The following is a 57,671-nucleotide window of genomic DNA, read 5'->3' on the forward strand; positions in this document are numbered from 1 at the left end:
CTATTGTTTTTGGTGATCGGTTGCCGCAGGTGGCTGGTCGCTAGATTTGTTGTGGGTTTACACCGTTAATCTGACAGTCCCGTTCAGGTGCATCCATTCCGTTGGGAACCGCTATGTGGCGGGTTGATACCCGGTTAGAGAACAGTTCAGGATGTTCAAGGGCATACCGGACATCTTCATTTTTAAAGAGGGTGTAGCCCATGAATTCATCGTGAGCAACAGGGCACCGAGCGCGCAGGGAATCATAGGCTGCAATCTGGTCTTCTTGCACCTCAGGTGAGCGGGAGTTCCAGTCGTAGTGCGTTTCTTCAGTTTGTTGAGTCATTAGTCTCCCCTTCACAGCGGTAATTAGTATTAGATATGCAATATATTTCTATTTCGAAACTATCAGACCTACGCAGAAAACACACCCACCACCTTCGTATACTTGGCCACACCAGCTAACCCGCAGACCTTAAACAAGGACGCCGCCACCCGCTTTCCTGCCCTGAGGCAGGAAAGCGGGTGGTGCCGTCCTTACCCAGAAGCCCTACCGGGGAAGCCTAGCGCTTCTGGTAGAGGGCCTTCTTCTGGAACTTGGGATCAGAGGTGACCAGCATGCCCAGGGAGCGGAAGATCCCCTCGTCCACCGAACCCAAAATGGTGGTGGTGTGTACGTCAGCGCCACGCAGGTTCTTAATCTGCTCAAGGGCGGCGCGGGCATCCTCGTCGTGGGCCGCAGAGGTTGAGAGGGCAATCAGCACCTCGTCGGTGTGCAGGCGGGGGTTCTGGCTACCCAGGTGCAGGGTCTTCAGGCGCTGGATGGGTTCCAGGGCCTCGTTGGACAGCAGGTGCTTGTTGTCGTCCAGGCCTGCCAGGTGCTTGAGCGCATTGAGCAGGGCAACAGCCGAGCAGCCAAGCAGGTCGGTGGTCTTACCGGTGATAATGGTTCCATCTGCCAGCTCGATCGCCGCACCGGGGGCACCGGTGGTTTCTTCGCGCAGACGGGCGGGGGTGACAACCGGGCGGTCGGTTTCCTTGATACCGGCCTTGGCCATGACCACGGCAGCGCGGTCCGACTGGGTGGAATCCAGGCCGCCGCGGGCCTCGTCCACCAGGGCCTTGAAGTAGCGGCGGATAATCTCCTGCTCAGAGGCATAACGGCAGGCGGCGTCATCAGTGATGCAGTTACCGGCCATGTTCACGCCCATGTCGGTGGGCGACTGGTAGGGGGTAGTGCCGGTCATCTTCTGCAGCAACACCTTGAGCAGCGGGAAGGCCTCAACGTCGCGGTTGTAGTTGACGGTGGACTCACCGTAGGCGGTCAGGTGGAAGTGGTCAATGACGTTGGCGTCATCAAGGTCAACAGTGGCAGCCTCGTAGGCCAGGTTGACGGGGTGCTCCAGGGGTAGGTTCCAGATGGGGAAGGTTTCGAACTTGGCGTAGCCGGCCTTCACGCCGCGCTTGTTCTCGTGGTAGACCTGCGACAGGGCGGTTGCCAGCTTGCCGGAACCGGGGCCGGGAGCGGTAACAACCACCAGGTTACGGGTGGTTTCAGCGAACTCGTTGCGGCCCAGGCCGTCCTCGCTCACGATCAGGTCGGTGTTGGTGGGGTAACCGGGAATGACGCGGTGACGCGAAACCTTCAGGCCCAGGCGCTCCAGGCGCTGCTTGAAGGCAACGGCCTTGGCGTTGTCGTCCTCCATCTGGGTGAGCACCACGTGCTCGACCAGGAAGCCGCGCTCACGGAAGACATCGACCAGGCGGAGCACGTCGTCCTCGTAGGTAATGCCCAGGTCAGCGCGGATTTTGTTGCGCTGCAGGTCCTTGGCGTTGAGGCAGATGAGAATCTCTACCTCGTCGCGGATTTGCTCCAGCATCGCGATCTTGTTGTCGGGTGTGAAGCCGGGTAGCACACGGGAGGCGTGCATGTCGTCAAAGAGTTTGCCACCCATTTCGAGGTAGAGCTTGCCGCCGATTTCTTCGCGGCGCTCCTGGATGTGTCGAGACTGCATCTCGATGTACTTCTCACGGTCAAAACCAATTTTGTTCACCATGGAATTCAAGCCTATCAAGACCATGGGTGCGAGCGCCCGCGCCCCGACCGCGTGGCGGCGGTGAGAGCGGGCACGCTTTACTTCTCTAGGTGCAGCAGCCGCTCGGGGTAGTCGGTGAAGACGCCGGTGGCGCCCCAGTTTTTGAGCTCGTTGGCGCGGGCGGGGCTGTTGACCGTCCAGACGTTGACCTCGTACCCGGCTTCACGCAGGGCGCGGACGGCCGCGCGGGTCAGGCCCCGGTCTTCCAGGTGGGCGGCGCTGGCGTCGATGAGTTCTAGAACGGAGCGCCAGTCGGACTGGAACATCTCGGTGACGAAGAGGGCCCCCACCGCATACTGCGGGGCGCGGCGTTTGAACTCGGCCAGGAGCAGGTGGTTGAAGGAGGAGACGATCACCTCCCGCTCCGACTGCAGGTGGGCTAGCTCTTCGATTACTCTATCGATGAGTAGGCGGGAACGCTCTGCCCCCTGCTCGTTAGATTTCAGTTCGATATTGAGGTTGAGCCCGCGCTCATTGGCCAGCTCAATCAGCTGGGCCAGGGTGGGCACCGCCTCCCCCGCCGTGTCGGGCGAAAACCAGGCACCGGCGTCCGCCCCGGAAAGCTGCTCGGCGGTGTAGCCGTAGAGGGGGCCGGTGAGGTTGGTGGTGCGGTCGAGGTCGGTGTCGTGCAGCAGGACGGGCGTGCCACAGGCGGCGATGTCAACGTCGGTTTCGACCCAGGTCGCGCCGGAGTCAGCGGCGGCGGTGAAGGCGGCAAGGGTGTTTTCAGGGCGGGTTCCGGACGCCCCGCGATGAGCAAAAATACGCATGACACCAGTATGGGGCAGGGAGGTTAACGAAAGGTGCCCCCGCCATAGGCGTCTGCGCAGGGTTCTTGGGCTGTGTGCAGGGAAAACTCTGCACACAGCCCAAGAACCCTGCACAGACGAATGCGACCTCTTTTCCCGAGCGGGTGTTCATACATCACCCGCTCGGGAAAAGAGGTCGCATTCGACAAAGGGCTCTAGCCCTTCAGCACCTCAGCTAATCTCCTCACACCCTCGGTCAGAGCGTCCGGCTCAATCGCTGAGAAAGCGATACGCAACTGGTTGGCGCCGGGGTTGCGCGAAACACCATCTGAACCCACCACCGGCTCGTAGAAAGCCGAGCCGGGAATGAAGACCACACCGGCGTCAATCGCGGGGGCGAGGGCGTCCGTCGCGTCCTCATACTTGCCACCGGCGGGCAGGGTCAGCCAGGTGAAGAAACCACCCTCGGGTACCGTCCAGGTGGTTCCCTCGGGCATGTACTTCTCGCAGGCGTCCAGCACGGCCTTGCAGCGGGCCTCATACAGGGCGGCTGTGGCGCGGGTGTGGGACTCCCACAGGCCCTCGCTCATAAAGCCCAGCACCAGGCGCTGAGAGAGCACCGACGGGCAGATGGTTACGGCCTCGCCCGCAATCTGCAGGAACTTACGCACGCGGAAGGGCGCGACCATCCAGCCCACGCGCACGCCGGGTGAGAAAACCTTCGAGAAGGAGCCCAGGTAGAGCACGTTCTCAGGGTCCAGAGAATAGAGGGAGCGGCGGCGTTCCCCGGTGAAGGAGAGCTGGCCGTAGGGGTTATCCTCAACGATCAGCACGTCGGCTTCGCGGCAGACGCGCACCAGCTCGGCGCGGCGCTCGTCCGACAGGGAAATGCCGGTGGGGTTCTGGAAGTTGGGGATGGTGTAGAGGAACTTGACCTGCTTGCCCTCGGCTCGAATCTCTTCAATGGCCCGGGCGACGGCGGCCGGGTCAAGGCCGTCCGCGTCCAGGGGTACCTGGCGGACGTCCGCCTGATAGCCCTCGAAGACGCCCAGGGCGCCGGTGTAGGTGGGGCCCTCAGCCAGGATTACGTCGCCGGGGTTGACGAAGAGTTTGGTGGCGAGGTCCAGGCCCATCTGGGATCCCGCGGTCATCTGAATGTCATCGACCGCAGGGCGGGCACCCTCGGACTCCATAAACTCGCAGACCAGCTCAGCCAGGGCTTCCAGGCCAGCGCCTGAGCCGTACTGCAGAACTTCCAGGCCCTCTTCTTCGATAATGCGGGCGCTCATGGCCCCGAGTCGGTCAAGGGGCAGAAGATCGAGGTCGGGGTTACCGCCGGCCAGGGAGATAATGCCGGGGCGCATGGCTACCTCAAAAACATCGCGCACAGCGGACGGGCGGAACCCAGCGGCGCGGTCAGCGAAGTGGCGCATGATGCGGGCTTCAGCCGGGTTAGCTTCGGCCAGTAGGGCTGCAATCTTACTCATGGTTACTCCTTACCCCCGTAGGTAATATCAGCGACGCCGGCCGCCGGGGAGATCGGCTCAGCCCCCACACCGGCAGCCTGTAGGGAAATGAGTTCGTAGACGGTGTGGGCAGCGGCAATGCCGGTCAGTTCGGCATGGTCGTAGGCCGGGGACACCTCAACCACCTCGGAGCCCACCAGGTTGAGTCCGCGCAAGCCACGTAGGATTTCCAGCAGTTCGCGGGAGGTGATGCCACCGGCTTCGGGGGTGCCGGTGCCGGGAGCGTGGGCGGGGTCAAGCACGTCGATGTCGATAGAAATGTAGAGGGGCCTATCACCAATGCGCTCGCGGAGCAGCTTGACCACCTTCTGCACGCCCAGGTAGTAGACATCCGCGCTGGTGACGATGCCGAAGCCGAAGCGGGCATCGTCCTCCAGGTCTTCGGTGCCGTAGAGGGGGCCACGAGTGCCCACGTGGCAGAGGGCCTCGGTGTCCAGCAGGTCTTCTTCAAAGGCGCGGCGGAAGGGGGTGCCGTGGGTGTATTCAGCGCCGAAGTAGGTGTCCCAGGTGTCCAGGTGGGCATCAAAATGCAGCAGGGCGATTTTGCCGTGCTTCTTGGCCAGGTTGCGCAGGTTAGCCAGGGCGACGGTGTGGTCGCCGCCGATGGTGACCAGACGGGCCCCGTCCTTGGTCAATTCGTGGGCTCCGGCCTCAAACATGGCCAAGGCTTCTTCAATGTTGAAGGGATTGCCGATGATGTCACCGGCATCAGCCACCTGGGCCTCCTTGAAGGGGGAGATGTTGGCGGCAGGGTTGAAGGGGCGCAACAGGCGGGAGGATTCACGCACGTGGTTGGAGCCGAAGCGGGCACCGGGGCGGTAGGAAACACCGGAGTCCCAGGGCATACCTGCCACCACGATGTCGGCTTTCTCGACCTGGTCGAGGCGGGGCAGGCGGGCGAAGGTTGCAAGACCGGCCCAGCGGGGCACTTGGGCGGCATTGACGGGGCCGACGCGTTCGACGCCGTCGGCACCGGTGGCGATGACGCGGTTGGGGTCAGCTGAGAAGAAGGCTTGAGTCACGGGTTCTCCAAGAGGGTTAGGACGCGGGTAGCTGGCTTAGTGCGCGAGGCAGGTTGGGTGCGGGCTGAGCCCGGGGTTAGTGTGGCCGGGCACACTAGAATCGCTACCACTATAACCCGCCTGCGGGGCAGCGGCGGGGCAGGTTCTCCAGCTGGCAGGCCTGCGCTACCGATACTTATTCAGGTGCCGGTAAAGCTATGCCAAGCCTCCGGGGGTACCCGGGCGGGGGGCAAGCGTCCTTACCGCTCAGGGCGGGGGCGGAGGTGCATAAATTTGCAGCAGGGCGGGCATAAAAATATGAGGGCACTATGACGCAAAGTCCCACACTTTTATATGCAGCCGGTTTGCCCCTAGTCTTCTTGGATTCGCCACCAGCTGGTGTGGCTTTGGTGTGGTTCTAGTTCAATGAGGTCTGTGCCGCTGTTGAAGGCGTTTGCGGGGGCTGTCATGGGTTCAGCAGCAAGGGCTCGCCGCTGAGTTCCGTCTGTATAGAACTGCAACCATTCGATACCGTCTCCGATTGTTAGTCGGGTGGCTTCACCGTTGGGAGCGGTGAGGACGATGTGTGCTTCTCCAGCAGTTTTTTGGATTCCTCCAAAGGCGTGGTCGAGATTTATGCCCTTGAGGGGGAGTGTATCTGCGAGATTGAGGTCTTCGGTGAGGGGGAGTTCCTGGGTGGGAATCATGGATTCGTTGACCTTGAGGTAGGTAGAGACAGGAGCAGTGAGGTTCCATGAGTCGACTGCGCCGGGGGTTTCCTGTTCTGTGCCTGCCATGAGGTAGGGGTGTGCGCCGAGGGCGTAGGGGGCTGTTGTTTCTCCAGTGTTGAGTGCGGTGAAGGTTGTGGTGAGCCCTTGGGCAGTGAGGGTGTAGGTTGCGGTGAGTTTGAGGTGGAAGGGGTAGCCGGGTTGGGGTACTAGGTGGAGATTGGCAGTGACTGATGATGAGTCGGGGGTGTTAATTGCTTGGTTGAGTTCCCAGCGGGTCCAGTCAGCGAGTCCGTGGATTGCATTTCTAAGGGTGGGTTCATTGATGGGCAGCTGGTACTCGGCGCCCTTCCAGGTGTATCGGCCTTCTGCTATGCGGTTGGGCCAGGGGGCGAGGAGGGCACCTCGGGCGGCTTCTCGTATTTTGTGTGGTGGGGCGGGGAGTACGAGCTGGCGCCCTTTGGGGGAAGTGAGCGATGAGAGGTTGGCACCGACTTCGGTAATTATTGCTTGGTAGCCGGAGTGTTTGAGGGTGACTGCGGCTCCCTGTGGCTGGTTCTGGGTGGAGGTGGACATGGAGGGTCTTACTCCTTCTCCGCGGATCGGGAGGGGGTGGCTACCAAGAACTCTGGGGGATTGAAGCCTTCACGGTCGAATGCTTCTGCAACTGCTTCAGCGAGGTTCTCCAGGTTTTCAGTAGGAACCAGTGCAATAGCAGAGCCACCGAAGCCACCTCCTGTCATACGGGCTCCTAGTGCTCCTGCTTCGCGGGCGGCGTTAACTGCGGTGTCTAGTTCGGGGCATGAGACTCGGTACTGGTCACGGAGGGAGTCGTGGGAGGCGTTGAGGAGTTCACCGAGCTTTTCCCATACGTCATCGGCTGGTGAGTTTACGTTGTCGAAGAGGGCGATACATTCTTCAACGCGGGCAATTTCGGTCCAGACATGGCGTAGGGCATCACGGATTACTGCCCGGTCTGTTCCGTCGGGCAGGTTGTAGGAGTCTACGTTGTTATCCCACTGTTCGATGAGTTCTTGGGCTTCTTTGAGGGTGGGGGTTCCTTGGAAAGCGTCTCGGAGGTGGTTCACGCCCAGGGCTTCGCGGGCAACCTCGGTTGCTGCCCGTCGGGCGGCGTATTGCCCGTCGGAGAGGTTGTGGTAGGCACGGGTGTCTATCACGAGTACGGAGAGGTTGACTGAGACGACGTCGATGGTAAGAGGGCGGGTGGAGAAGTCGCGGCAGTCGATGGCGAGGACGGAGCCTTCTTCTGCACGGAGGGAAATTGATTGGTCCATGCCCCCTGTTGAGGCCCCTGCGATGTCGTTTTCTGCTTGGATACAGGCTGAGGCCAGTGCGGCACGTCCCTGGTCGGTGCTGGCGAGAAGTTCTCTAGTGGGCTGTTGGGCGGTTAGCAGGTCGTCAACGCCGAGAGCTACAGCGCACTCTAGGGCAGCTGATGATGAGAGTCCTGCACCCAGGGGGACGGAAGAGTCGATGGCGATGTTGGCGCCGAACCCTTCCGGCGAGAAACCAGCAAAATCGCCTTGCTTTTGCTGTTGCATAGCCCAGGGAACACCTGCAACGTAGGAGAGCCAGCCGGAGAGGGGCTGGGTGCCCACCTCAGCAAACTGAACGGTTTCAGTATTGTTATCAGGGGCGGTTGAACCGGCATCACCCTGAGCGGTGACTGCCGTAATTTTTCCGTCTTGGCAGGGGGTCATTGCTACGAAGGTGCGTTGGGGGAGGGCAAAGGGAAGGACGGTGCCACCGCAGTAGTCGATGTGTTCGCCCAGAAGGTTGACGCGCCCAGGGGCTGAGTACACTCCGTAAGGGGCTTCCCCAAAGGAAGTATAGAAGCGGTCTTCGACGTTCTTGCGGAGTGTCTGTGCAGGTACGGTGTTCTTCCAGATAGCAGGCATGGTGTGTTTCCTTTATGCGTCAGAAGCAAGTTCTTTGAATCGGGTGGCGATACGCTCGGGTGTGGTGTCAGATACCCACGCGGCCATAGCGGATTCTGAGCCAGCCAGGTATTTCATCTTTCCGGGGGCACGCAGGAGGGAGAAAACGTGGAGGTACATGCGTGAGACGTTTTTTCCGCCGATGACGGGGGCCTGGTGCCAGGCTGAGATATAGGGGAGTTTGTCTACCCCTTCGAAGAATTTGTCGAGTCGATGCAACAGGTCTAGGTACAGCTCGGTGAGTTCGTCTTTTTCTGCTTCGGTAAGTTCTGTGAAGTCACGAACCGGGCGTTTGGGCATGACCATAAGTTCTACAGGCCACTTGGCGGCATACGGTACATACGCCACAAAGGAGTCGGTTTTCCTAATGATTCGTTCTTCTGCTGCAAGTTCCGCAGCGAGAACATCTCCCAGGAGGTCTCCACCGGTTTCTGATGCCCATGCGTCTGCTCGCCGTGCAACAGAAGCTGTATAGGACGGCATGTAGGGGTAGGCGTAGATCTGACCGTGGGGGTGGGGCAGGGTTACACCAATTTCTTCTCCACGGTTTTCGAAAGGAAAGACCTGTACGACTCCGTCGAGGGCTGAGAGCTCCTTGGTGCGGTGGGTCCAAGCTTCTACAACGGTGCGTGCCCGTTCATAGCTGAGGGAGCCAAAAGAACCGTACTGGTCTGAGGTGAAGCTGATAACCTCGCAACGTCCACCTGGTGTGGTCTCCTTGAAAAGGGGCTCGTCTCGGAGGGTCTCTAGCGGCCCTTGCAGTGAAGGGAAACGGTTTTCAAAGACAACAACGTCATAGGATTCTTCCGGGATTTCACCGGGTACGGTTCCTACGCCAGCAGGTGCCAGGGGGTCCTCATCAGCAGGCGGCAGGAAGGTTCGGTTGTTGCGGTGAGCGGCGATAGCAATTGATTCGCCGGTCAGAGGGTCGGTACGCACGCAGGCAGCTTCGTGGGGAGGCAGAGTGCGAGGTTCCAGGGGGCGGGTATCGCGGATGGTTCGGGTTTTCCGGCCTGAGACGTAGGGTTCAGAGTCATCGAAGAAGATGATTTCTCGCCCGTCTGCGAGGGTTCCTTTAGTAACTTTTACGTTGGTCATGCGGTAATCACCTTAGCTACGTTGTCGGATAGGAAGTTGTGTCGTTCCTGGGTGAGTTCGTCGGTGACGACGGTGTCGATGTCTGCCCAGGAGGCAAACCGGGATAGCCCAGCCACATTCCATTTACTGGAGTCGAAAACAGCCACGGTGTCGTGGGCGTTTGCGATAAAAGTTCTGTTAGTACTGGTCTCGTTCATGTTGGGGGTGTACATGCCTTTCAGAGTCACCCCGTGAGCACCCAGAAACAGAACATCGATGTTGAGGTTTGCCAGGGTTGCGTCCGCAAGCGGTCCAACGAAGGCGTCAGAGGGTGTGCGCTCACCGCCGATAAGGAGCACTTTGGGCTTGTTCTTTGTATCAGCTAACCCGTGGAAGAAGTCAGAGACGGGGAGGGAGTTAGTGACGATAGTGAGGTTCTCAAGCTCTGTGCGGGCAGCTATTTCTTGGGCAAGGCGTGCACTGGTTGAGCCTCCGCCGATTGCAATTGACTGGCCGCTGCGGACTAGCTGGGCTGCGGCCTTTGCAATTTTTGCTTTCGACTCTGCGTTGAGCATGGTCTTCTCAGCAAAGATTGGCTCATGGGTAGATTCCGAGATGGTTGCACCTCCGTGAACCCTGATCAGTAACCCCTGTTCTTCTAGTTCTGCCAGGTCACGGCGAATCGTCATCGCAGATACATTCAGCAGGCCAGCCAGATCTTGGACCTGAACAGTGCCTTTTTCCTGTACTTTTGCAACGATTGCGTTGTGGCGTTGTTGAGCCAGCACTTAAACCTCACTCCGGTTGTAACGACTTCTTCTAAACTGAACAATATCAAACAAAAACGAGCATTTCCAGGGCTAAAGTGTGCTCAAAATGAGTTTTTTGAACAAAAAAGAACGATTTTTTGTTCACACATCTACACAAAGCAACAATTTTGAACTAATATGAACACCGTAGGGTTTGAACCTCAGCCCTCTCGATAGCAACAGGACCCGAGGTTCAGCCAATTCCATCAGGAAGGACAAGAGAGCATGTACCCCACCAAGCACCACGAGAGCCTCAACGTTCTCCACGAGAACGTCCTCGCTCCCCGGGCCTACTACGTCCCCGCCTCCCATGACATGGGCCCGCTGGTGAACAACCGTGAATCCTCCGACCGCTTCCTCAACCTCAATGGAACCTGGCAGTTCACCTACTTCAACGACGATTCCGAACTACCACAGGACTTCCACACTGCCACATACGCCCACACCGACGCGTCCCCCATCATCGTCCCGGGCGCCTGGCAAACCCAGGGCTTCGACACCCACCAGTACACCAACTTCAAATACCCCTTCCCTCTTGATCCACCCTTCGTACCCCACGAAAACCCCTGCGGTCTTTACACTCTAGACTTCCAGTACACCCAAGATCAGCAGGCCCCGCTCGCCCACCTCACCTTTGAAGGCGTTGATTCATGCTTCTACCTCTGGGTCAACGGAAGCTACATCGGCTACAGCCAGGTATCCCACGCAAGCAGCGAATTCGACATCACCGAATACCTCACCAACGGCTCAAACCGCCTCACCGTACTCGTCTACAAGTGGTGCGATGGCTCCTACCTCGAAGACCAGGACAAATTCCGCATGAGCGGCATCTTCCGAGACGTCTACATTCTCAGCCGCCCCCGCCACGCCCTCTACGACTACTTCATCACCACCAACCTCAACGAAAAAACCAGCGACGCGACCCTCAACATCGCGGCACGCTTCCTCAGCCAAGAAACACACACCACACTCACCCTCACCAACGCTGAAGGCGAAGAGGTAGCGAGCTCCACGCTCACACCCAATGCTGCCACCCCCAACTTCACTCACTCAGCAACCCTTCATATCCCTAACGCCCACACCTGGAACCCAGAAAACCCCTACCTCTACACCCTCCACCTAAAGACCCAGGACGAGGTCATCACCGAACGCGTGGGCGTCCGCACCATTCGCATTGAACACAATGTCATTCTGCTCAACGGCAAGCCCATCACCTTCCGCGGCGTAAACCGCCACGACTCCGACCCCGTCACCGGCCCAACCGTGGACTACAACCACATCAAACGCGACCTCGGACTCATCAAACAGCACAACTTCAACGCTATCCGTAGCAGCCACTACCCCAACTCCCCCTACTTCTACCAAATGTGCGATGAGTACGGGTTCCTCGTCATGAGCGAAGCCGACAACGAAAGCCACGGCACCCAGGTCCAGTACCTCGAAGATGGCTCCTTCGACAACCAGGTAAATCACTGGAACGAACGCATCTCAGACAACCCAGAATGGACTGAAGCAACACTCGACCGTGTCCAGCTCTGCGTGCTCCGCGAAAAGAACCGCCCCAGCATTGTCTCCTGGTCAGCAGGTAACGAATGCGGCTACGGCGTTACCCTCGAAGAGTCCCTCGCCTGGGTCAAGTCCTACGACACCACCCGAATCACCCAGTACGAAAGCGCCTACTACGACGACAAAAAGCGCCGCTACGACTACTCCAACATCGACCTCTACAGCCGCATGTACCCGCCCTTCGAGGACATCGAACAGTACCTCAACAGCAACCCCAATAAGCCCTTCCTCCTCGTCGAGTACGCCCACGCTATGGGCAACGGCCCCGGCAACCTCGAAGACTACTTCCAGGTCATCGACCAGAACCAGGCAATGTGCGGCGGCTTCGTTTGGGAATGGTGCGACCACGCCATCTACGCTGGTACCACCGAAAATGGCACACCCAAATACCTCTACGGCGGCGACCACGGCGAAGAAGTACACGACGGAAACTTCTGCATGGACGGCCTTGTCTATCCCGACCGCACTCCCCACGTTGGTCTCCTCGAATACCGCAACGTCTACCGCCCCCTCAGAGTCGTCTCCTTCGACACCGTATCCGGCTCCCTCACCCTCAAGAACTACCTTGACTTCACCGACGCACAAGAAGCCATAGAACTGAAATACACCTTCAGCCAGGACGGCATAGAAGTAGCATCAGGCACCTACCACTTTGAGCAGGCATTCCTCCCCCACCAAGAAACCACCATTAACCTTGAGGCACCTTCGCTCACCAGCGGACGCTGCTACCTCCACATCGAATACATTCTCAAGAAGGACCTCCCCCTACTTCCCACAGGCCTCTTCCTCGGCCGCGACGAAGTACCCGTCCACACCATCAACCCCACCCATGCCAAGGCACTAGATATTCTGGGCACCACCAACAACGCACAGAACCTCGCTGTAACCGAAACAGGTAAGCACTACACCGTCCAAGGCGATGGATTCACCTACACCTTCAACCGACGAACCGGTGTATTCGACCAGCTCTCCACCAAAGACCACAACCTCCTCACCCAGCCCATGAACATCAATATCTGGCGGGCACCCACAGATAATGACATGTACATCAAACTCAAATGGGCAGAAGCGCACTACCACCAGGCCTACTCAAGGGTCTACACCAGCGAATACACGCACACCGAAAACGGTGTCACCATCTCCTGCACCCTGAGCATGGTAGCCCCCACAGTGCAACCCATCTTCACCGGCACCGTCCTCTGGAACATCACAAACGACGGAAAAATCACCGCTCGATTCAACATCGAACGCGCCCCAGAATTCCCCGATCTCCCCCGCTTCGGAGTTCGCCTCTTCCTCGACAAGTCTTTTGCCGATGTTGAGTACTTCGGCATGGGTCCCCATGAAAGCTACAGCGACAAACATGAAGCAAGCTACCACGGCACCTTCCAATCTTCCGTCGAAGATCTCCACGAGGACTACATCATGCCGCAGGAAAACGGTAGCCGATTCGACTGCGACTACGTCCACCTATCAAGCCCCCACCATCAGCTCTCTGTAGCCTCCGAACACCCCTTCTCGTTCAGTGCCTCCCACTACACGCAGGAAGAGCTGACGAACAAAAACCATAATTTCGAGCTGGTCGAAGCCGACTCAACAGTCCTCTGCCTCGACTACGCCCACAACGGAATCGGGTCCAACAGCTGCGGCCCCGAAGTCTTAGACGAGTACAAACTCAACGCACAAAACATCAACTTTGGTTTCACTCTCGCCCCCACCCTATAGCGCGAGAAACAGGCAAAAGGTAACACAATGAAAGAAACAAAATACCTGAAATGGTACAACGTAGTAGGTTACGGTTCCGGCGATGTTGCCGGCAACGTGGTCTACGCCTTCCTCGCATCATTCGTGATGATTTACCTTACCGACACGGTAGGACTCAACCCAGGAATTATCGGCACCCTCATTCTTGTCTCCAAGATTTTTGACGGCGTTTCCGACCTCTTCTTTGGGGCAATGATCGACAAAACCAACACCCGCATGGGTAAAGCACGCCCCTGGATGTTCTGGGGCTACGTCGGCTGCGCCGCAATGATTATCGCCATCTTCGCGATTCCGCCATCACTCGGTGATTTCGCCCAGTACGCCTGGTTCTTCATCGCCTACACCCTCCTCAACGGCGTGTTCTACACCGCCAACAACATTGCCTACTCCGCACTCACCTCACTCATCACCAAGAACGGTAACGAGCGCGTACAGATGGGTTCAACCCGCTTCATGTTTGCGTTCGGCACCAGCCTCCTCATTCAAAGCATCACCGTTCAAGGCGTCGAAATGTTCGGCGGCGGCGCAGAAGGCTGGCGCACCATCGCCATCATCTACGCCCTCATCGGCCTCGCCGTCAATACCCTCTCCGTCTTCTCCGTCAAGGAGCTCCCCAAATCAGTCCTTGAAGAAGAAACCCAGGCTATCCCCATCATTCACGAGAAGAACAACCCTGTTCCCGAGAAGTACAGCTTCAAAGAATCCCTCGGCCTGCTCGGAAGCAACAAGTTCTACCTCCTGATTCTTGCAGTCTTCCTGCTCAACCAGATTTTCAACACTACACTGAGCATGGGCATCTACTTCATGACCTATATCCTGGGTGATGCCAAGCTCCTCGGCCCCTTCGCCTGGGCTATCAACGTCCCCCTCATCATTGGCCTGCTCTTCACCCCCATCGTAGTGAAAAAATTCCAAGGCATGTACAAAATCAACGTCATCGGCTACATCATCGCGTTCGTTGCCCGCGTTCTTGTAATCGTGGCAGCCTACATGGGCAATATCCCCTTGATGCTGGTCTTCTCCGGTATTGCCTCCATCGGAATGAGCCCCCTCCAGGGCACCATCAACGCACTCATCGCTGAAGCCTCGGAATACACCTTCCTCTCCAAAAAGAAGAGGGTAGATGGAACCATGTTCTCCGCAACCTCACTGGGCGTCAAGATCGGTGGCGGTGTAGGCACTGCGCTCGCTGGCTGGCTACTCGCTTTCAGCGGCTACGTCGCTAACGCACCGGAGCAATCAGAATCTGCACTACAGATGCTCTACATCATGTACCTATGGATCCCGGCAGCGGTCAACCTCATCATTCTTCTCCTGCTCACCCAGCTTAAGGTGGAGAAAGCCAACAAGGAACTAAGGGAAAACGCACCTATCAATTACACGGTGCTCGACAAGTAAAAGTATTCTGCTGAACCCCAAAAGCGTTGCACGCCATTCCCCTGGCGTGCAACACTTTTATGCGGTTATTAGGTATTCCTCGTATCGAGGTCAGCGGGGAATCTACAAACGCCTTCCTAGGCTCACCAACAATTTCTATATGTGACAACCATCGCGTATGCTACATCACGACCTTAAAGCCGTATCACCACGAAAGGCGACCCATGAACCTCGCCATTATCCTGCTTTACCTCGGTGCCCTCGTTTTCTTCGGGTACCTCGGCAAGCGCCGCGCCAACAGTACCGAAGACTTCCGTGTTGCAGGTCGCCGCCTAGGGCCCGTCCTCTATACCGGCACCATGAGCGCGGTAGTGCTGGGCGGGGCCTCAACCGTGGGCGGTGTGGGCCTGGGCTATACCTATGGCCTGGCAGGAACGGCTGAATAGCTAGCATGCACCTGACCTTCTCCAGCGCCCCGGCCAACCACCGGGAGCAACTACCCGACTGGGCGCAAGCCGTGTATTTTGAGGATTTCACGCGCGATGACCACACCCGCTGCCTGCTGGCGCATAGTGAAGGGCAGCTGGTGGGGATTGTTGCCTGGTGGACGGCCCGCGCCCACCACACCCGCTACGAGCTCCAGCTTGCGGTGGCGCCCCATCTGCGGCGTCAGGGCATAGGTACTGCCCTCTACCGGCAGGCGCGGGCGCAGGCGTCCGCTCCCCTACCCTTCTTCATGCGTGACTACCTGGGCGAACCTACCCTGCACTTAGCCGACTCGCTGGGTGCCCAGACTCTTCAGATGGTTCCGCCCGCCGCCGTGCCCACCGGCTCAGCGCAGAACCTGCGGGAGCACGCGTCCGCCCGCTCTGCACGCAGCGTGAGCTACCCAGAATTCGAGCAGGCCTACGTCGATTTTTACGAGTGGACGCACGCCAGCTGGCACCCCGTATCGGGCGACCACCGGCCGGTGCTGGCCCGCCATGCCGCCGAGACCTACAACGATTACTCGTCAATCGCGGTGGACGCCGCCGGGCAGGTGCACGCGGTCATAGCGGTTTTTCCCGGTGACCAGCCTGAACTCTGCGGAGAGACAACCACCCCAGCCCCTGATCAGGGGGATCTGCTCTTAGAGGCCTGCCTGCGGCGCTCCCTCGAAAAACTAGGTGAAGCGGGGCACAGCACGGTCGAGGCCGATGGGCATATCTCAGACCCCCATCTCTTCCCTGCCTGGGCTAAAACCGGAGCGAGCGGACGCTGGTACCGGCTAGTGGAGATACCTGCCGAACCATAGCATCAGCTTGTGCAGGCATCCTGGGCTCTGTGCACAGAAAAACCTGCACAGAGCCCAAGAAACCTGCACACCCCGCCGTATTTACTGGTAGGTCACCACATAGGGCTTGGGGGTGAGGGCATAGGTCTGGGCTGGGGTCAGGGTGGGGGTGTCCTCATCGTAGAAGTTCTTCCAGGAGGGCTTAATGGCCGGGTCGAGATCGCGAATCAGCTCCTGGTAGGTTGAGTTTTTGAGTTCAGGGGTGCCGTGGCCGTCCGCATGCAGGGTGAGGGCCAGCTCGGGGTGGCTCGTATCGAGTGCCGCCCGGTTAGTAATCATGGAGTGCGTGAACTGGTGCAACACCACCATTTTCTGGGGCAGGCGATGCTTATCGGTGAGAGCTGCCAGATAGTCCAGGGTTTCATTGATTTCTGAGGCATCCACGGTGCCAATTTGTTGCAGGTGCACCTGGCCGGGGTAGATACGCCATTCGGGGTCGATACCCAGGCCAACATGGGGTTCCTTGAGCAACTCCTCATACTGCTTGACCTGCTCGGTGAAGGTGCTGCGACCCGGCTGGAAGTCCAAGATAACGTAAACCCCGCTCTTACGGGCTTCGTCGATGAGCGGGCGCAAGCTGTCTATGGTTGCCTCATCGGAGTAGTCGCCGTCAGGTCCGGGGGCAGAGCTTGCCACGGTAGCAATGATTTCAAAGGCGGGGATGACCTTCTCGTCGCTGTGCACCTGGTATTCAGCGGCAAGGTTTTTGACGCGAGCAACAGATTCAGCCGGTCCCTGTTCACCAAGCACTCCCAGGGAGGGGCCCCCGGGGTTGCCGTAGAGCGCCACGTAGCGGTGAGCAAAAATATGGTCGCCGCCACCGAGCACCTCGCTCTTGGGGGCGTTAGCCCGCGGTTGGGCTTGCACAGAGGCGGACGCGCTAGCACTTGCCGAGGGACTAGCGGTCGATGCGGTAGGAGCGAGTGAGGACGCCGTCGCGCTAGCGCTGCTTGTGGGGCTGGGGGTTGCCGGGCTACTTACAACCACTGGCGGGCTGGCAGTTTCAGGGGCGGTTTCTTGACCTGAAGTGCTTGAGCACCCTGCCAGAGCAAGGGCAGAGAGGGTTATAAGGGTAAGAAGGTGGGTGTGGCGAGTGGGCATGGTGTCCTAGGAATTGACTGCAAGTTCTTTAATCAGTCTACTGAATACCAGTCTGGCCGTCACTCTATTACACAGCCCCCTCAGACAGGTGCCTGCCCCCACCGGAGCACCCAGCCAAGCCGCCAGGGGTGTCCACTCATAAACATACTGTGCTTCGCATAACATTTCAGGTGCGAAAATCCCGCATATCTATGCATTGACCCCGTATGCTAAAGCGGAAGCCCGCACCCCGCGCCCACGAAAGGCCACCATGACTCACCCATCACTTCCCGATCGTTCCGGTGAAACCACCGAGCCCCGCCGCAACGCCGGCTACGCCATTCTGGCAACCCTGCGCAACTACGGCATCGACACCGTTTTTGGTATCCCCGGTACCCATAACCTGGAGTTCTACCGCCACCTTGAAGAACTCGACATCCACCCCGTAACCACCCGCCACGAGCAGGGTGCCTCCTACGGGGCAGATGGCTGGTCGCTGACCCGCGGGCTACCCGGCGTCGTCATCACCACCTCGGGCCCCGGTCTACTCAACTCGCTCTCGGGTGCTGCCACCGCCTACGCCGAGTCGCGCCCCATGATTATCCTGTCGCCCGGCCGCCCCGTGGGGCACGAATTCCGCGACATCGGCGCCCTGCACGAGACCAAGAACCCCACCGGTGCCGTCAACTCCATCGTCGAGTTCTCCCGCCGCGTCAACTCCGCCGAAGAAGCCGTGGACATCGTCCACAACGCCTTCCGCTCTTTCGCCCACAACCGTCCGCGCCCCATCCACATTGAGGTGCCCCTCGACGTACTCGAACGCGACGTCGAACTCGACCCCGCTATCTTGCAGGCCCGCCCCCTGGGCAAGCCCCAGCCCGCCCCGGCTGACGACGTGCGCGAGGCAGCCCGCATGCTAGCAGAGTCCAAGAAGCCCATCATCGTCGCAGGTGGCGGCTCTATCGGGGCAGCAGCAGACCTACTCCGCCTGGCTGAAACTCTCGAAGCGCCCGTCATCACCTCGGTCAACGGCAAGGGCGCCATCCCCGAAAAGCACCGCCTCTCCCTGGGCGCTGACCTGCGGCTGAGCGCCGCCCACGCCTTCTGCCGTGAGGCTGATGCCATGCTCATCATCGGCTCCAAGATTGGTGAAGCCGAGCTTTGGGACGGCGACATCCGCCCCGCTGGCCCCGTCATTCGCATTGACATCACCCGCGACCAGATGCTGACCAATATCACCCCCGACATTGAGCTACCCGGCAACTCCAAAGCCGTCATTCCCCAGCTTCTGGACGCGCTGGCCGAGCTTGGTCTGGCCCCCGGCTCCCGCGAGCCCCGCGACCTGCAAGACATCTTCGATGCCCTCGACAACGAAGGCCGCGCTATCGCCCCCGAACTGGCCGAGCTCAATGAGAAGATTATGGAGATCCTGCCCGAGGACACGATCATCGCCGGTGATTCCTCCCAGGTCACCTACATGGGCACCACCACCTTCTACCGGGCCGCCCGCCCCAACTCCCTGCTCTACATGGCAACCTACGCCACCCTGGGCTACGGCCTGCCTGCCGCTATCGGTGCCAAGGTAGCCGCGCCCGAACGTCCGGTGGTCTGTCTGCTGGGCGACGGCGCCCTCATGTTCGCCATCCAGGAGCTCATGACCGCTGTTGAACAGCAGCTTGACCTACCCATTATCTGCGTGGAGAACGGCGGCTACGGCGAGATCCGCCAGAACGAACGCGACCGCGGCATCGCCCCTGTGGCCGTGGACCTGGTACAGCCCGACTGGGTCAAGCTAGCCGAGGGCTTCGGCGCTACCGGCTTCTCAGCCACCATGGAGACCCTGGCCGAGACTGTCCAGCAGGCCCTGGCCACTCCCGGGCCCTCGGTGGTGCACCTGAAGATTGGTGAGACCCTGCTCTAGGCGTAGCTAGCGCAAAGAGATAAGGACGTCGCCCCCACCCCCTACCAATTGGCAGAAAGGTGCGGGGCGGCGTCCTCGATTTTTATCCGCTTACCGGGTAAAGGCTAGGCAGGCGGGCTACTCGTAGCGCAAGGCATCGATGGGGTCAAGCTTAGCTGCCTTATTAGCCGGGTAGTAGCCGAAGAAGAGGCCAATCGCCAGGGAGAAGCCCAGGGCTAGGAGCACGGCACTGAGCGGTGGGAAGACGAAGGTGCCCAGCATATTGGACCCCAGCATGCCCAAGCCACCACCGATGAGAACACCGAGGATACCGCCGACCAGGCAAACCATCATAGCCTCAACCACGAACTGTAGGCGGACTGCCCCCCGCGTTGCCCCCAGGGCCTTGCGGATACCGATTTCGCGGGTCCGTTCGGTGACGGTCACAAGCATAATGTTCATAACACCAATGCCACCTACCAGCAGCGAGATACCGGCAATGGCCGAGATAGCTGCGCTGATGCCGTCTAGCACCGCGTTGAAGGACTGAGTCCTGGCAGAGAAGTCCTGAATTTCAGCCATAAACTGGTCGTCACTACGGTACATGCTGGTCAGGTGAGCCTGGAGCAGGGCCTTAACCTGCCCCAGGTCCTTACCCTCTGCCGGGCGCACGGTAATGCTGACCCAACCGTCACTGTTATAGGAGTCCACATCAGCCGCCGCAGAAATTGGCATGTACATCGAACCTGGGCCGGTGAAGGAAAAAATTCCGCTCCCGAGAGGTGCAGTCTGGTACACCCCCACTACCAGAACCGTGCGTGAGATAGCCCCGGCCTGCAGGTCAATTTCACTTCCTACTGCTTCCTGGGGGTTGCCAAAAAGCGGACCTACCTGATCCGTTGAGAGCAGGGCAACGGGCCGCTTGGTGTCTATGTCCGCCTGGGTCAGGGAACGCCCCGCCACCAGGGTGACCGGGTTAAGTTCTAGGTAGTCCATATTGACGAACTGGACGTTAGTGTAGGGTGCCTCGTTCTCACCGGCGACCAGGTTCACACCAAAGTAGGAGTTTGACCCGATAGGAATGCCTGCGATGTTATCGCCCAGGGCTTCCTTGAGACGAGTGATGTCTTCCTCATCAAACTTGGATTCCGCTGAGGGCTCGCTCCCTTCCCCGCCAGGCATACCCATAGCCCTGGGACCTGAGGTCAGGCCCGCCTCCTTCTGCTCCTCGGTGGGGCGTTGTACCACGTTCACCATCAGGTCATTAGCGCCGGAGCTGACAATCGACCTAGAAGCCTGGGTCTTGAGCGAGTGTCCCAGGGTCAGAATCGTAATGACCGAAGCAATACCCACGATGATGCCAAGCAAGGTGAGGAAGGAGCGCATCTTGTTATTGCGTAGGCTCCCTAGGGCCAGGGAGATCGATTCAGACACGTTCATTGCGAGACCTCCTCTGTAATCCGACCATCGACCATGGTGACAATGCGGTGGGTCTCGGCCGCCAGTTCGGGGTTATGGGTAATGAACACGATGGTCTTGCCCTGCTCCTGGTTGAGCTGGTGAAAAAGATCCATGACCATGCGCCCAGTCTGGGAGTCCAGGGCACCGGTAGGTTCATCGGCCAGGAGTAGGGGTGGATCATTGGCCAGGGCGCGGGCGATAGCGACGCGCTGCTTCTGGCCGCCCGACAGGGCCGCAGGGCTGTGATCCATACGGTCGGCCATACCCACCTGCTCCAGCAGGTAGGTGGCACGTTCGCGACGGTCACGGGGGGCCATACCGGCGTACATCATGGGCATTTCCACGTTCTTGAGGGCAGAAATACGGCCCACCAGGTTGAAACTCTGAAAGATGAACCCGATGTTCTGGCTACGGTAGTAGGCCAGCGCATCGTCACTGAGTGAGGGGATATTCTCGCCCGCGAAGGTGTAGTGCCCGTAGGTAGCTCGATCAAGCAAACCAATGATGTTCATCAGGGTGGTCTTACCCGAGCCAGACTGCCCCACCACCGATACAAACTCACCGCGATTAACGTGAAAATCAATGCCGGGCAGCACCGTGATGGCGCTAGGTTTTCCCAGGTTGAAGGTTTTGACGATGCCTCTCATATCAAGCAGAGTGCTCATGGTTTAGCCCCCAAAGCTGGTGCCGGCGGCCAGGGTGACAGTCTCGCCAACACGGTGGCGGTAAATCTCACCGTAGGCCAGCACCATATCGCCAGCAGTTACATCGCCACCGGTGATAGCAATGTCAAACTCGTTAGCCAGGCCGGTTTCAACGGAACGCTCCTCAAGGGTGAAGGAGCCATCGTCATTGGCGACCGCTACCACGACACTCTTATTACCGAGGTCGTTAGTGTAGACCGCGTCGCTGGGCACTGCCAAGGAGTTTTCCTCTTCAGAGGTGATAATGCTGGCTTTAACCGATGAACCCAAGTAAAGGCCTTCGCGGTCACCGGTGACTTCGATGGTAACGGTAAAGGTGGGGGAACTGCCAGTGGTTGTGGAAGCTGCGGCGGCTTCAGAGCCGGTCTGCTGGGCAGAATCCGCAATGGAAGCTACCGAAGTAACGGTGCCTGTATATTCTTTGGTTCCGGTGGCACCGGCGGTGAAGGTGACGCGGTTGCCTTCCTTAATGCTGGCAACGTCAGCCTCTCGGACGCTGGTGGTAATGGTTAGTTTGGAGTCGTCCCCAATGGTGACGATAGGGCCGGTTGCCGGGGCACCGGGTTTGGCAACGCTCATGACCACGCCATTGATGGGTGAGGTGAGGGTGGCTGAGGTCAGATCGCCTTGCAGGAGCCCAAGGGTCTGGTCACGGGTAGTTTCTGCACTGCTTAGGGCACTACGAGCGCTGTTGAGCTCGGTTTCTAGGGTGGCCAGCTGGGTGTTGGCGTTAGTGCGGGCGGTGGTGACGCCGGTATCGGCGTCCGTCTTAGCCCCCTGGGCCAGGCGCAGGGCAGATTCTGCGGCGGTAATCTCGGTATTGAGCGCGGTGGTGTCTTCGCCAGCGGCAAGGGCCTGATCACGGAGCCGGTACTTGGCCCTAAGTTCGCTATCTGCCAGGGCAAGCTGCTCATTGGCTGAACGCTGGGCTGCTAAGGCAGCTAAAATCTCAGGGTTAGTTGCGTTGGTGATACCGGCAGCGTACTGGTTATAGGCGGTCTGTGCCGTATTGAGGGCGCTCTGAGCGCTGGCTACCGCGCCCTCTAGCTGGGTGCGCTGGGCATCGAGATCTCCCTGTAGTTTGGAGGTATCAATACTCGCTAGGGTTTGGCCAAGCTCGACCCGATCACCAGCTTCTACTTCAAGGGAGCTGATGGGGCTAGTGAGGTGGGTGGTAATGGAGCGCACCTCCCCCGGCGCGATGGTGCCATTGACGCGCACTTTGTTGCTGACGCCGTCATCGCTCAGAATCAGGTAGTCGCTAGAGGGAATGGAGCTCTGGTTGTTCTTACCGCCATTAAAGATACTGCTGACCAGGAGCGCCCCGATGGCAATGAGGGCGATAACGCCTAGGGCCAGGCCGACCAGCACCTTGGTGAGGGTGCTCTTTTTCTTTGTGGCGGGCGGACGCCGGTCAGCGGCTTCCGGGGCAGGGAACGGGGGTGTGGGGGTTGTGCTCATGGTGCTGGCCCTTCACTAGCGGAGATAAATGTGGTGCAGTTCTCTTTTTAGTGTAAGCGCTAACCTGCCCAGATAACACCCGCTTGCTGACCAGAAAACAACAAATCATACTGGGGTATGAGGGGTAGGCTTATAGCCTCATCCTCTAGGCGAAGCCTCCTCCCACCCACATGATGAAGGTTATGGCGAGAATGAAGAACAACGGGGCAGCAACGATAATCAACACCCCCAAAATCAGGGCAAAAATCGCGGTTATTTTCTCTCGGCCTCTCACGAAGAGGGCCCCTATTGCCAGCCCCATGGCGCCAAGCCAGGTAAACCCTGTGGGCAGGGCTATGCTGAGTTCCCAGTCAAAGAAGATGAAGTTGGCGAGCCCTATGCAGGTCATGAGTAGCATCATGACTAGGGAGATCGTGCCGTAGGGGTTGAGCTTGTTTGCTTGTTCCGGCGGGCGAACCGCTGGAGGGTAATGGGCAGCTGGGTGCTGGCCAGCGCCTACATGTTGCCCGGTACCCGGGGGCGGGTATGCGTTGGGCTGACCGGGGTGGGCCGGATAAGGCGGGGCGGTAGGTAGCGGGCGCGGCGGACGCTCGGGGTGCTGAAAGGTGTTGTTCATGGCACCAGTATGGGCAAAAATTCATGTTCCCACTAGGTCTTTTAAAAATCTGTGGATAACTCCGGGGTGCCCGGCGGATTTATGACCGAGCATTACAGGGGTTATCCACAGACGCGCCAATGAAAGCTGGCCCCTCACGTTTCCTCTGTAGAATATGGTAAACGGACTAACAAGGAGGTTTTCCGTGACTACTCCTCTTTTCTCTTCCCCTGAGCCTATTCCAGGAGCAAGCCCCCTTCTAGCAACACGTCGCATGTTCGCCAAGACCTTCACCTACTCGGGGCGGGCATCTCGTAGTGAGTTCTGGTGGCCCAATATGCTTGCCTTGAGTGTGCTGATGGCATGCGATATTGCGGCACGACGTTACGACCGATCCCGAAACCCTGGTTCCTATACAGGACCTCACAATAAGGATGCCTTCTGGCCCTTCCCTGATCGACCGGCTCCAGGCATGCCCGAGACACAAGAAGAACAGGCAGCGCGTAAACAACGTTTTAACAGAGCTGAGATGACTTCCTTGGCTTTTAGTGCTCCGGCGCTTGTAGCACTCGGCGTGCCTACGCTGTCGCTTTCGGTTCGACGCCTCCATGATGCTAATTTGTCAGGTCATTGGATGTGGATTCATGCATTCCCTTTTATAGGTTCCCTCGTAACCTTCGCGCTCTCAGCCCTACCCAGCAACCCCAAGGGTAAGAGATTTGACTAGAGCAAACGACTTTTAACGAGAGAAAGCAAGCCGATCGGCTCGCCTTCTCCTCCACTCAGAGGCAACATAGTGAGACACTAGGCCTTGGGCACCCCCAGTTCCCCGGTAACATATTGGGCGACACCGAAGCCGAAGGACCAATCGTAAAATGTGTTCTCAACATAACCAATGAACACATCTTCACCAGCAATTCCCACCTGCCCCAACTTCTCCGCTATACGAGCATAAAGTTCCTGCTTAGCCTCTGAGGAGCGACCTTCTTGGGTGAAAATCTGAATCACAACTACGCCCTCACTACGATCAAACCCCAGACCAGCATCTTCAGCAATGATTTCTCCGGGCTGATGACGATTGATGATCTGGAAACGGTCACGGACAGGGATGCCGTAGACCTCAACAATAGCTTCATGAACAGCATCCGCAATAGTACGAGCACGCTCGGGGGTATGAGATTCATTGAGGTCGATTCGAACAAGGGGCATAGCCATTCCTTTCTGTAGCCATACCCACCCTACACTTTGTCCTTACAAAGTTCAATCATTACGAAAAATTTCCAGAAAAGAACTCCTTCATCCATGCGAATATTCCGTGAAAATCCTGTAATCTGATTTTGTAATTACAAAGTAACATTATCGAGAAGACTCGAACCATGACGCTCCTACCCCCCATAAGCATCGACCGCAGCTCCCCGGTCCCCCTCTATCACCAGCTCATTACGGGTATCCGCAACGCTATTTCCGAAGGCACCCTCAGTGCTGGGTCGATGCTTCCCAATGAGTTAGATATCGCCAAAACCCTCCACCTCTCTCGCCCAACCGTCCGCAAGGCCATGGACGAACTCGTCCGGTCTGGCCTGCTCGTCCGTAAACGCGGAGTAGGCACCCAGGTCGTCTCCAACGAGATCAGACGCCCTCTCTCCCTCAGCTCCCTCTACGACGACCTAGCCCGTAGCGGCATCGACCCCAGCACCCGCGTCCTCACCTTTGATACCATCGTCCCTCCCCCCTTCATCGCAGAAGAGCTAGGGCTAGATGATAAGGCCAGGGTCTACTACATCCGCCGTATCCGCTATGAGAACAAGACCCCCCTCGCCCTCATGGAAAACTGGGTACCCACATCCATCGGCGACATCACCCCCGCCATGCTTGAAGAGAACGGTCTCTACGAAACGATGAGAAGCCTAGGCGCAACATTCAGCGTCGGCCACCAAAAAGTTGGCGCAACCGTCGCCACTGCCGAACAAGCGGAGCACCTTGAAACCACCCCCGGCGCTGCCCTCGTCACCATGAAGCGCACCATCATGAACGACGTCGGAACGCGCATTGAAACGGGTTCCCACGTTTACCGTGCAGACCTCTACACCTTTGAGATGACCCTCTCCCAGTAAGGAAGGAAAGCAAAATGACCAACTGGTTCTACCCTGCCGGCACTGCCCAGGACGGCCCCTGGGACGTTTCCCTCGGAGCCTCCGACTCATCCACTACCGTCGACGGCTGGAAGCATACCGGCGTTAAAACCGCAACCTTCACCGATGCGCCCCTTACCCTAGAGGCCACCCACGAAGAACGAATCATCGTCCCCCTGACCGGTGATGTCACCGTAACCGTCAAGGGTCACACCTACCACCTCTCCGGGCGCCCCAGCGTTTTTCACGGCCCCGCCGACGTCCTCTACACCGGTGTGAACGCCGAAGTCACCTTAACTGCAGCCCCCGGGGTGAGGGTCGCAGTTGCGTCTGGACCGGCTAACAAGGACTATCCCACGCGCTACATCACCAAGGACGAAATTCCCGTTGAACTCCGGGGCGCCGGCACCAGCTCCCGTCAGGTACATAACTTTGGCACCCCGGCGTCTCTCGAAGCAGACCGGATTATTGTCTGCGAAGTGATCACTCCTGGAGGCAACTGGTCTTCCTACCCTCCCCACAAGCACGATGAGGAAAAGGACGGCGAAACGGCCCTCGAGGAAATCTACTACTTCGAAACTCGACCCGCCCCCGGCGCTCCGGCTGAAGCAACTGATGCGATTGGCTACCAGAGGGTTTATGCCTCAGATGACCGCCCCATTGATGTCAATGAGGAGGTCCGTACTGGCGACGTTATCTTGGTTCCCTACGGTTGGCACGGTCCGGCCATGGCAGCGCCCGGCTACGATCTCTACTACCTGAATGTCATGGCAGGCCCCGGCCCTGTCCGTGACTGGCTCATCAGCGACGACCCCCACCACGGCTGGGTCCGGAGCACCTGGGAGGGGCAAGATATCGACCCCCGCCTGCCCTTTACCGCTGACCAGTAGCCCTTCCTTTCATCGGACGCACCTCGCCTATCCTGGGCGTGGTGCGTCTATTTTCTGCCTGGCCACATCACACAAAGGGGCATCATGGATTTCCCAGCTCTTACCTGGACTTTTCTCGCGCTAGCAGCCTTTCTTACCGGTCTGTCAAAGACGGCTATCCCAGGAATTAATACTGTTTCTGTGGCCCTTGTGGCAGCCTTGCTCCCGGCTAAGGCGTCAACCGGAATCGTCCTTCTCTTGTTTATGGTGGGTGACGTTTTCGCTCTAGCTATGTACCGCAAGCACGCCCATTGGCCCACCCTACTCGGTATGATTCCTGCCGTTTTGGTTGGTCTTCTGGCCGGGGTTCTCTTCCTGGCTCAGGCAACAGATAGCGGGGTTAAACAGCTGATTGGGGTGATTCTTCTTGCGGCTCTCGGTGTGACTTTCTGGCAGCGGCATACCCAGCAGAGGGCTGGAGCCGTCAGCTCTCAGAGAGGGGCACGGGCCCGTCGTCTAGGGTACGGGGCTCTTGCTGGCTTCACGACGACGGTCGCTAACGCTGGTGGCCCCATGATGAGTATGTATTTTCTCGCTGCGCGGTTTGATGTGAAGGCTTTTTTGGGAACGGCTGCCTGGTTCTTTGCCGTGGTTAACCTCTGTAAGCTCCCTTTTTCCCTGGGGCTGGGGATCATTACTCCTGATTCCTTAGCTGTGGCTTCTTTTCTTGCTCCTGCTGTGGTAATTGGTGCCTTTTTGGGTAGGTTTCTGGCAGGAATAATTAGTCAGGCCGTATTTGATCGGCTTGTCGGTGTGACGACCTTGTGTGGAGCTCTCTATCTTCTTCTCGGTTAAAGAAAGGCCGCCCGCCAGATTTCTGGTGGGCGGCCTGCGCTTCGGGGGTTTTAGCGCTTGATGTCCTTGGGCTGGACGATGTAGATAGCGCCGGTTGTTACTCCGACCTCTACTTCTTCCAGAGACTTTCCGCGGGTTTCAGGCAGGAACTTGACCATCACGAGGACGGCTGCGGCGTTGATGGCGGCGAAGCCGAAGAAGGTGGTGTTCAGGCCAACAGCCTCAAGGACGATGGGGAAGGTGAAGGAGATAGCTGCGTTGGCGATCCACATGCAGAATACTGCGGTGCCCATACCGAAGGCGCGAATCTGCTGGGGGAAGATTTCAGAGAGCAGCACCCAGGTGGAGACGTTAAGGAAGGTCTGCATGGAGCCGACGAAGCCGACAATGAGGATAAGCAGAATCCAGGGGCGGACTGCGGAGTCTGCGGGAATGGCGAGGGAGGCCAGACCAATGAGGAGGTGGAGGAGGGTGACTAGGGAGTAGCCGGTGATGACGGTGGTGCGGCGGTTAATTTTTTCCATCATCCAGAGGGCTACGAAGGCACCGAGGACGGCGATTACACCGGGAGCTACGTTAGCGATGAGAGCTGCTTGATGAGAGAAACCGGCGTCCTGCAGGACGATGGTTCCGTAGTACATGATGGAGTTAATACCGGTGAATTGCTGGAATACAGCCAGGGCGATACCGACGAGCAGAATGCGGAAGATCCACTTGTCTTTGATCATGGAGCCCAAGGAGGGGGTGACCATGCTGGAGTCTCGTTCGAGGGACTTCTCTACTTCGCGGGCTTCGGCAAGGGCGCGGTCCTCGGAGCGGATTGTTTTGAGGACGGCGATAGCTTCTTCCTTGCGTCCCTTGGAGAGTAGCCAGCGGGGAGATTCGGGCATGCGGAGCATGCCGATAAAGAGGAAGACTGCAGGTAGGGCACATACGGCTAGCATGATTCGCCAGACGTGGTCGAGGTGGCCCATGGTGGTGCCCAGGATTGCATTGACGACGAAGGCAGCTAGCTGGCCGACAACAATCATCATTTCGTTTCGGCCTGAGAGGGATCCGCGGATTTCGTAGGGGGCGAGTTCGGCGAGGAAAACGGGGACGACGGTGGATGCGCCGCCGACACCGAGGCCCAGGAGAACACGACCAACCAGGAGGATGCCTAAGTTAGGTGCAACTGCACATAAAACTGCACCGAGGAAGAAGATGGTAGCTAGCAGGAGGATGGTCTTGCGACGGCCAATTGCGTCTGACAGGTAGCCAATGGAGATTGCGCCCAGGGCAGCGCCGACCAGCAGGGTTGCGGTGACGAGGCCGATGCCTGATGCTTCTAGCCCGAGCTCTGCGGTCATGGGGTCGATTGCGCCGTTGATCACGCCGGTGTCGTACCCGAAGAGGAGGCCGCCGAGGGTGGCGACGGTGGCTACTTGACCCAGTCGGCGGGTGTGGGGTCCTTTGGTGAGCGGGGGCAGATTGCTCTCGCTGGCAGAAACTGCATGACTCATGTTTTTATGATCTTTCTATTCAAAAGTTATCTTCGTTGAATAACTATGCCTTACGAGCCTCTTGGACCATGTTTTTCATGGTGGTTAGTTGGTATGTGGATACTTCGTGGGCGTTTTCGTTTTCTGCGAAGACCGATGAGGCCATCACTGTATCGGGGTTATCGAGGAATCCGATTTCTTGTAGGCCGGAGAAGAATTCTTGCCAGTTGACGTCTCCATCGCCGATTTTGAGGTGCTGGTGGACGCGGACGGGGTTGCCCGGGGGATTGGTGATGTAGCGGAGGCCGTGGGAGCGGTGGTGATCCATGGTATCTGCAACGTGAACGATTCGGATTCGGTCTCCTGCTGCACGCATGATGTCGAGGGGGGCGTCCTTCATGTGGAAGGTGTGGGGGGCTACGTAGACCATGCCCAGGTTTTTGGAGTTGACCCCTCGGATGACCCGCCAGGCGGCGAGGCCTTCTTCGACAAAGTCGTCGGGGTGGGGGTCGATAGCGACGTGTAGGTCCTCTCGTTCGATGATGGGGAGGAGTTCTTCCATGGAGCGGTAGAAGGCTCGTTCTGATTCTTCGGCGAGCTCTGGGCGGCCGGAGAATTCGGTTCCTATTTGCTGGACGCCGAGGTCAACGGCGATGCGGAGGACGCGCTTCCAGTAGCGTACGGCGGCTTCTCGGGCGTCGGGGTCTGGGGAGGACCAGCGGAGGACGGGCAGGAGGGAGGCAATTTCTACTTCGGCGTCTTTACAGGCTTGAGCCAGTTGGCGAACGAGCTCGTCGTCGGCTTTGGGGTGGTTGAAGAAGGGAATGAAGTCGGCGTGGGGTGTCATCTGCAGGTAGTCGTATCCCAGGTCTTTGGCGAGACGAGGGAACTCCAGCAGGCTGTGGGAGTGGTGGAAGGGGGTGGGATCCAACGCAATTTTCACCGTGTTCTCCGTAAATATCTATGGAAGGGTTTGTGCAAACTCTGCAGGTCACCCCTGGGATTGTTCTGTGCTACACACCACTATAGCTTTGTTAGGTCATATATACAATATGGGTAGACCAGGTCAATTATTGATTTTGTTCTTACAAACAATTGACAGGACTAAGTATCGTAGGACACTCTTTAAGAGCAACAACAGTTATGCCCATCACAGGTAATGTGGTGGCTACCAACAAAGGACACTCATGAGCGCAGAACTCCGTATCGCCGTCGTCGGCGCTGGTCGCATGGGATCAGATCATATCTCCCGCATTCGCGACCGCATGAAGAAGGCCCGCCTCACCGCCGTCATCGACATCAATGAAGAAGCAGCAACCCAGGCTATCGAAGGTATCGAAGGCGCCAAGGTCTACACTAATTTCCTTGAGGCTCTGGACTCCGATACCGTTGACGCCGTCCTAATTGCAACACCCGGTTTCCTCCACGAAGCTGTCCTGATTCCCGCTATCGAACGTGGGCTTCCCATCCTCTGTGAAAAGCCCCTCACTACCGATTCGGGGTCTGCCTGGCGAGTTGTTGAAGCCGAAGTCAAGGCCGGCAAGAAGCTGGTCCAGGTAGGCTTCAACCGCCGTTTCGATGCAGGGTACCAGGACATCAAGACTAAGCTGGACACCGGTGAATACGGTGAACTTCTCCAGCTCAACCTGGAACACGTCAACCCCGATGTCCCCGACTGGTACACCGGTCGCAACCTCATCGACGACACTGTAGTCCATGAGTTTGATGCCGTCCGCTACTTCACCAACGAAGAGGTCTCCACCGTCCAGGTTCGCGCAGGTAAGAAGTCAGCAGACGTCCTCAACCCTGAGCTCAAGGACCCCGCCCTGGTTCTCATGGAAACCACTTCGGGAGTTCTCGTAACCGTCAACACCCACGTTGTCTCAAACTACGGCTACCAGGTCACCACCCGGGCGATCACCGAGAAAGACCACCTCACCGCCGGAATCGACCAAATCACCGAGGGCTTCGTTGAGCGCTTCCAGGACTCATACGACCGTGAGGTCCAGGCCTGGATCGACGCCGCCCTAGCCGGGGAGCAGGTTGGCCCCTCCGCCTGGGACGGCTATGCTGCCACCGCCTGCTGTGAAGCCGGCATTGAGGCCGTAGAAAATATCGGCTCCACCGTGACCGTCAAGCTCAACGAAAAGCCTGACCTCTACAAGTAAGAACACCCCCTAGAGAGCCCCGTCCCTACGGGGCTCTTCTTGTATCTACCCCTAAGCGCAAAGGAACATCATGCCCTATCAATTGGCTGTCTGTGCTGAAATGCACTATCTGGATTTACCCTTGCTTGACCGTATCTCCACCATCCACGACCAGGGGTTCCAGGTTGAGATCTGGGATTTCACCTCTAAAAACCTGCCGGAGCTCGCCGCTACAGGCGCGACCTTTTCATCCATGACAGGGTACATCAGAGGCAACTTTACGACGGAAGCCGGTAGGCAGGAGCTCATCGAAACAGCCCGACTGGCCTTAGAAGCCTCTCTGGTCTTAGATCTTCCCCGGCTCAACCTTCACGGGACAGGATTGGGAGAAGGGGGGCTTCCCGTCCTGGCCCAGGAAGAGGTCACCGGGTACGACTGGATCAAGGCTGCAGACACCCTCCGCCAGCTGGGAGATGAGGCAGCTAAGTTCAATAAAACCTTTATCCTCGAAAATCTCAATACCGCGGTAGACCACCCCGGAACTCCGTGGGCTAAGGCTGAGGATACTTTGGCCCTCGTCCAGGCAGTAGACCACCCGAATATCCGACTCAACCTCGATCTCTACCATGCCCAGATTGGGGAGGGTAACTTGATTCAGCTCCTTGAACGTTGCATGCCCTGGATAGGCGAGATACAAATTGCAGATGTACCCGGGCGATGCGAACCAGGTACAGGAGAGATCCGCTACGAGGCTATTGCCTCTTACCTCCAGTCCGTTGACTATCAGGGGGTCATAGCCCTGGAGTCCTACGCGAAGACTTCTTCAGACCTGGCCCTCCAGACCTTCCGAGACATCTTTACCCCCTAGCTTAAATAAGGCTGGCTGACCTACTCGGGCAATGCGAGTAGACCAGCCAGCCTTATTTTTATGCGGGGTGACTACCAAAGGAGGCGGCCCTACCCCACCAACCTAGGCCTGGAGGCACTGACGCAGAAATTCCAGGGATGCTTTAGCATCCAAGAGAGGCCCTTGACCAGCTTGCGGTTCCTCAGTGATGACGTTGTCCTGTTCTAGGACGAACCAACCCTGGTAGCCACTGGCAACCAGGCTAGAGACGATTCGGGCAATATCAACGTCCCCGGCCCCCAAAGGGGTGTACATGCCCTGCACAACGCCGTCGTAGTAGGTGATAGAGCCGTCCTGCACCTTCCGAGCCAGGTCTAGGCGGACGTCCTTGAGATGGACGTGGGACACCCGGCTTGCGTAGTCAACGGCGAACTGTACGGGGTCGATTCCGCCGATAAACATATGGCCGGTATCGAAGCAGATATTGACAGTGGTATTCTGCAAAATCTTATCGAGGTCTTCAGCTTGCTCTACCATGGTTCCAGCGTGGGGATGGAGAGACACTGCGATCCCTACAGCAGAGGCTGCTTCAACAATTCGTTCAAGATTGGTGTACACAGTCTGCCATTGCTCTGCAGTAAGGACGGGGCGGGGGGCGTCGTAGCCATTGACCCCGGTTGCGGCAGCCAAAACCAGGGTTTCTGCACCAGCAGCGACGAAGCTCTCCAGTTCGCGCTTGATAGCAGGGAGGGGGTCATTGTCTACATCGTGCAGTACGACGGGCACGAACCCAGCAATTGCTTTCATCCCATATTCTTCAAGAACCTCAACCTTACCTGCCGGCTCGGCGGGCAGGAAGCCTTCCGGACCAAATTCGGTTGCAGCGAACCCTAGCTCCTTCATCTCGGCTAGAACTCGCTGGGGATTCATCTGGTGACCCCAGCCTTCAACCTCACAAACTCCCCAAGAGATGGGAGCAGCAGAAATCTTGTATGCCATTTTCATTCCTCTCGTTGTGGTGGAACCACAGGATTTTTACGTTTTCCTTGTTTCAGCATGCCGGTAGTAAGGCCGGTTTACCCCGGAGGGTCAAAAGCCCAAACTTCAGTGTTTCAACCAGCCAAACCCCACTTATTTCACATTGGAAGCGGAACAACCAATTAATTTTTTCCCCATACGCGGCCAGCTTGCGACCCTTCATGCCCCACCGCACCATTGCCGAGACAATCGACATTGCGTGAGACACTCTCAAAATAACCTCAAAAATAGTGTTGCCCATCTCACTAATGTGATGTAGCTTTATCTGAAACAAATGTTTGTACGGTCATACTAACCTACTCACTACCCCTTTTGGGAGGAAAACATGAAATTTTTCTCAAGCTCCCTTGCTCGCAAGTCCGCAATCGCAACCGCAGCAACAACTGTTCTTTTCCTCAGCGCCTGCGGTGGTCCCGCCGGCGTCAACGGTGAACTAAAGAATTCAAGCTCAACTGACTCAGCAGTAACCAGCACCGTCAGCACGCCCACCATGAAGGTTGCTTTCATTACCCATGCCTCCCCCGGAGACACCTTCTGGGACATCGCCCGCAAAGGTGCTGAAACCGCAGCAGCCAAGGACAACATCGAACTGCTCTACAACTCCGACCCCGATGGCTCCCGCCAGGCCCAGCTCGTCGAACAGGCTGTAGACCAGGGCGTTGACGGCATCGTCGTCACCCTCTCCAAGCCTGACGCTCTCGCAGGCGCCCTGGCCAAGGCCAAGGAAGCCGGAATCCCCGTCTTCACCATCAACTCCGGCGAAGCAGAATCAGCCACCGTTGGCGCCCTGGCCCACTTTGGCCAGAACGAATCCGTCGCCGGTGAAGCCGCCGGTGAAGCCCTCAACGAGCAGGGTGCCAAGCACGTTATCTGCGTCATTCAAGAACAGGGCAATATTGGTCTTGAAAGCCGCTGTGAGGGCGTCAGTAAGACCTTCTCCGGCCAGTACGAAGTCCTCTACGTCCAGGGCACCGACATGACCAACGTCGCCTCCACCATCACCTCTAAACTCCAGACCAACTCAGATATCGATGCGATTCTGACCCTGGGAGCCCCCATCGCCATGACCGCTATCGACTCCGCAGCGGACGCCGGATCCGAAGCAGCTATCGCCACCTTTGACATGAACGCAGATGCCATCGGAGCCCTCCAGAACGGCGATTTGGACTTCATTATTGACCAGCAGCCTTACCTGCAGGGCTACTCAGCCGTTGACGGTATCTGGCTCTACAAGACCAACGGTAACGTCCTCGGCGGTGGCCAGTCCGTCCTCACCGGTCCCCAGATCATCACTTCCGAAAACGCCGACGCTGTTGCTGAATACGCAGCCAACGGCACCCGCTAAGGAGCACACCCATGACCACAACTGACGAGCGCCTCGCTCGCCCCAACATCTTCGTCAGGTTCTTTAGCCAACCCATCGCAGGCGCCTCCACCGCAGCTGTTGCCCTCTTCATCATCTTCGCGATGGCCTCCAGCCAGTTCCTCCAGCCGACCTCCATCGCCACGGTCCTCTACGGTGCCTCCACCGTAGGCATCATGGCAGTCGGCGTCTCCCTCCTCATGATTGGCGGGGAGGTAGACCTATCAGCAGGTGTCGCCGTCACCACCAGCGCCCTCTCAGGAGCGATCTTCGTCTACTGGTTCGGCTCAAATGTCTGGCTGGGCGTCCTCTTCTCCCTGCTACTCTCCCTAGCAATTGGTGCCCTCAACGGCTACCTCCTGACCAAGTCAAAGCTAGCTAGCTTCATCGTCACCCTTGCTACCTTCTTCATGCTGACCGGTATCAACCTCGGTGTCACCCGCATGCTCACCGGCGGCGTCGCTACTCCCTCCATCGGCTCTGGCGCAGGATTCTCTTCAGCAGAAGCAGTTTTCGCCTCAGACATCAACCTCTTTGGCGTCAGCGTCAAGATCACCGTCTTCTACTGGATCGCCCTCGTGCTGGTTGCCACCTGGATTCTCCAGCGCACCCGGGCAGGTAACTGGATCTTCGCCTCCGGTGGAGCCCCCGACGCGGCCCGCGCTGTAGGCGTCCCCGTCGTCCGCACCAAAATTGCCCTCTACATGGGTGTCAGCTTCTGCGCCTGGCTCCTGGGCATGCACCAGCTCTTCGCCTTCCGCACCGTCCAGTCCGGTGAAGGTATCGGCAACGAATTCCTCTACATCATCGCAGCGGTTGTCGGTGGCTGTCTCATGACCGGTGGCTACGGCTCAGCTATCGGAGGCGCAATCGGCGCCCTCATCTACGGCATGGCCCTCAAAGGCATTGTCTACGCCGAATGGAACCCGGACTGGCTCAAATTCTTCCTGGGCCTCATGCTCCTGATTGCAACCGTCCTTAACTTCACCCTCCAACGTCGAGCAGCCCGAGGTGGCAAGAAATGACACAAGATACCGCAACCGCTACCGCAGCACCGCTGGTCAAGCTTGATACCGTCGGCAAGGACTACGGCAACATCATCGCCCTCCGAGACATCACCCTCGAAGTAGGCGCAGGGGAAGTCACCTGCGTCCTGGGCGATAACGGTGCAGGTAAATCAACCCTGATTAAGATTATCGCCGGTCTCCACAAGCACGACCACGGAACCTACGAGGTCAGCGGTGAGGACGTCCGCTTCAACTCCCCCCGCGAAGCCCTTGACCGGGGTATCGCAACCGTCTACCAGGACCTCGCTGTAGCCCCCCTCATGCCCGTCTGGCGAAACTTCTTCCTCGGGTCTGAAGTGACTAAGGGCTGGGGCCCCTTCAAGCGTCTCGACGTTGAGTACATGCGCGAGACCACTAAAAAAGAACTGCTGGACATGGGTATCGACCTGCGCGATGTCAACCAGCCCATCGGTACCTTGTCTGGTGGCGAGCGCCAGTGTGTAGCTATCGCCCGCGCCGTCCACTTCGGCGCTAAGGTACTGATTCTGGACGAGCCCACGGCAGCTCTCGGTGTGAAGCAGTCTGGTGTGGTGCTGAAGTACATCCTGCAGGCCCGTGACCGGGGCCTGGGCGTCATCTTCATCACCCACAACCCCCACCATGCCTACCCGGTGGGTGACCGCTTCCTGCTCCTGAAGCGGGGCCGTTCTATTGGCTACCACAAGAAGAGCGATATTACTGTTGAAGAGCTGACTTCTCTGATGGCTGGTGGCGCTGAGCTAGAAGCCCTGGTGCATGAGCTCCGGGCAGCTGGCACGGATACCGGTGAGATCCGTCAGGTCCGCGACGATATCTCCAGTGATAAGAGCGCGGGAGTTGGCCATATTCCGGTCACCTCTGCAATCAAGGTGATTAACGTGGATGAAGACCAGTAGTACCTGGTAGATTCAACGCCTCAGAGGCCCCACAGGATCTTCCTGTGGGGCCTCTGTGTTCGTGCGTCATGGCAAGAAAATACTGCCCATGGACGCCCCGGGTGGGGTTCCATGGGCAGTATGTTGTTGAGGGGTTTAGCCGATGGTGGTGCGGGAGCCGCAGCCAAGCAGGTAGTTCTTGGTGCGCTTGGCAATGGGCAAGGGGGTATCGAAGGAGTCAACAGGGTACATGTCTTGTTCGACGATGCCAAAGAGGGGGCGGCCGAGGGCTTCTGCTGCTTCGATAACCTTGGAGAGGTCAGGCAGGCCATAGGGGGGTTCGCACATGGCCCCGAGGCGGACGGCCTTGGAGAAGGACATTTCTTCGGCCCTAACCTGGGCGACGATCTTGGGGTCTACCTGCTTCAGGTGCAGGTAACCAATGCGGTCAGGGTATTTTTCGATCAGTTCGACGGAGGATGCTCCACCGTATTCGGCGTGGCCGGTGTCGAGGCAGAGGGTAACTAGCTTGGGGTCGGTTACGGCGAGGAATTTTTCGATTTCTTCCATGGTTTCGACGTGGGAGTCGGCGTGGGAGTGGAACTGTTGGAAGAGGCCGAATTCTTTCTGGAGGGTTTCGCCGAGGCGGTTGTGGCCTGCGGCGAGGTCGTCCCACTGCTTGTCGGTGAGGGTGGAGGGTTCAAGTTCTTTGCCGGTCTTGTCGTCGCGCCAAAGGGCGGGAATGACGACGATGTGCTGGGCTCCCATGGCTGCGGTAAGTTCTGCTACCTTGCGGGCGGGTTCCCAGGCGATATCCCACTGGTCGAGGCCGCGGTGGAAGGCGGTGAAGACGGTTCCTGCAGAGACCTGCAGGTCGCGGTCTTTGAGTTCCTTGGCTAGGATTTCGGGGTCTGCGGGAAGATAGCCGTAGGGACCCAGTTCAATCCACTTATAGCCTGCTTCTACGACCTCGTCGAGGAAGCGTTGCCAGGGGGTCTGGGCGTCATCTTCAGGGAACCAGACTCCCCAGGAGTCCGGGGCGGTGCCAATGATGAGCTTGCTCTCTGTCATGTGCAGTCTCTTTCTGCGGTGAAAGGGTAGGGGGCGGGGCAGAAACCCCACAGATTTGTCCTTACATTCTATCAAATCTGCTACTTAGCCGTGTGCCCGGTCTCACCAGAACCGCTATTCAGTCATAAAAACTCCGGCCAGGATACCTACCCAAAGGTCAGTATCCTGGCCGGAGTACTCTTTCCAGCAAAGCCCCCAGAGGGGTCACCTTACCCTAGGAGTTAGAGCGGGACTCAAAATTGAAGGACGCCCCTGAAGCCTGCTTAGGCTCGGGCCAGCGCTGGGTGATGGCCTTAGCGCGGGTGTAGAAGCGGACCCCTTCTTCACCGTAGATGTGGTGCTCGCCAAAGAGGGAGTCGTTCCAGCCACCGAAGGAGTGGTTAGCCAGGGGCACCGGCAGGGGTACGTTCACGCCAACCATGCCGACCTTGATGTCGCGGGTGAAGCGACGGGCAGCAGCACCGGATGAGGTGAAGATGCAGGTACCGTTACCGAAGGGGTTGGAGTTGATCAGCTGGATACCTTCTTCCAGGGATTCAACACGAACCACTACGAGTACGGGGCCAAAAATTTCTTCACCGTAGGCGGCCATTTCAGTCTTGACCTGGTCCAGGATGGTGGGACCAACGAAGTTACCGCCCTCGTAGCCTTCAACGACGAGGTTGCGGCCGTCAACCACAACAGCCGCGCCGGCCTGCTCCGCTTCGGTGATAATACGCTGGACGCGGTCGCGGGAAGCGGGGGTAATCAGCGGGCCCATGTCGGCGTCCTGATCCATACCGTTAGAAACCTTGATCTTCTGGGCGCGTTCTGCCACCTTGGCGATGGAGATTTCTGCAGCGTCCCCTACAGCAACTGCCACTGAGATTGCCATGCAACGCTGACCGGCAGCACCGAAGGCGGCGGCGCTGAGGTGGTCAGCGACGACGTCCATGTCAGCATCGGGCATGATCAGGGCGTGGTTCTTGGCGCCGCCCAGGGCCTGGACGCGCTTGCCGTGAGCGGTTCCGGTCTCGTAGACGTACTTGGCGATGGGGGTTGAACCAACGAAGGAGATACCGTCAACATCAGGGTGGGTAAGCAGGCCATCGACCATCTCCTTGCCACCGTGCAGGACGTTGAAGACACCGTCAGGCAGACCTGCCTCCTTCCACAGCTTGGCAATGAAGTTAGCGGCAGAAGGGTCGCGCTCTGAAGGCTTGAGGATGAAAGCGTTACCTGAGGCAATAGCCAGAGGAGCCATCCAGAGCTGAATCATGACGGGGAAGTTGAAGGGGGTGATACCTGCAACGACGCCCAGGGGCTGCCGCATGGAGTAGGCGTCAATACCGGTTGCCGCCTGGGGGGTGTAGGCACCGGAGATGATGTTGGTAATACCGCAGGCGTATTCTACGATTTCCTGGCCACGGGCAATTTCACCCTTGGCATCGGAGAAGACCTTACCGTGCTCCCTAACAACGATTTCTGCCAGTTCGTCAGTCCGCTCAACAAGCAGTTCACGGAAGCGGAAAAGAATGGCAGTGCGCTTGGCCAGGGAGACCTCAGACCAGCTCTGGCCCGCAGTCTTGGCAGCGGCAACAGCAGCCTGCAGCTCGTCCTGACCACCCAAGTGCAGGGTGCCAATGGTTTCGCCGGTAGCAGGGTTGAAGATATCCTGGCGGGCGTCGCCCGCGCTGGCAACCTCGGAGCCCTGGATGAAGTGTACGACCTCGTATGACATGAACTTTTTCTTTCTCTTGATGTTGATATGTACATCGATCGGGTTCCAGCCCCGTGAGCCTGACGCTCATGGAGACTTGCGGGGTATCTGGGGCTGGAACCCAGGCTTAGTTTTGCCCTCTGCAGGGGCAGTGGAGGGTGGCCTAGCCGAGCAGGGGACGCTGCTTGGCCTTGTTGCTGACGTAATCCTGATAGGCCTGCTGGGTTGATTCCAACTCGCTCTCGGCAGTGACCGGAACGTCCCACCAGGATTCCGATGAGGGGGCATCAATCATGGGATCTGACTCGACATGAATGACGATGGGCCCTGACCCTTCGGGGGCTGCCTTAGCTTCCTTGATAGCTGCCATCAGGTCTTCGCGGACGTTCTCCCCCGGCTCAACGCGGATTACACGGGCACCGAGGGACTCAGCGTTGGTTGCCAGGTCGATCGGGAGCTTGTCGCCGTGGTCGAAGGTGTGGTTTTCGGCGTCGTGCATACGGTACTTGGTGCCGAAGCGCTGGGAGCCCAGGGATTCTGAGAGGGCACCAATGGAGGCGTAGCCGTGGTTCTGGATCAAGACGGTAATGAGCTTGATTCCCTCTGCAACTGCGGTCACCAGTTCGGTGTGCATCATCAGGTAGGAGCCGTCCCCCACCATGACGACGACGTCGCGTCCGTCCTGGGCATCCAGGGAGGCTCGCTTGACGCCCAGGCCGCCGGGGATTTCGTAACCCATGCAAGAGTAGGCATATTCGACGTGGTAGCCGAAGGCGTCCTTGACCCGCCACATCTTGTGGAGGTCACCGGGTAGAGAACCGGCAGCGCACACAACGACGTCCCGGTCGTCCATCGCTTCGTTGACGGCACCGATGATTTCGTTCTGGCTCATCAGGGGGCGGAATCGCTGGGCGAAAGCCTCGTCCACAATTCCGTCCCACCGCTGCTTCTCGTCGGCAACCTGCTGACGGACAGCGTCCGAGACGCTAAAGCCGCTCATCGCTTCATTGAGCTTTACCAGGGCCTTGCGGGCGTCAGCAACCATAGATACGGCAGCACCCTGCTTGTAGGCGTCGAAGGCAGCCACGTTGATGTTGACGAACTTTACGTCGGGGTTCTGGAAGGCGGTGCGGGAGGCCGTGGTGAAGTCCTCGTAGCGGGTGCCGATACCGATAATCAGGTCTGCCTCACGGACCAGGGCGTTTGAGGCGGTAGAGCCGGTGGAACCGACAGCGCCCAGGCAGAGGGGGTGGTCCCAGTCCATGACGCCCACAGCTGCCTGAGTGTAAGCCACGGGGATACCGGTTGCCTCAACGAACTTCTTGAGCTCATCTGTTGCAAAGGCATAGTGGACACCGCCACCGGCGATAATGACCGGCTTCTGGGCGCCCCGAATAGCCTCAACAGCAGCCCGGATATCAACCTCTTCGGGTTCCGGACGGCGGATCCGCCACTCGCGGGGGGCCAAGAACTCTTCGGGCACATCCAGCACCTCAGCCTGGACGTCCTGGGGCAGGGCAATAGTGACAGCACCGGTATCGACCGGGTCGGTCAGCACCCGCATACCGTTCAAGAGGGCTGAAAAGACCTGCTCGGGACGCTGGACCCGATCGAAGTAGCGGGATACGGGGCGGAAAATATCGTTGACCGTGATATCACCGGCATCAAAGCGTTCCAGCTGCTGGAGCACCGGATCGGGGGTGCGGGTTGCAAACTGATCTGAGGGGAAGAGCAAGGCGGGCAGGCGGTTAGTGGTCGCCAGGGCGGCGCCGGTAACCATATTGGAGGAGCCGGGACCGATGGAGGTGGTCACGGCGAAGGTCTGACGACGACGGGTGTGGCGGGCATAGCCAACAGCCTGGTGAACCTGGGCCTGCTCATTGCGGCCCTGATAGTAGGGCATAAGACCAGGAGCGGTTTCCTGGTACTGGCGCAGGGCCTGCCCCATACCGGCAACGTTGCCGTGACCAAAGATACCGAACATACCCGGAACGGTGCGGGTCCGGAAAGTTTCGTCGCCGATGGTATCGACGGTGTACTGGTTGCCGAGGAAGGTAACGACTGCCTGGGCGACAGACATTCTCTGATGTGCCATGAGGGTTTCTTTCTAACCGGAGTGATTCTTCTTTTAAGCGGTGTGGTGGAGCAGGGAAGCTGCGGTCGCAACGGCCCCGGCGACGTCGCCGTCCTCGGGGTAGAGCAGGGTCCGTCCTACGGTCAGCCCCTGCACGCCGGGGAGCTTAAGGGCAGCTTCCCAGGTGGCGAAAACTTCATCGGGGGACGAGGAGGGGTCACCCCCCAGCAGGACGGTAGGCAGGGTGGTGGAGGCCATGACCCGCTCCATCTCGTCAACGACCGGAAGTTTCATCCAGGTGTAGGCGCTGTTGGTGCCCAGGGCGCTGGCAATGCCCACTGACTTTATGACGGCGTCGGGAGTGAGGTCATTGCGGATTGCCCCATCAATGGTTTCAGAGATGAAGGGCTCAACCATGGCATAGAGCCCCTGGTCAGCGAGGGAGTTCACGGCCTGCGCTGTGGCTTCGAGGGTTGCAACCGTGTTGGGGTCCCCGTAGTGGATTCGGGTCAGCATTTTGCCGCCGTCAGCCCCGATGGATTTGAGGTAGTCAGCGGTGTGGCCGGTGAAGCGGTCGTCCATTTCATTGACGAGCCCCGAAAGACCACCCCGGTTCATAGACCCGAAGACGAGCTTTCCGTCGAGGGCACCAAGCAGGAGGAGGTCGTCGAGGATATCGGGGGAAGCCAGGACGCCGTCAACAGCCGGGTTGGCCAGGGCAATCTGGAGGCGGTCAAGAAGGTCCCGACGGTCTGCCATGGCCATGGGATTTGAACCTACGCGGTTAGCGCCCCGGGCTGGGTGGTCTGCTGCCACAATGAAGTTCTGACGCCCGTAGGTCGGCCCCTCGTGGCGGGGTCGGGCTGCAGCAGCCCTGGCTACTGCTTGGGGGTCTTCCAGGCGGATTTTGGTGAGATGCTCGTAGCGGCGGGGGTCCCGATCAGCGGTGAGATCAATCGTCATGGTCGTTCCCGTCCTTTCTAGAATCCGCGGTTACGGTCGTTCAGGAAGTCCATGACGTCCTGTTCCTGGGGCATTGCCTCTGAGCAGGCAATCTGGGAGGCGACGATAGCGCCAGCTGCGTTCGCAAAGGTCAGAGCGTTTTCCAGGGGCCAGCCTGAGAGAATTCCGTGGGTGAAGGCCCCGCCGAAGGAGTCTCCTGCGCCAAGTCCGTTGGCGGTTTCGACCGGGGTGGGGGCCGAGACAACACGTTCAGTAGCAGTCTTAGCCATCACGCCCTCAGCACCCATCTTGACCACAGCAATTTTCACGCCTGCAGCCAGGAGGCGGTCAGCCTGTTCGTCCGGGGTGCCGTCACCGACAGCAACAGCGCATTCTTCCCGGTTACCAATGGCGATGGTGGCGTACTTAAGCAGTTCCTGAGCTGCAGCAGTTGCCTCTTCGGGCTTCTCCCAGAACATAGGGCGGTAGTCCAGGTCGAGAATCGTGTGCTGACCCTCAGCCAGGTTGTCGCGCCCACGAGCCTCATGAGCTGCCAGCTGGGCGGAGCGGGCCGGCTCCTGGCACATACCGGTCAGGGTCGTCCAGAAAATGGTGGCATTTTTGACGGCTTCCATGTCGATGTCGTCGGCGGTGATCTGAAGATCCGGTGCGGTGGGGAAACGTCCATAGAAGTAGAGGGGGAAATCTTCTGGGGGTTTAATCGCGCAGAAGGTGACGCAGGTCTGGAGGTTCGGATCGACGGTGACGTTTGCGTCGTCTGCCCCGTAGCGGTTGAGCTCCCGGCGCAAGTATGTGCCGAAAGGATCATTGCCGACGCGGGTGATTACAGAGGTCTTATGTCCGTACTTAGCTGCGGCTACGGCGACATTGGCCGGTGAGCCACCCAGGTATTTACCGAAGCTGGTGACGTCTTCGAGGCCAACGCCGATGTCATTGGGGTAAACATCAACGCTGATACGCCCCATAGTCAGTAGTTCGTAGTGTGTCATGTGCTGCCCGTCCTTGGTGTGAAACGTGGGAGTTGGAGGTTCTTACCCTCTAGAGTGCTACACAGCACACCCCCATGTCAAGGTTTGTACTTACATATTGACAAAATAAGTAATTGGGGACTTAAATTAAGAATTAAGAATGACGTAGGTCTCCACCGCCGGACGGCGCACGTCTCCCCCGCCCACCAAGAAAGCACACCCCCATGACTGACAAAAAACCCTCGGCATTGGTCTCATCAGCGTCGGCTGGATGGGCAAAGTCCACACCAAGGCCTACCGCGAACTACCCAGCGTCTACCCCGAACTCGGCATCACCCCCCGCCTAGTCCAAGCAGCAGACACCAGCGAAGAACGCGTCCAATACGCCCAAGAAGTCCTCGGCTACGAAAGCGGAACCACCGACTACCACGAGGTCCTCGCCAACCCAGACGTAGACGTCGTCTCCATCTGCGCCCCCAACTTCCTCCACCGCGAAATGGGCATAGCTGCAGCCAAAGCAGGAAAACCCTTCTGGATTGAAAAGCCCGCAGGACGATCCGGCGACGAAACCGCTGACATTGCCCAGGCCGCAGCCGAGGCAGGCGTCCTAACCTCCGTCGGCTTCAACTACCGCAACGCCCCCGCCCTAGAACACGCAAAAAAAATCATCGCTGAAGGAAAACTCGGGCGAATCACCCACGTCCGCGGAATCTTCTTTGCAGACTACTCAGCCAACCCCAAGGGCGCCCTCTCCTGGCGATTTATCCGCGACAAGGCCGGTAGCGGCGTCCTCGGCGACCTCATGGGGCACCTCGTAGACCTCATGCACTACATCGTTGCCCCCATCGAAGAAGTCACCGCCCTCACCAGCACCTTCTACACCGAACGCCCCGTACTCCCCATGGGCCAAGCCACCCATTTCGCCATTATTGAAGACGGAGAAACGGGCCCCGTAGAAAATGAAGACTACGCCGCCATGCTCGTCCGCTTCACCCCCGACGAAAGCGGCCTCCCCGCCGTTGGAACCCTCGAAGCCTCCCGCGCCTCCTCCGGCCCCCGCGCCCGCTACGCCCTTGAAATCTACGGCACCGAAGGCTCCCTCATGTGGGACTTCGAACGCATGAACGAACTCGAGATCGCCCTCAACTCAGCAGAATACACCGGCTACACCCGCGTCATGGCCGACCCCACCATGGGCGACTTCTCCCACTTCCAACCGGGTGCCGGAACCTCCATAGGCTACGACGACCTCAAAATTATCGAAGCCCAAAAGTTTGTCCGCGCCCTCCTCGGCGAAGACAGCGACCACGCCAGCATTGAGGACGCCGTAGCCTCAGCCCGCGTCCTCGACGCAGCTGAACGCTCAGCAGCCTCCGGCCACTGGGAAACTGTCACCCGCTAAATTAACCGAGAAAGGCGAGCCACCTCTGGCTCGCCTTTTCTCAAAACACACACATTTTGCGCAGCCCTGACGGGCAGTTGCTATGCGAAGAAAGACTTCCCTTTCTGGGCCTGCGAAACCTCCAGAATGGCCGCCTGCTGTTCTTGGGTATAGGTAGCATCAACAGTGCGAATTGCCTCGCCCAGGTCGTAGGCTTCCTGCTCAGCTAAGAGCTGGGCAGAATCAGCCAGAACATCCGCCACCCGGCCCTTCAAGTCAGCCGCGCTGGCTAGGCCGTCCTCCTGTAGCACGAGCTGCTCACCAGCGTCCGCATCCGGCTCTGCGGCGTCCTCTAGCTCAAAGAGAGCGAAGCCGTAGCGGCGTTCGTCCCCAATATAAAAAATGTTCAGCAGCAGGGTAAAGACGCGGCCGGTCAGGTCGATATAGGTCTTCTCAAGTTCGGCGGTCTCTAGCCAGAGACCATCGACCTCAGCCGGGGCGTCGTACTCAAAATCGTAGCCAAAGTCGGTAGCCAGGGCGTGGGCCAGCGGGCCAATACCGTAGTCGGGGCGAGCCATAGGGTTCCTTAGGGTAGTAGGGCGGACGCCGGGGATATGACGAGAGACCTCAGCAATTCTAGCCCTCTTGCCCCGCCCAGGGAACACGCGCAGGCTAAGCCGGGGCGGACGTCCGCGCCCCGGCAGCACACCCCCAGGGCACCCGGCAGGCAGCTGCGGCGGTAGGCTAGTGCCATGAGCACCCTACGTATTGATGTGAATTCTGATTCCGGGGAGTCTTTTGGCTCCTGGACCATGGGAGATGACGCTGCGATGATGCAGACCGTCTCTTCAGCCAATATCGCCTGCGGTTTTCATGCCGGCGACCCGTCAGTTGCGCGCACCACCGTGCGGGCGGCGCGGGAGAACGGCGTGACGATCGGGGCCCACGTTTCTTACCCCGACCTGGCTGGTTTTGGCCGCCGCTTCATGGATATGACCGCCACCGAACTCACCGATGCGGTGATCTACCAGGTGGGCGCGCTTGAGGCGGTAGCCCGGGTTGAGGGCGCTGAAGTGCGCTACTGCAAGCCCCACGGCGGGCTCTATAACGCTATTGTTCACCACGATGTGCAGGCTGCGGCAGTGGCGCAGGCCCTGCACGAACTCGGTGACCTGCCGATTCTCTGTCTGCCGAACTCAGCTGTTGCCCGTGAGGCGCAGGCGCTGGGTGTTCCGGTTTTCTACGAAGCCTTTGCCGACCGTGGCTACACCCCCGAAGGCACCCTGGTGTCTCGCCGTGAGGCCAGGGCGGTCATCCACGACCCGCAGGCTGTGGCCGAGCGTGTGGTGCGCATGGCGGTGGAGCGCGAAGTGGTGGCTGTTGATGGGTCGGTTGTTCCTTTGCATGCCGATAGCATCTGCGTTCACGGCGATACCCCCGGGGCTGTCGCCATCGCCCAGCAGGTGCGGGCGGCCCTTGAGGACGCCGGGGCGGACGTCCGCGCCTTCGCCTAGGAAGGCGGGCGACAACGCAGCTTGCGTGGGCGGCGCCACATCTGCCAGAATTGTTGAACAATCTTAGGAGTGGTGGCACGACCCAGACCCCAGCGCAATAACGCACAGCCTGCCACCCCTCCCCCACCCACGAAGCTAGCAGAGAGGGGCGCTATGGCCACCGCGCAGACACCCGGCAGGATCACCACCGGCGGGCACACAGCCGATATCTACACGGTCAAGCCCTTCGGTCTGCTGGCAGTGATGGTGGACTGCCGCACCCTCGAAAACGCTCTGCACCTGCACGGGCACCTCCAGCAACACCCGGCCCAGGGTCAGGTTGAGCTGGTCCCTGCGGCCCAGACCTTGCTCGTCCGCTTTGCTAGCGCCGAGCACGCCGCAGCCTTTCTTGCCGCACCCAACCTGCCGCAGGCGTCCGGCGATGTGCGCACCCACGGGCGCACCGTGACCATTCCGGTGGTCTACGACGGCCAGGACCTCGCGGACGTCGCAACCCACCTGGGCATCAGCGAGCAGGCGGTTATCTACGCCCACACCACCGGCCACTGGTCGGTAGCCTTTGCGGGTTTTGCCCCCGGCTTCTTCTACCTGCACCGGCACGATAACGTGCTGGATGTTCCGCGACGAGCCACCCCGCGCACCTCGGTGCCTGCCGGGGCGGTGGGTCTGGCCGGGGACTTCTCGGGCATCTACCCCCGCACTTCCCCCGGCGGCTGGCAGCTAATCGGTCACACCAATGCGCCCCTCTGGGACCTCACCCAGAACCCGCCAGCCCTGCTCGAGCCCGGTATGCAGGTGCAGTTCGAGGCGGTGCGGGAGCTTATCTCTCTCGAGCACAAGGACGCCCCCGCCCACCCCGCTGAGGCCGGGCAGGTGCCTGCCCAGCCTGTGCTTGAGGTGAAGGCGCCGGGGCTGCAGACTCTCTTCCAAGACGGGGGTCGAGCCGGACTAACCCACTGGGGTGTCTCTCCCTCTGGGCCTGCGGACCGGGCTGCGGCAGCAGAAGCTAACCGTCTGGTCGGTAATTCTGCGAGCGCGACAGTTCTCGAAAACCTGGCGGGCGGGCTGAAGCTGACCGCTCTGGCCGATGTGGAGCTAGCCCTGACTGGAGCAGATACCCCGGCGCAGATTACCGAGGACACCCCTGGGCAGGTCACAGATCCCGCAGAAGGTTCAGTCCCGGCGGCAAAGACTCCCCTGACTGTTCCTTCCTACGCCCCCTTTGCCCTGAAGCCCGGGCAGACCCTCACCCTGGGCGCACCGGCCCGGGGCTTACGCACCTATCTGGCAGTACGTGGAGGGTTTGCCGCTAGAACCGAGGCGGCGAGCGCCTCCCGCGATACCCTGGCTAGTCTAGGCCCCAAACCTCTCACCGCGGGCGAACAGCTCTCCCTCGCCAACCCGCCCGTATCGGTGGTGGCTGATCCCGCGCCAGCCCTGCCCCTACCGGAGCCGGGCACTGTATTGACAGTGCGAGCGCTGCCCGGGCCGCGTGAGGACTGGTTTACCTCCGAGTCTCTGGGCCGCTTCACCGAGGTGACTTGGGAAGTCTCCCAGTCCAGTGACCGTATCGGGGTCAGGCTGATCTTGGCTGACGCTGCACAGGAAGCCCCGCTGGGGCAGGACGTCCCGAGCACCCCCACCGACGGGTCCGTAGCCCCCCAGCCCACCGGCGTCCTGACTCGGGCTGTAACCCGGGAGCTGCCCAGCGAGGGCATGGTGGCCGGGGCGATTCAGGTGCCGCCGAGCGGGGAGCCTGTGGTCTTCTTAGCTGATCACCCGGTGACCGGCGGCTACCCCGTGATTGCGACGGTCCACCCGGCTGACCTGCGCTTACTGGCTCAGGCCCCACCCGGTACCCGCCTGCGGTTTGACCTCCTGAACTTCCCCGATTCCACCCCTGCCCGCCCCTCCGAGACCGAAAAGTGAGCCCCATGCGTAAAGTTTTAGTTGCTAACCGTGGCGAGATTGCCGTCCGTATTATTGGCGCCTGCGCCGCCCAGGGTATCGCCTCGGTGGCGGTTTACGCCGATTCGGACGCCGAAGCCCTGCACACCGCCCTGGCCGATGAGGCCTATACCCTGGGGGGCACCGGCCCAGCGGAAACCTACCTGGATATAGAGAAGGTGCTGGCGGTAGCGGTAAAGTCGGGGGCTACCGATGTTCACCCCGGCTATGGTTTTTTGGCGGAGAACGCCGACTTTGCCCGCGCTGTAATCGCTGCGGGGCTGACCTGGATTGGCCCTGCTCCCGAGACTATCGAGGCCCTGGGAGATAAGGTTAAGGCCCGCGAGTTGGCCCAGTCGGTGGGGGCTCCCCTGGCCCCCGGGTCGGATGGCCCCGTCGCCTCCCCCGAAGAGGCCCGCGCCTTTGCCCAGGAGCACGGCCTGCCCTCCATCATCAAGGCTGCCCACGGCGGCGGCGGGCGCGGTATGCGTATCGTGCGAGAGCTGGGCGAGGTTGAGGACGCCTTCGTCGCAGCTTCGCGGGAGGCTATAGCTGCCTTCGGCAACGGGGAGTGCTTCATTGAGCGTTTCCTAGAGAAGCCCCGCCACGTAGAGGCCCAGGTGGCAGCCGATTCCCACGGCAATGTGGTGGTGGTGGGCACCCGCGACTGCTCTTTGCAGCGCCGTAATCAGAAGCTGATTGAGGAGGCCCCCGCCCCCTTCCTCACCGAAGAGCAGCGGGCCCAGATTGAGCGGGCGTCCGCTGAGATTTTCCGGGCTGCCGGGTATGTGGGTGTGGGTACCGCCGAGTTTATGGTGGCCCTGGACGGCACCATTTCCTTCTTGGAGGTCAATACCCGTATTCAGGTGGAGCACCCGGTTACCGAGGAAGTCACCGGTGTTGACCTGGTAGCCCTGCAACTTGATATCGCGGCGGGCAAGCCCCTGCCCTTTACCGAGACTCCTGAGCCGGTTGGCCATGCCTTTGAGTTCCGCATCAATGCTGAGGACCCGGCCCGGGGCTTCCTGCCCGCAGCCGGCCGTCTTGAGTCCATCACCGTGCCCTCTGGCCCCGGGATCCGCTGGGACGCCGGGGTGCGTCCGGGCTCTGTGGTCAGCGGTGAGTTTGATTCTATGCTGGCTAAGCTGATTGTCACCGGTCCCACCCGCGAGGTGGCCCTACGCCGGGCCCGTTTCGCCCTGGCCCAGATGGACATCGCCGGGGTGGCAACCGTCCTGCCCTTTGACCGGCAGGTACTTGAAGCACCCGCCTTTACCGCTGAGGGCGGAGACTTCGGGGTCTACACCACCTGGATTGAGGACGTCTTCCTCCCCTCCCTCGCACACGGTCAGGGCGCGGACGCCACCACCGGGCCTTCCGGCACCAAGGCTGGGGGCGGGGCGCAGGCGTCCTACCGTCAGCCCCTGCTGCCGGTGGGTGCTAGCGTCTTCCCGGGCACCGGCATCACCCGTTTTACCCTGGAAATTGACGGCACCCCGCACCGGGTGGGCCTGCCCGATTCGGTGTTTGCTTCTTTGGGTTCGGGCGCGGACGCCGCCACCCCTGCCAGCGGGCAGGAGCAGGCGGGTGCCGGGCAGGTACTAGCCCCTATGGGTGGGGCCCTGCTCAAGTACACCGTGGCTGTGGGCGATGAGGTTGCCGCAGGGGATCAGGTGGCCCTGCTAGAGGCCATGAAGACCGAGGTGCCCGTGCTGGCTGAAGCCGCAGGGACCGTGGCTGAGCTGCCCGCCCAGGTAGGCGAGCGCCTGACCGCGGGCGAGGTGCTGGTGATCTTTGAGTAAAAGAAGTCCCCGCATTCATGAGCGAATGCGGGGATTTAAACTTCATTCAAAAATACCTGGGTCACTTTTAGTACCAACACAATAAGTTGGCGGCCCGGTTTCTGATTAAAGCCTACGCGCGCGCAATAGGAGAATCAATAGAACATATTTTCTAAGATGCAGGTTACTATCTATACATGACCTACCCTTTTGAAGCTCATATGGCTCCTGCCCGATTTGCTTCCTACGCTTCATGGAGCCCTAATAGAGAGGCACAGAGAGCGCTTTATCTGTGGAATATCGAGTTAGCCCAGGCCCTCAATACGACGCTAGGTCACGTCGAAGTTTTCTTGAGACACGCTATCGACACCCAGCTACGCACCTGGAATTTACAGCAACCGTACTTAGACCCTATGCCTGAAGTTCACCCTCGTGACCCCAGGCATCGGTACGGTGGAGCTAGCGAGGAGTGGCTAAAGCACCCCGCCAAAGAATTAGCCACACTTATCATTACAGGCCGAGGCAGAAAAACTTCCCCTTACGATATGGCCTACCAGCGAGCTGTCGCTGACCAAAGTAACCGAATCGCTACCCACCCCAGATACGGCCACACGGTTAACTATGACGACATTCTTGCTCAAACGTCGATGTTAAAAAGGTCTTCCGTTCCGCTGTCCGCCTGACTCAAGCTATCGATCCGTCCCTTGGAAGCTGGGTAGCTGGCACATCTCGCGTTATGCAGGTCTACACACAAAAACCCTATGGATAGCGGGTCTTTTCACGATGAGTGCCCGCACCACGTCAGCAAACTTCTGCACCTACCTGCGTCCCCAGAGGCGGGGTTGGGCGCTTAACTGCCGCGGGTTCTTGCTCGGTAGAATGAAACCGTGAACCCCGAGACTACCAGCATCGATATTGCCCCCTCCCTGGCAGAGATTGCCCGTACCCGGCCCAACCATGCCCAGGCTACCGATTGGGCGGCCGATACCCTGCGTTCCGCTATGGACGCCGGTGCCCTCGCCCCCGGCGCCAAGCTCACCGAGGAGCACCTGGCTGCTACTTTGGGGGTCTCCCGCAACACCCTGCGGGCAGCATTCACGCTGTTGGAGGCCCAGAACCTGGTAGAGCGCGTTCCTAATCGGGGGGTTTTGTGGCTAACCCCGGCCCAGAGCAGGTCGCCGATCTTTTTATCGAGCGGTGGGCGATTCAGGCCGCCGCCCTCGATGTGGCTCCTGCTGGCCCTATCCCCCAGGCTCATCGGGCCCTGGCGCAGGCTGAAGAGGCCCGGGAGCGCGGGTCGGTCACGGGTATGGCGGGCGCTAACCAGGATTTTCACCGGGCCCTGGTCGATCATGCAGGCTCTGCCCGCCTGACCCAGGCCATGTCGCGCATCCTGGCTGAAATGCGTCTGCTCTTCTTTTCTCAGGTGACAGTGCCGGGTTTTCACGCCCCCTATGTGGAGCGCAACGCCCACCTCTTGAACCTGGTCGAATCAGGTCAGCGGGAGGCCGCCCGCGCCTACCTGCGGGATTACCTGGCGGAGTCCCGCAACTACTTCACCCAGGGTTTTTAACGTCAGGACGCCCCCGCCCCGCCTTTCTTGGAGGAAGGCGGGTCGGGGGCGTCCTTGTTACCTACGGCTTAGGGTAGGCCAAGGGTTTAGCCAGCCCAAAGGGCAGCAATACCGCTGAGGGACTTGTAGCCCAGGTAGATGGTCAGCAGCCAGGAGACCCAGCCGATAACAATCAGCCAGACAGGGTAGGCGTAGCCCTTGAGCAGGGTCTTGGCGCGGAAGGTTGCCACAAACAGCAGAACCGCAAAACCTACCGGCAGGATCAGGCCGTTGACGGCACCGGCCACAATCAGTAAGGTGGCGGGGGCCTTACCCGCAATGATGAAGACGATGGTTGAGACGATGATGAAGCCGATGGTCAGGGCGTTCTTGACGGTAACGGAGGTCTTGGAAGAGGTCAGGAAGGAAACCGAGGTGAAGGCCGCGCCAATCACCGACGAGATAGCTGCGCCCCAGAGGATGAGGCCGAAGAGGCGGGTTCCTATTTCACCGGCTGCGATGCCGAAGGCCTGACCGGCGATGGACTTATCGGTATCAAGGGCTACACCGGTGGCTACCACGCCCAGAATCGCTAGGAAAAGCAGGAAGCGCATCACGCCGGTGATGATAATGCCGGTGACGGATGAGCGGGAGATGTCCTTGACGTACTCGGGGCCGTGGATGCCGGCGTCCAGCATACGGTGGGCACCGGCGTAGGTGATGTAACCGCCCACGGTGCCGCCGACCAGGGTGGTGATGACGGTGAAGTTCACTTCACTGGGAATAACGGTGTTCTTGAGGGCCTCACCAACGGGCGGGTTGGAGACAATCGCGACGTAGAGGGTTGCCAGAATCATGACGGCGCCGAGCACCACGACGATGCGGTCCAGGGCGACGCCGGCTCGCTTGGAAAGAAAGACACCGATAGCGAGGGCGGCGGTGATGATGCCGCCGGTGGTGGCGTCCATGCCGAGCATGGAGTTGAGGCCCAGGCCGCCACCGGCGACGTTACCGACGTTGAAGACGAAGCCGCCGAGGGCGACGAGGACGGCGAGGAAGATTCCGAGGCCGGGCAGGACGGAGTTGGCGAGTTCTTGGGCTTTCATGCCGGAGACGCCAATGACGCGCCAGACGTTGAGCTGCACGGCGATGTCGATGATGATCGATACCAGAATCGCGAAGGCGAAGGCTGCGCCCATCTGGTAGGTGAACTGGCCGGTCTGGGTGATGAAGCCGGGGCCGATGGCGCTGGTGGCCATGAGGAAGAGGGAGCCGAGCAGAGCTGTACGGCGCCCCTTGGCGGCCTGGTCTTTGGGGGTGATCAGGGCGTTTGCGTCTGCCATGTCTCTCCTTGGGGTGCGGGCACGCGACGGGGGCGTCACAATGCGTGCTAGGTCATAGACATAGATTACACAATTGTTGAACAATCGCAAGAGGAGAGCTCGCGCACGTGCCATCTTAAAAGTGCAACTGCCCGTCACTTAGTGAAGGGCAGTTGCACTTTTAAGGGGGCGGGTTCAGCGGGGGGGGGTTAGCGCTGACGGCGGCGCAGCGTCAGGACGCCCACCCCCAGTGCCAGGGCACCTGCGGCAGCTACACCCAGCACCGACGCGCCGGTTGAGGCCAGGCTTCCACCATTACCCGAGGCCTGCTGGCTCTGACCGGTGCCAGACTGGCCGGTGGCCGCCCCGGCGCCGCCACTTGTGCCGTCATTGCCAGCTGCGCGGACGCCGTCCGCCGACTCCCCTGCCCCCGGCGAGGCGGAGCCAGGCCCACCTACCCCGACGGTCGGCTGATTACCGGGCTGTACGGAAGGCTGATCACTGGGCTGTGCGGAAGACTCCCCTGAGGGCTGCGCCGCGGGCTGGGCAGTCGGCTGCTGGCTGGGCTCAGGGCTGGGGGCGTTCTCAGCTACAGCCAGGCAGTCGTCAATCGCCGCGCCACCTACAGCAAAGACCGCGCGCTGGGTCTCACTGCGGGCCGTGGTTCCATTGGGCAGCGGGGCGCTGTAGTAGACGTCGAAGCCGTAGACCCCGGGGGCGGTAAAGACCCAGTTGGCGTGGGCGTGGGTAGCGAAATCAATGTCGATGGTGGTGTCCTTGGTGGCACCCCCGGCGTGCAGGGTGACGGCCCCAGCGAAGTCCTGCTCGTAGACACCGTAGGCAGCGCCGTCCGGAACCTCAACCGGCACCAGGTGCAGGGTGACCGGCCCGGCAAGCTGGGCGTAGTCAACGTCCTGGGTGTTCCAGCCGGGCCAGAGAATACCGGCCTGCTGGGTCTGCGGCAGGCCGTAGAACTCGCTACCGGCATCGCCCAGGAAGTCCAGCTCGGGGGCCATCATCTGCTCCTGGCGGGCAAAGCGGGTGTTATCGCCCAGACCCAGCACCACGTCATTGAGAGATCGCTCAGCAACTTCACGGGTGACAGCCCCAGTCTCATCCTTCAGCGCCAGCTTCAGCGCCCCGCCTGCCAGGGAGGCCTTGATATCGACGTGCCCGTCGGTGAGCAGGTAGCGACCTTCAAGCTCAGGAGCCTTGCACTGGCGGGCATCGGACAGGGGCTGGGCGGGGGCCGTGGGGCTAACGGTCGGTTCCGGCTGCACCGGGGCGGACGGGCTCGGAGCCGGGTTGCTCGGCGACGGTGCGGGTGAGCTGGGCTCGGGACTCGGGGCAGGCTGGCTGGGAGCAAGTACCGGCTCAGTCAGCGCAAGCGAGCCCTTGGAGCTATATTCCTGGCCGGGCACATAGTCGCTGGTGACAGTGTGCCGGTCGGTGCGGGCGTCCATGTCGGGGTGGGGGGTGATATTGAAGATGGCATGGTAGCCTTTGAGCCAGCTGGCTGCGCTCAGGTAGCAGCTAGCGACCCCGTTGTCGATGTGGGCATAGCAGTTGGCGGCGCCCGAGGCGTCCTCGGCCCGGCGGAACATACCGCCTGAAACGTAGCCGCGCACGGTGGGGTCGGCAAACTTAATCTGCACCAGATTGTAGCCCTCATGGTCTGAGGGTTTGATGGTGACGGTGTAATCGCCGCTGGTCAGGGCATGGTGGCCGGTGGGGAGCACGGTGTTGCCGGGGTCAGCGGTGGGGGCAGGCCAGCGTCCTTCACCCGCATCCGAGCGCACGGACGCACTCCCCCCGGGTGCGTAGGCCAGGGCGGGGGTGACCCACTTGGCGGCTTTGGCACCGGAAGCCGCCGCAGCGCCGTCCGGAATAAAGACACCCTGAATCTGGGAATCTAGGGAGCCCAGCATCTCTGACCAGGTGGCCTTACCACCCTCAACGCGCACGCCGGTGAGGAAGTAGCCCTGGTTGTAGAGGGTCAAGGTTCCCGAGACGTCAGTGCGCCCGGCATCGAAGGTGATGTCGGTGAGGGAGTCGTCGCCGTCCTTTTCAGGGTTCGCCTTGGGAGCCAGGGTCAGACTGTAGTTTTCTGCGGCAAGAGAGGTAGTCAGGGCCTTATTGTAGGTATCAATCAGGGGTGCCTCAGTTGCAACACCAGCGCCGCCCACGGGGCGGTTGCCGCCCACCTGCCAGACGGCGGTAGTGGGCTTAGATTCGATGGTTTGACCGTCGAGGCCGCGGGCAACGGTGCGGTAGGTAACCTCGTAGCGTCCGGGGCGGGAGAAGGTGGTGAAGTTATGAGTGTGGGCGCCGGGGGTGAGCACTGCCGACTGAAAATCGGGGTCGGTGGAGCTGAGCATGCGGCGCACGTCGTTGGGGAAGTAGTTGGAGCGGTAGGTGAACATTTCCATGACGCCGGGGCCATTGACGCTCAGCAGGTCGAGAGTGAAGGTGCCGTCGCGGAAGTTTTCAACGGGAATGTTAGTGTCTGCCCCGAAGCCGATCCAGGCCGGGTTGTGGTTGCCGTAGGGCAGGGAGGGGGCCATATAGAGCTTGTCGCCGGGCTTACCCAGGAAGCTGGCGTTGGGCGAATCGGGCACGGTGAAGATGTACTGGTTTTTGGCCTCGGCGCGGGCGGAGTAGCCCTTGCCCAGCCAGAGAACCGACCGATCAAAGGGCACGAGGGCGTCATTTTTGTCGCCGTGGGGCATCTTGCCGTAGAGGCTAAAGCCGTTGTTTTCCCAGACGGTTTGCGGGGCGTCGATGTGGGCCTGGGTGCCCACGATTTTGCCGTCGTCGGGCCCGGCAGAGGCGGGCAGGGCTGAGCCGACCAGGGTGGCGATGGCCAGGGCCGAGAGGGTTAGGGCACGGTAAGGACGCCTGCGGGCAGCTGGGCTCAGTGAGGGGGAGGACGCGGGTGCTTGGGTCTGCATTGCGGTCTTTCTAGTGTGTGCGGGGTGGGTGGCGAGAAAACCACCCATAAGTTGAGAATGATTATCATTAACGATATTCTATGTGTCGAGAAAAGCCAAACAACACACAGCTAGAAAGCACACCATGCACCAGTTCCCCCGCGCCCTCTCGGTTGCAGCCCTTTCCGTGGCCCTGCTTGCAGGCCCCCTGGCAGCCTCCCCCGCAGTAGCCGAGCAGGAGCGTCCTACCCCTACCGCCAGCCAGGCAACCCCCACCGCAAGCGAAGAAGCCGCGGAGCGCACCGTCCTCACCGTCGAGCACACCGACGCCCTGGCCATGGCTCTAGCCGACGGCCGACTAGACCTCTTCACCTATGCCGACCTACCCGGGGCCCCCCGCACCCGCCTTGACCCCGCCCAGACAGTCTTCAACCTGCAAGACCGTGCTGACACCAGGGTCAGCGTGCCCGCAGGGTTCGACTTCTTGGGTGCCGAAGGGTCAACCATCTGGCTAGCACCCAGACCCAGGTAGCCGGGGTGCTCTGGCCCGGCTGGAACACCGAGGGGATCCGCCCCGGTGAGCTAGCCGGCGACAAACTGACCCTAGAACTCGTAAAAACCAAGGCCCCCGAAGGCGGTGCGGTCGAGGTCTTCCAGTCCTCCCCCTTCGGCACCGAACGGGTCTTTAGCTCCCGCGAGAAACTGCCCGCCCTGCAACAGCCGGTTGGTTCCCACGTGCACGCCAACTGGGCTTTCACCACCACCGGCACCTACGAGCTCACCTTCCGCGCCAGCGCCACCCGGGCGGACGGCACCCCCGTCAGCACCGAGCAGACCTACACCTTTGTGGTGGGGCAGCTCCCCGCCGAACTGGGCGGCCCAACCGAGGCAGCCCAGCCAACCGCCACCCCCTCCCCCAGCACGGCACCCGAGACACCTTCATCTACTAGCCCCGAGCCCAGCGCACCCGCACCGGTAGAGACAACCGAAGCACCGGCGTCCGCACCGGCGTCCGCACCGGCAGCACCAAGCTACGCTCCCTTCAACCCGGCACCGGCCCCCGGCGGTAGCCAGGAAAGCGCCAGCACCCAGACCAGCCAGCAGCATGCAGCCCCGGCGGCGGGAAGCAGCAACCAGGTTCACCGAGCACCGACCGCCCAGAATCCAGCTCAACAGCAATCAGCTACAGGTGGTAGCGGGGGCACCGCACCCCAACAGTGCCTGGCTACCGAGGAAGTGGTCAAGCCTGCCGACCAGGCCCAGCAGGGTGAGGCAGGCACTGCCAACCGGGCGTCCGCACGAACCCTGGACAAGCCCGCCTTCACCATTCAAAAAGCCGTTAATACAAGCACCAGCAAGGCCACCAGCGGCCACTTTGATTTTGGTGCGGTCCTGAGCGGCAGCAACCTCTCAGCCCAGGTCAAGGACGACCGCACCTCCCCTGCCACCTGGAAGCAGCCAGGTGCCCTCACTTTTGTGCTGGGTGACGGCGCAAAGGCCACCATGCCCGGCGGCATGGACCATATCGCCCCGGCGGGGGCCGAGGTCTACCTGATCGGGGCAACCCAGCAGGCCACCGTGCCCTGGGTCGGCTGGAACACCCAGAACCCCGAACTGGTTGCCCAGGCCTCCGGCCCGGCCACCCTCACCCTGACCGACTTGCAGGGCCCGGGCAGGCTGTCGGTTTTCCTCTCGGGCAACTTTGGCTCGGCTGGAACCACCGTCTTCAACGGGGTAGGTGACTCCTTCTCGGTACCGCTCAATACTCACCAGCACGCCAACTGGGTCTTCACGGCCCCCGGCGCCTACTCTGCAACCCTCACCTGGACGGTGCCGCTCAAGAGCGGCGGGCAGGCAACAGCTAGCGGCACCTTGAATTTTGAGGTGGGCGACATGGCCCAGACCCAGCAGCAGGACGCCGGTAGCAGCTCTAGCTCCAACGCCCCCGCAGGTAGTGGACAGGGCTCTGTCGATAGCGCCACCGGCCTGGTCACTAGACCCGACGGTTCCCAGGTGCGCATTGTGGGCAAGACCGCCGATGGGCGCGACTGCACCCTGAGCGAGGACGAACTCGCCAAGGCCCAGCAAGCCTCAGCCCGAGGCGAGCTGGCCTACACCGGCACCTCATCGACTGGCACCCTCGCCGCAGCCGGTACCCTGACCCTGCTGGCCGGGGCGGGCGTCCTGCTCGTTACCCGCCGCCGTGCAGCCCGCCGTGCAGCTTAACCGCCTAGGCAGCTGCCTCCCGCTCCTGCTCACCGCCCTGCTGGCCCTCACCGGCTGCAGCGGCGCAGGGGTCCGGGACCAAGAGGGCTTGCAGGTGGTAGCTTCTACCCCCATTGTGGCCGACCTGGCCTCAGCCGTCGCTGGGGACAGGGCCCGGGTGACCTCCCTGGTGCCAGCCGGGGCCGACCCCCACACCTACGAGCCCTCCCTGCGCGACGTTCGCGACGTTGCCTATGCCGATGTAGCCTTCACCAACGGTCTGCTCCTAGAGCAGCAGAAGCTGGTGCGCACGGTCGACGCCAACCTGCCCGAGGGGGCGCTTTCGGTGGCGGTTGCCGAAGAAATTGAGAGCTACGGGGGCAGCCTGATTCCGATTGTTGAGGACGCCTCCCTCGACTCCATCTGGCTGGGCCTGCGCACCTCTGG

At 60.0% G+C, this 57,671-nt stretch carries 47 protein-coding genes and 2 pseudogenes (1 of these 49 running past the window's edge); 23 read left to right on the forward strand and 26 right to left on the reverse strand.

The genetic code is table 11. The annotated features are described in order from the left end of the window. Nucleotides 1-40: 40 nt before the first annotated feature. The 9 genes from ACFP6B_RS06565 to ACFP6B_RS06605 form a co-directional block, all read right to left on the reverse strand. A complete protein-coding gene (locus ACFP6B_RS06565; RefSeq protein WP_377128405.1) occupies nt 41-325 on the reverse strand; it encodes a hypothetical protein in 285 nt (94 codons plus the stop codon). Nucleotides 326-542: 217 nt separating this feature from the next. Beyond that, nucleotides 543-2,036, reverse strand: coding sequence for a DUF1846 domain-containing protein (locus ACFP6B_RS06570; protein WP_237196639.1), 1,494 nt, complete (start codon nt 2,034-2,036; stop codon nt 543-545). A 77-nt stretch (nt 2,037-2,113) separates the two neighbouring features. Beyond that, the gene (locus tag ACFP6B_RS06575) at nt 2,114-2,845 is read right to left on the reverse strand and encodes a glycerophosphodiester phosphodiesterase family protein (protein ID WP_377128408.1); all 732 of its coding nucleotides are present in this window, start codon (nt 2,843-2,845) and stop codon (nt 2,114-2,116) included. A gap of 194 nt (nt 2,846-3,039) precedes the next feature. Then, nucleotides 3,040-4,311 (reverse strand): aminotransferase-like domain-containing protein, encoded by a 1,272-nt coding sequence (locus tag ACFP6B_RS06580; protein ID WP_377128411.1) that lies wholly within the window; start codon nt 4,309-4,311, stop codon nt 3,040-3,042. Nucleotides 4,312-4,313: 2 nt separating this feature from the next. Then, nucleotides 4,314-5,333: an agmatinase gene (gene speB / locus ACFP6B_RS06585; RefSeq protein WP_377128552.1), complete on the reverse strand. Its 1,020-nt coding sequence runs from the start codon at nt 5,331-5,333 to the stop codon at nt 4,314-4,316. A gap of 389 nt (nt 5,334-5,722) precedes the next feature. Beyond that, a complete protein-coding gene (locus ACFP6B_RS06590) occupies nt 5,723-6,655 on the reverse strand; it encodes an aldose 1-epimerase family protein (protein WP_377128414.1) in 933 nt (310 codons plus the stop codon). Between the two features lie 8 nt (nt 6,656-6,663). After that, nucleotides 6,664-7,998 (reverse strand): galactokinase, encoded by a 1,335-nt coding sequence (gene galK / locus ACFP6B_RS06595; protein WP_377128417.1) that lies wholly within the window; start codon nt 7,996-7,998, stop codon nt 6,664-6,666. Between the two features lie 12 nt (nt 7,999-8,010). Continuing rightward, nucleotides 8,011-9,135 (reverse strand): galactose-1-phosphate uridylyltransferase, encoded by a 1,125-nt coding sequence (galT, locus tag ACFP6B_RS06600; protein ID WP_237222880.1) that lies wholly within the window; start codon nt 9,133-9,135, stop codon nt 8,011-8,013. Next, nucleotides 9,132-9,902: a DeoR/GlpR family DNA-binding transcription regulator gene (locus tag ACFP6B_RS06605; protein ID WP_377128420.1), complete on the reverse strand. Its 771-nt coding sequence runs from the start codon at nt 9,900-9,902 to the stop codon at nt 9,132-9,134. The genes galT and ACFP6B_RS06605 overlap by 4 nt, the downstream gene beginning before the upstream one ends. A 246-nt stretch (nt 9,903-10,148) precedes the next feature. On the opposite strand from ACFP6B_RS06605, the gene ACFP6B_RS06610 reads away from it, so the two are divergent. The 4 genes and pseudogenes from ACFP6B_RS06610 to ACFP6B_RS06625 all read left to right on the forward strand — a co-directional run bounded on the left by ACFP6B_RS06610 (nt 10,149) and on the right by ACFP6B_RS06625 (nt 15,924). Beyond that, on the forward strand, nt 10,149-13,214 hold the full coding sequence (locus tag ACFP6B_RS06610; RefSeq protein ID WP_377128423.1) for a glycoside hydrolase family 2 TIM barrel-domain containing protein: 3,066 nt from the start codon (nt 10,149-10,151) through the stop codon (nt 13,212-13,214). Nucleotides 13,215-13,241: 27 nt separating this feature from the next. Further along, nucleotides 13,242-14,651: an MFS transporter gene (locus ACFP6B_RS06615; protein ID WP_377128426.1), complete on the forward strand. Its 1,410-nt coding sequence runs from the start codon at nt 13,242-13,244 to the stop codon at nt 14,649-14,651. A gap of 203 nt (nt 14,652-14,854) precedes the next feature. Continuing rightward, nucleotides 14,855-15,064: pseudogene (locus ACFP6B_RS06620) on the forward strand (sodium:solute symporter); the annotation flags it as partial. Nucleotides 15,065-15,081: 17 nt separating this feature from the next. Next, nucleotides 15,082-15,924 (forward strand): GNAT family N-acetyltransferase, encoded by an 843-nt coding sequence (locus ACFP6B_RS06625; protein ID WP_377128429.1) that lies wholly within the window; start codon nt 15,082-15,084, stop codon nt 15,922-15,924. A gap of 81 nt (nt 15,925-16,005) precedes the next feature. Here the strand turns inward: ACFP6B_RS06625 and ACFP6B_RS06630 are convergent, their stop codons facing one another. Continuing rightward, nucleotides 16,006-17,064 (reverse strand): apurinic/apyrimidinic endonuclease family protein, encoded by a 1,059-nt coding sequence (locus ACFP6B_RS06630; RefSeq protein ID WP_377128432.1) that lies wholly within the window; start codon nt 17,062-17,064, stop codon nt 16,006-16,008. Between the two features lie 250 nt (nt 17,065-17,314). Between ACFP6B_RS06630 and ACFP6B_RS06635 the strand changes: the two genes are divergently transcribed. Next, nucleotides 17,315-18,964 (forward strand): thiamine pyrophosphate-binding protein, encoded by a 1,650-nt coding sequence (locus tag ACFP6B_RS06635; protein WP_377128435.1) that lies wholly within the window; start codon nt 17,315-17,317, stop codon nt 18,962-18,964. 117 nt (nt 18,965-19,081) lie between these two features. Here the strand turns inward: ACFP6B_RS06635 and ACFP6B_RS06640 are convergent, their stop codons facing one another. The 4 genes from ACFP6B_RS06640 to ACFP6B_RS06655 form a co-directional block, all read right to left on the reverse strand. Next, nucleotides 19,082-20,377 (reverse strand): ABC transporter permease, encoded by a 1,296-nt coding sequence (locus tag ACFP6B_RS06640; RefSeq protein WP_377128438.1) that lies wholly within the window; start codon nt 20,375-20,377, stop codon nt 19,082-19,084. A gap of 2 nt (nt 20,378-20,379) precedes the next feature. Then, nucleotides 20,380-21,069, reverse strand: a complete 690-nt coding sequence (locus ACFP6B_RS06645; protein ID WP_377128441.1) for an ABC transporter ATP-binding protein — start codon at nt 21,067-21,069, stop codon at nt 20,380-20,382. Between the two features lie 3 nt (nt 21,070-21,072). Further along, entirely contained in the window at nt 21,073-22,569 is a 1,497-nt protein-coding gene (locus tag ACFP6B_RS06650) for an efflux RND transporter periplasmic adaptor subunit (protein WP_377128444.1), read from the reverse strand. A 145-nt stretch (nt 22,570-22,714) separates the two neighbouring features. Continuing rightward, on the reverse strand, nt 22,715-23,185 hold the full coding sequence (locus tag ACFP6B_RS06655) for a hypothetical protein (RefSeq protein WP_377128447.1): 471 nt from the start codon (nt 23,183-23,185) through the stop codon (nt 22,715-22,717). Between the two features lie 253 nt (nt 23,186-23,438). Here ACFP6B_RS06655 and ACFP6B_RS06660 point away from each other — a divergent pair, with 253 nt between their 5' ends. Then, complete coding sequence (locus ACFP6B_RS06660; RefSeq protein WP_377128555.1) at nt 23,439-23,891, forward strand: DUF805 domain-containing protein; 453 nt, start codon at nt 23,439-23,441, stop codon at nt 23,889-23,891. A 77-nt stretch (nt 23,892-23,968) separates the two neighbouring features. On the opposite strand, the gene ACFP6B_RS06665 is transcribed toward ACFP6B_RS06660, so the two are convergent. Continuing rightward, nucleotides 23,969-24,373: a tautomerase family protein gene (locus ACFP6B_RS06665; protein ID WP_377128558.1), complete on the reverse strand. Its 405-nt coding sequence runs from the start codon at nt 24,371-24,373 to the stop codon at nt 23,969-23,971. A 167-nt stretch (nt 24,374-24,540) separates the two neighbouring features. Here ACFP6B_RS06665 and ACFP6B_RS06670 point away from each other — a divergent pair, with 167 nt between their 5' ends. From ACFP6B_RS06670 to ACFP6B_RS06680, 3 genes are all read left to right on the forward strand, one after another. Continuing rightward, nucleotides 24,541-25,278, forward strand: coding sequence for a GntR family transcriptional regulator (locus ACFP6B_RS06670; RefSeq protein WP_377128450.1), 738 nt, complete (start codon nt 24,541-24,543; stop codon nt 25,276-25,278). A 14-nt stretch (nt 25,279-25,292) separates the two neighbouring features. After that, nucleotides 25,293-26,186: a 5-deoxy-glucuronate isomerase gene (gene iolB, locus ACFP6B_RS06675; protein WP_377128453.1), complete on the forward strand. Its 894-nt coding sequence runs from the start codon at nt 25,293-25,295 to the stop codon at nt 26,184-26,186. A gap of 84 nt (nt 26,187-26,270) precedes the next feature. Further along, nucleotides 26,271-27,020 carry a sulfite exporter TauE/SafE family protein gene (locus ACFP6B_RS06680; RefSeq protein ID WP_377128456.1) on the forward strand — a complete coding sequence of 250 codons (750 nt, stop codon included), beginning with the start codon at nt 26,271-26,273 and terminating at the stop codon, nt 27,018-27,020. A gap of 50 nt (nt 27,021-27,070) precedes the next feature. Here ACFP6B_RS06680 and ACFP6B_RS06685 read toward each other — a convergent pair whose 3' ends face one another. Both ACFP6B_RS06685 and ACFP6B_RS06690 read right to left on the reverse strand, forming a co-directional pair. Continuing rightward, nucleotides 27,071-28,522: a sugar porter family MFS transporter gene (locus ACFP6B_RS06685; RefSeq protein ID WP_377128459.1), complete on the reverse strand. Its 1,452-nt coding sequence runs from the start codon at nt 28,520-28,522 to the stop codon at nt 27,071-27,073. Nucleotides 28,523-28,565: 43 nt separating this feature from the next. Then, entirely contained in the window at nt 28,566-29,444 is an 879-nt protein-coding gene (locus ACFP6B_RS06690) for a sugar phosphate isomerase/epimerase family protein (protein ID WP_377128462.1), read from the reverse strand. A gap of 244 nt (nt 29,445-29,688) precedes the next feature. Here ACFP6B_RS06690 and ACFP6B_RS06695 point away from each other — a divergent pair, with 244 nt between their 5' ends. Next, nucleotides 29,689-30,669: a Gfo/Idh/MocA family protein gene (locus ACFP6B_RS06695; protein ID WP_377128465.1), complete on the forward strand. Its 981-nt coding sequence runs from the start codon at nt 29,689-29,691 to the stop codon at nt 30,667-30,669. Between the two features lie 70 nt (nt 30,670-30,739). Beyond that, the gene (locus ACFP6B_RS06700) at nt 30,740-31,516 is read left to right on the forward strand and encodes a TIM barrel protein (RefSeq protein ID WP_377128468.1); all 777 of its coding nucleotides are present in this window, start codon (nt 30,740-30,742) and stop codon (nt 31,514-31,516) included. Nucleotides 31,517-31,618: 102 nt separating this feature from the next. Here ACFP6B_RS06700 and ACFP6B_RS06705 read toward each other — a convergent pair whose 3' ends face one another. Next, nucleotides 31,619-32,494, reverse strand: a complete 876-nt coding sequence (locus ACFP6B_RS06705) for a TIM barrel protein (RefSeq protein WP_377128471.1) — start codon at nt 32,492-32,494, stop codon at nt 31,619-31,621. 364 nt (nt 32,495-32,858) lie between these two features. Between ACFP6B_RS06705 and ACFP6B_RS06710 the strand changes: the two genes are divergently transcribed. From ACFP6B_RS06710 to ACFP6B_RS06720, 3 genes are read left to right on the forward strand one after another with little or no spacing between them, the layout of a single operon-like run. Beyond that, nucleotides 32,859-33,878, forward strand: coding sequence for a substrate-binding domain-containing protein (locus tag ACFP6B_RS06710; RefSeq protein ID WP_377128474.1), 1,020 nt, complete (start codon nt 32,859-32,861; stop codon nt 33,876-33,878). An 11-nt stretch (nt 33,879-33,889) separates the two neighbouring features. Beyond that, complete coding sequence (locus tag ACFP6B_RS06715) at nt 33,890-34,921, forward strand: ABC transporter permease (protein ID WP_377128477.1); 1,032 nt, start codon at nt 33,890-33,892, stop codon at nt 34,919-34,921. Beyond that, complete coding sequence (locus ACFP6B_RS06720) at nt 34,918-35,838, forward strand: ATP-binding cassette domain-containing protein (RefSeq protein WP_377128480.1); 921 nt, start codon at nt 34,918-34,920, stop codon at nt 35,836-35,838. The genes ACFP6B_RS06715 and ACFP6B_RS06720 overlap by 4 nt, the downstream gene beginning before the upstream one ends. A 135-nt stretch (nt 35,839-35,973) precedes the next feature. Here the strand turns inward: ACFP6B_RS06720 and ACFP6B_RS06725 are convergent, their stop codons facing one another. The 5 genes from ACFP6B_RS06725 to iolC all read right to left on the reverse strand — a co-directional run bounded on the left by ACFP6B_RS06725 (nt 35,974) and on the right by iolC (nt 42,613). Continuing rightward, a complete protein-coding gene (locus ACFP6B_RS06725; RefSeq protein WP_377128483.1) occupies nt 35,974-36,888 on the reverse strand; it encodes a sugar phosphate isomerase/epimerase family protein in 915 nt (304 codons plus the stop codon). A 214-nt stretch (nt 36,889-37,102) separates the two neighbouring features. Next, on the reverse strand, nt 37,103-38,608 hold the full coding sequence (locus ACFP6B_RS06730; protein WP_237186360.1) for a CoA-acylating methylmalonate-semialdehyde dehydrogenase: 1,506 nt from the start codon (nt 38,606-38,608) through the stop codon (nt 37,103-37,105). A 142-nt stretch (nt 38,609-38,750) separates the two neighbouring features. Beyond that, the gene (iolD, locus tag ACFP6B_RS06735) at nt 38,751-40,667 is read right to left on the reverse strand and encodes a 3D-(3,5/4)-trihydroxycyclohexane-1,2-dione acylhydrolase (decyclizing) (protein WP_377128561.1); all 1,917 of its coding nucleotides are present in this window, start codon (nt 40,665-40,667) and stop codon (nt 38,751-38,753) included. Between the two features lie 48 nt (nt 40,668-40,715). Next, nucleotides 40,716-41,624 carry a Cgl0159 family (beta/alpha)8-fold protein gene (locus tag ACFP6B_RS06740; RefSeq protein WP_237186361.1) on the reverse strand — a complete coding sequence of 303 codons (909 nt, stop codon included), beginning with the start codon at nt 41,622-41,624 and terminating at the stop codon, nt 40,716-40,718. 17 nt (nt 41,625-41,641) lie between these two features. Next, on the reverse strand, nt 41,642-42,613 hold the full coding sequence (iolC, locus tag ACFP6B_RS06745) for a 5-dehydro-2-deoxygluconokinase (RefSeq protein ID WP_237188902.1): 972 nt from the start codon (nt 42,611-42,613) through the stop codon (nt 41,642-41,644). Nucleotides 42,614-42,848: 235 nt separating this feature from the next. On the opposite strand from iolC, the gene ACFP6B_RS06750 reads away from it, so the two are divergent. Then, nucleotides 42,849-43,994 (forward strand): Gfo/Idh/MocA family protein, encoded by a 1,146-nt coding sequence (locus ACFP6B_RS06750; RefSeq protein ID WP_377128564.1) that lies wholly within the window; start codon nt 42,849-42,851, stop codon nt 43,992-43,994. Nucleotides 43,995-44,074: 80 nt separating this feature from the next. Here the strand turns inward: ACFP6B_RS06750 and ACFP6B_RS06755 are convergent, their stop codons facing one another. Then, nucleotides 44,075-44,551, reverse strand: a complete 477-nt coding sequence (locus ACFP6B_RS06755) for a hypothetical protein (RefSeq protein ID WP_377128488.1) — start codon at nt 44,549-44,551, stop codon at nt 44,075-44,077. 174 nt (nt 44,552-44,725) lie between these two features. Between ACFP6B_RS06755 and ACFP6B_RS06760 the strand changes: the two genes are divergently transcribed. The 5 genes and pseudogenes from ACFP6B_RS06760 (at nt 44,726) to ACFP6B_RS06780 (ending at nt 50,788) form a co-directional block, all read left to right on the forward strand. Next, entirely contained in the window at nt 44,726-45,487 is a 762-nt protein-coding gene (locus tag ACFP6B_RS06760; protein WP_377128491.1) for a LamB/YcsF family protein, read from the forward strand. Between the two features lie 153 nt (nt 45,488-45,640). Further along, entirely contained in the window at nt 45,641-47,416 is a 1,776-nt protein-coding gene (locus ACFP6B_RS06765) for a 5-oxoprolinase subunit B/C family protein (RefSeq protein WP_377128494.1), read from the forward strand. Between the two features lie 5 nt (nt 47,417-47,421). Then, on the forward strand, nt 47,422-49,236 hold the full coding sequence (locus tag ACFP6B_RS06770; RefSeq protein WP_377128497.1) for an acetyl/propionyl/methylcrotonyl-CoA carboxylase subunit alpha: 1,815 nt from the start codon (nt 47,422-47,424) through the stop codon (nt 49,234-49,236). 866 nt (nt 49,237-50,102) lie between these two features. Continuing rightward, nucleotides 50,103-50,351: pseudogene (locus tag ACFP6B_RS06775) on the forward strand (winged helix-turn-helix domain-containing protein); the annotation flags it as partial. A gap of 14 nt (nt 50,352-50,365) precedes the next feature. Continuing rightward, on the forward strand, nt 50,366-50,788 hold the full coding sequence (locus ACFP6B_RS06780; protein ID WP_377128500.1) for an FCD domain-containing protein: 423 nt from the start codon (nt 50,366-50,368) through the stop codon (nt 50,786-50,788). Nucleotides 50,789-50,874: 86 nt separating this feature from the next. Here ACFP6B_RS06780 and ACFP6B_RS06785 read toward each other — a convergent pair whose 3' ends face one another. After that, nucleotides 50,875-52,110, reverse strand: coding sequence for an NRAMP family divalent metal transporter (locus tag ACFP6B_RS06785; protein ID WP_377128503.1), 1,236 nt, complete (start codon nt 52,108-52,110; stop codon nt 50,875-50,877). A gap of 188 nt (nt 52,111-52,298) precedes the next feature. Next, nucleotides 52,299-55,040, reverse strand: coding sequence for a choice-of-anchor M domain-containing protein (locus ACFP6B_RS06790; protein WP_377128506.1), 2,742 nt, complete (start codon nt 55,038-55,040; stop codon nt 52,299-52,301). Between the two features lie 124 nt (nt 55,041-55,164). On the opposite strand from ACFP6B_RS06790, the gene ACFP6B_RS06795 reads away from it, so the two are divergent. The 3 genes from ACFP6B_RS06795 to ACFP6B_RS06805 all read left to right on the forward strand — a co-directional run. Beyond that, nucleotides 55,165-55,551 carry a hypothetical protein gene (locus ACFP6B_RS06795; RefSeq protein WP_377128509.1) on the forward strand — a complete coding sequence of 129 codons (387 nt, stop codon included), beginning with the start codon at nt 55,165-55,167 and terminating at the stop codon, nt 55,549-55,551. Between the two features lie 5 nt (nt 55,552-55,556). Next, nucleotides 55,557-57,245: a TIGR03773 family transporter-associated surface protein gene (locus ACFP6B_RS06800; protein WP_377128512.1), complete on the forward strand. Its 1,689-nt coding sequence runs from the start codon at nt 55,557-55,559 to the stop codon at nt 57,243-57,245. A 94-nt stretch (nt 57,246-57,339) separates the two neighbouring features. Then, nucleotides 57,340-57,671, forward strand: partial view of an anchored repeat ABC transporter, substrate-binding protein gene (locus tag ACFP6B_RS06805; protein WP_377128515.1) — the 5' portion only. It continues 1,147 nt past the right edge of the window; the window shows 332 of its 1,479 coding nt (coding positions 1-332); the start codon lies at nt 57,340-57,342; its stop codon lies off the right edge, out of view.

The organism is Rothia nasimurium (genome assembly GCF_042660305.1).
Classification (GTDB): domain Bacteria; phylum Actinomycetota; class Actinomycetes; order Actinomycetales; family Micrococcaceae; genus Rothia; species Rothia nasimurium.

Excerpts from the sequence above, each read along its gene's own strand:
- ACFP6B_RS06710 (WP_377128474.1), top strand. The coding sequence starts at position 32,859 with ATGAAATTTTTCTCAAGCTCCCTTGCTCGCAAGTCCGCAATCGCAACC.
- galK (WP_377128417.1), bottom strand. The coding sequence starts at position 7,998 with ATGCCTGCTATCTGGAAGAACACCGTACCTGCACAGACACTCCGCAAG.
- ACFP6B_RS06610 (WP_377128423.1), top strand. The coding sequence starts at position 10,149 with ATGTACCCCACCAAGCACCACGAGAGCCTCAACGTTCTCCACGAGAAC.
- ACFP6B_RS06665 (WP_377128558.1), bottom strand. The coding sequence starts at position 24,373 with ATGCCCCTTGTTCGAATCGACCTCAATGAATCTCATACCCCCGAGCGT.
- ACFP6B_RS06625 (WP_377128429.1), top strand. The coding sequence starts at position 15,082 with ATGCACCTGACCTTCTCCAGCGCCCCGGCCAACCACCGGGAGCAACTA.
- ACFP6B_RS06725 (WP_377128483.1), bottom strand. The coding sequence starts at position 36,888 with ATGACAGAGAGCAAGCTCATCATTGGCACCGCCCCGGACTCCTGGGGA.
- ACFP6B_RS06715 (WP_377128477.1), top strand. The coding sequence starts at position 33,890 with ATGACCACAACTGACGAGCGCCTCGCTCGCCCCAACATCTTCGTCAGG.
- ACFP6B_RS06785 (WP_377128503.1), bottom strand. The coding sequence starts at position 52,110 with ATGGCAGACGCAAACGCCCTGATCACCCCCAAAGACCAGGCCGCCAAG.
- ACFP6B_RS06770 (WP_377128497.1), top strand. The coding sequence starts at position 47,422 with ATGCGTAAAGTTTTAGTTGCTAACCGTGGCGAGATTGCCGTCCGTATT.
- ACFP6B_RS06570 (WP_237196639.1), bottom strand. The coding sequence starts at position 2,036 with ATGGTGAACAAAATTGGTTTTGACCGTGAGAAGTACATCGAGATGCAG.
- ACFP6B_RS06765 (WP_377128494.1), top strand. The coding sequence starts at position 45,641 with ATGGCCACCGCGCAGACACCCGGCAGGATCACCACCGGCGGGCACACA.
- ACFP6B_RS06760 (WP_377128491.1), top strand. The coding sequence starts at position 44,726 with ATGAGCACCCTACGTATTGATGTGAATTCTGATTCCGGGGAGTCTTTT.
- ACFP6B_RS06565 (WP_377128405.1), bottom strand. The coding sequence starts at position 325 with ATGACTCAACAAACTGAAGAAACGCACTACGACTGGAACTCCCGCTCA.
- ACFP6B_RS06680 (WP_377128456.1), top strand. The coding sequence starts at position 26,271 with ATGGATTTCCCAGCTCTTACCTGGACTTTTCTCGCGCTAGCAGCCTTT.
- ACFP6B_RS06700 (WP_377128468.1), top strand. The coding sequence starts at position 30,740 with ATGCCCTATCAATTGGCTGTCTGTGCTGAAATGCACTATCTGGATTTA.
- iolD (WP_377128561.1), bottom strand. The coding sequence starts at position 40,667 with ATGTCTGTCGCCCAGGCAGTCGTTACCTTCCTCGGCAACCAGTACACC.
- ACFP6B_RS06695 (WP_377128465.1), top strand. The coding sequence starts at position 29,689 with ATGAGCGCAGAACTCCGTATCGCCGTCGTCGGCGCTGGTCGCATGGGA.
- ACFP6B_RS06580 (WP_377128411.1), bottom strand. The coding sequence starts at position 4,311 with ATGAGTAAGATTGCAGCCCTACTGGCCGAAGCTAACCCGGCTGAAGCC.
- ACFP6B_RS06650 (WP_377128444.1), bottom strand. The coding sequence starts at position 22,569 with ATGAGCACAACCCCCACACCCCCGTTCCCTGCCCCGGAAGCCGCTGAC.
- ACFP6B_RS06645 (WP_377128441.1), bottom strand. The coding sequence starts at position 21,069 with ATGAGCACTCTGCTTGATATGAGAGGCATCGTCAAAACCTTCAACCTG.
- ACFP6B_RS06755 (WP_377128488.1), bottom strand. The coding sequence starts at position 44,551 with ATGGCTCGCCCCGACTACGGTATTGGCCCGCTGGCCCACGCCCTGGCT.
- ACFP6B_RS06630 (WP_377128432.1), bottom strand. The coding sequence starts at position 17,064 with ATGCCCACTCGCCACACCCACCTTCTTACCCTTATAACCCTCTCTGCC.
- ACFP6B_RS06705 (WP_377128471.1), bottom strand. The coding sequence starts at position 32,494 with ATGGCATACAAGATTTCTGCTGCTCCCATCTCTTGGGGAGTTTGTGAG.
- ACFP6B_RS06685 (WP_377128459.1), bottom strand. The coding sequence starts at position 28,522 with ATGAGTCATGCAGTTTCTGCCAGCGAGAGCAATCTGCCCCCGCTCACC.
- iolC (WP_237188902.1), bottom strand. The coding sequence starts at position 42,613 with ATGACACACTACGAACTACTGACTATGGGGCGTATCAGCGTTGATGTT.
- ACFP6B_RS06575 (WP_377128408.1), bottom strand. The coding sequence starts at position 2,845 with ATGCGTATTTTTGCTCATCGCGGGGCGTCCGGAACCCGCCCTGAAAAC.
- ACFP6B_RS06635 (WP_377128435.1), top strand. The coding sequence starts at position 17,315 with ATGACTCACCCATCACTTCCCGATCGTTCCGGTGAAACCACCGAGCCC.
- ACFP6B_RS06730 (WP_237186360.1), bottom strand. The coding sequence starts at position 38,608 with ATGTCATACGAGGTCGTACACTTCATCCAGGGCTCCGAGGTTGCCAGC.
- ACFP6B_RS06720 (WP_377128480.1), top strand. The coding sequence starts at position 34,918 with ATGACACAAGATACCGCAACCGCTACCGCAGCACCGCTGGTCAAGCTT.
- galT (WP_237222880.1), bottom strand. The coding sequence starts at position 9,135 with ATGACCAACGTAAAAGTTACTAAAGGAACCCTCGCAGACGGGCGAGAA.
- ACFP6B_RS06660 (WP_377128555.1), top strand. The coding sequence starts at position 23,439 with ATGTTCGCCAAGACCTTCACCTACTCGGGGCGGGCATCTCGTAGTGAG.
- ACFP6B_RS06655 (WP_377128447.1), bottom strand. The coding sequence starts at position 23,185 with ATGAACAACACCTTTCAGCACCCCGAGCGTCCGCCGCGCCCGCTACCT.
- ACFP6B_RS06740 (WP_237186361.1), bottom strand. The coding sequence starts at position 41,624 with ATGACGATTGATCTCACCGCTGATCGGGACCCCCGCCGCTACGAGCAT.
- ACFP6B_RS06590 (WP_377128414.1), bottom strand. The coding sequence starts at position 6,655 with ATGTCCACCTCCACCCAGAACCAGCCACAGGGAGCCGCAGTCACCCTC.
- ACFP6B_RS06790 (WP_377128506.1), bottom strand. The coding sequence starts at position 55,040 with ATGCAGACCCAAGCACCCGCGTCCTCCCCCTCACTGAGCCCAGCTGCC.
- ACFP6B_RS06615 (WP_377128426.1), top strand. The coding sequence starts at position 13,242 with ATGAAAGAAACAAAATACCTGAAATGGTACAACGTAGTAGGTTACGGT.
- iolB (WP_377128453.1), top strand. The coding sequence starts at position 25,293 with ATGACCAACTGGTTCTACCCTGCCGGCACTGCCCAGGACGGCCCCTGG.
- ACFP6B_RS06795 (WP_377128509.1), top strand. The coding sequence starts at position 55,165 with ATGCACCAGTTCCCCCGCGCCCTCTCGGTTGCAGCCCTTTCCGTGGCC.
- ACFP6B_RS06670 (WP_377128450.1), top strand. The coding sequence starts at position 24,541 with ATGACGCTCCTACCCCCCATAAGCATCGACCGCAGCTCCCCGGTCCCC.